Here is a 55638-nt window from a genome sequence, read left to right as displayed (position 1 = left end):
TTAATTCTTCAACTTGTTCATTATAATCGGGCGACCACCCGCTTAAAGCAGTGCCTAAAGAAGCACCACACTCCCATTCTTCACACATTACTTTATGCCACCGTGTTGTATCGCTGTTTTCATGCGAACTGATAACAAATCTTGCTTCCCCTCCGCAAAAGGGACACGGTTTCAGTTTGGTCATTCTTCCACCTCCTGATTAAAATAGTCGAGCCAGCATGACTTGCAAGAGGTATGGTCGTTGCAATTTCCATTCGGAGGACATATATTACTATATCTTAAAGTCTCTGCTATCTCCTCAACCGTCATATTTCTGATTCTGTCATATTGTGTCACTTCCTGTCCTCCTTATCCTTCCCGTAATGCTTATCAGCTTCCTTCGCCATGTTCATCAGTGCCATGGTGATGAGTCCGATGCAGCCTCCGATGATGAAGATGGAGATTGCGCCGATAATCAGAACTTTCAGATCAATTGATATCATGATATCTTCCTCCTTTAAATCTCGTGAATATCTTTCAGTAAGCAAACAAGCTCACTGTTTAGTGCTCGGGTGTCTCTGAGAATTGCTTCATAGTAGAAGCCGTCGTCGCTCAGGCGTAAGGTGCAGCCAATGAAGATGTACTTCGCGCCGTTGTGAATGACTGTCTGATTGAGGTTGTATTTGACGCGGTTAATATCCATTCGATGGCAGCTCCTCAACACTGACGAAGATGCCCGGAATGTCCGCCCAGAACTTCTCGGTGATCTCAGAGGCGACCTGTGCGTCATCGATCCAGTAGTTCAGTTCAGTCATCACGTCCTTGAACAGCTTGAGGCTGTTCTCGGTATCGGGCTTCGACGTCTTATACTCGCCGTTGCGATGGTTTCCTATGATCGGGTAGCACCATTTGGTGACCAATCGAATTGCACCGACCATCTGACGTTCGGGAATATGCTTGCCCAGGTAAGCGGTAAATTTCGCCTTGACGTCTCTGAGCTGTTCATCCTGATATCGGATCACCTTACCTTTACGGACGGCGGTTCGGCTGCCCTGCTGATAGGTATGCGACGGCGGTATCATCGGTAAAAAGAATTCGATTTTCATGTGTGCTCCTTCCGCGCGTGTGCGCGAGAATATTTTTGACTATAAAAACGGGGAGTGTCATACCCCGTTTTATATATATAAAATATATATAGGGTTTGAGAATTTTTCTCATTTTCGGTTATTCTATCGATTTTGAGAAATTTTCTCGTTTTCGAGAACTATCGATTTTGAGAAATTTTCTCGTTTTCGAGAATTTTACCGATTATGATAATTTTTCTCGTTTTTCTCATTTTCGGTTATTCTATCGATTTTGAGAATTCTTCGACATTGCCTTTGACAATACGAAATCTGTCGCTGAGATCGTTTTCGACCCATTTTCGAATAGTACTTTCTGCCTTCCCGAGTTGCTCAGATAATTCTTTCAAAGAAACAACGCCGTTTTCGTTGAAGGACTTCAAACTGTAATAATGCGTCTCAAAATCCTGTCGGCGGCTCTCGGCTTTTTGCTCGGGGGATTGCTTCTTGCCAAAGTTCTTACGGTAATTCTGCCCTGGGCGCGTGTCGTCGCTCTGCGCGTCAGTGAGGATCCCTTCACGGTCCGGCCGATGGATCGGATAATCGAACCAGAGATTCAGCGGGTTCGGCTTCGGGAACTCGCGCAGCGTCATATCGATGCGCCATGCTGAGAGCTTGTCGAGCTCACGACCGCTCTGATCGATCGCCTGTCGCGCGAGCTTTACGGATTTAGGCGGCAATTGTTTTGCGGCGATATCGCGCATTCTTGAAGCGCTCTGTTCATCATCAAGGCTTACCAACTCTCTATAATCATCACGGTCATAGAAGCGGTGCATATAGTCGATATAAACGGCACATTCGCGCTTATTTTCATACGTCTGACGGATACTGTCGGTGATCTCGAGTTCGATCAGGTCAAGCATGGCGTCGGGATCACGGGCAAATACGCCGGAGCCCGACGCGCGGTCCATCGACTTCTTACTGCCCTGAGAGCCTTTAGAATGATGGTGACAGTAGATGACGGCGCACCCGAGCTCCGCGCAGATCTTATCAAACTCGTTGCAGAATTTTGACATATGCTCGGCACTGTTCTCGTCACCCGTGAGCACCTTATAGATCGGGTCGATAATGACGGCAATATAGCCCTTCTTCATCGCGCGGCGTATCAGCTTCGGCGCGAGCTTGTCCATCGGCGTCGCCTTACCGCGCAGGTTCCAGATATCAATGTGTTTCAGATGATTGGGATCCCAGTGATGCGCCTTGTAGACGTCGGCAAAGCGGTGCAGACAGGACGGCTTATCGAGTTCGAGATTGACATACAACACCCTGCCCATCGTGCAGGGATAGCCGTACCAGTCGCGCCCTTCGGCAATCGCGATCGTCAGTTCGATCAACGAGAATGACTTTCCTGCTTTTGACGGTCCCGCAATCAGCATCTTGTGCCCCTGACGGAGGATCCCGTCGATCAGCGGCGGCGCCAAATCAGGCAGATTATCGAAGGTATCGGCGAGACTCTCGGGATCGGGGAGATCGTCATTGATGCTCTCGATCCATTCCTCCCACTCTGCCCAGCTCTCCTTGCCGATATTGGTATCCAGCAAATATTGCTTTTTGCCCCGGCGGGTCACGCCGGGCATACGGGACAGCCGAGACGGGTTCTTGTTCTGCTTGTCGACCTCAAGCCCATTCTTCTTACAGACGTTATAGAGATACTGCACGCGCTTGCGGTATTCTTCGGCATTGGAAGCCTCGACCTTAATGATCGCATGGATACTCTTGCCGCCGCTGTAGACCAACGCCGCGACAGGAAGCTCCAGCTCTCGAATGATCGTATTCTGCGTACTCAGATCGGCGCTGTCAGATTCTACCAGCGCGTATCGGTAATCGGTGACGTTATCGTTCTTGACGCCCTTACCGTCAAGTGGATTGAAGCGGATCCACGCGCCTGCGTCGGGATCGTAGTCGCCGAATACCGCGCCGATATCGTTATCAGGTAGCTTGTACAGCTCACTGAGCAGTTCGCCTGCCGTGCGGTCAACGCTTCCTTTTTTAGGCAAAGGCTTGCCGTCCTCGTTCTTCCAGGATTCGGTGACATAGCCGACGTATTCATCGGAGTTAAACAGCGCTTTGAGATAGTCGATGATCTGCTCCTTCGGCGACCACTGCCGCGGCATTTTAAACTGTTCTACCTCTATGCCATCAAGTACTTTCAACGGATCACGGGCGATCTCGTCGTCCCAGTCCATAGCCTCGTCGCGGATCTTCGACGGTGAATAGCCGCCTTCGACCGCGAGCTGATAAATGGTACCGCCCGTGACAGGAGTACCGCTGCCGTTGAAGGTCGCCCACTTCTTTTCACAGTCGCCGGGATGATAACGCTTTGCATCCGATCGTGACCAGTCATCCCATACGGAGCAAGGGAGTCCCTCGTGCTTGAGCGCCATACCGATTGATAGCCAATCCTGATAATCGAGCAGAGCAGGATCAATGTATTTCAGCTGCTCAAGGATATATTTATTGTCTGTCAAATAAGCTCACCTCCGGCGGAGCTGGAATATACGTTGAAGGGTCGATACTGCGCGGTACGCGCCACTGGTTGGCGGCGATGCGGTTGATCAGATTGCTTGCCTGATCAAACAGCCAGGTACCGACGTGCTGAAATCCTTTGTTCTCGAGAAAACGGATTTGTTTCGGCGTCGTCAAGCCGTTATCGCAGCGCTTGCTCAGTCGGTCGAGCAGAAGCTTTGCTTTGCCTGCATTATCGATTTCGTCGGGAAAGATGCCGTAATGCTCGAGGGCCTCACGTTGCTGATCAGACGGCGGTCCCATCTCCCACCCGAAGGCGGGAACGTAACCGGAAAGATCCTCTGCACAGATCGACATCTCGAACTGCAGCGGATCGACGAGCTTGCGCTTGCGGTGCTTCATCTCGGCGAGCTGCTTGGCGAGCGCTGCTTCACGCTCGGCGACGACGTCCTTCTCTGCGGATTCGGCTGCTTCTTCAATATCCATAGCGCTGCCGGCATTCTCGGCAAGCTTCTCGGTCATCTTCTTCGCGACCTCGTCCGAGGTGCAGATCAGGCTTGCCGGGCGGCATAGCTCGTGACGCTCGGTATGCCAGAGAAAATCGAGCAAGAGAAGGTGGTCTTTCCCCTCGCTTAATCGGGTACCGCGACCGACCATCTGACAATACAACGATCGCACCTTAGTTGGTCGGAGTACGATGACGCAGTCGACCGACGGACAATCCCACCCTTCAGTCAAAAGCATGGAGTTACAAAGCACGTTGTACTTGTCCGCGGCAAAATCAGCAAGCACTTCTTCTCTGTCGGAGCTGTTGCCGTTGATCTCGGCGGCGTGAAATCCCTTGCCGTTGAGAATCTCAGTGAATTTCTTTGATGTTTTGATCAGTGGCAGGAATACTACCGTCTTGCGATCCTTACAGTAGCTCTGCATTTCATCGGCGATCTGATACAGATACGGGTCAAGCGCGGTGTCGATGTCGGAGGCTTTGAAGTCGCCCGCCTGCGTAGACACGCCGCTCAGATCGAGATTTAGCGGAATCGTGACCGCCTTGATCGGCGACAGGTACCCGTCCTTGATCGCCTGCGGGAGCGTATATTCGTAGGCAAGGGATTCAAAAACGGTACCCAGATTTTTCATATCGCCGCGATCGGGCGTTGCGGTGACGCCGAGCACCTTCGCGTCTTTGAAGTGATCGAGGATCTTTAAATAACTGTCGGACAAGGCGTGATGCGCCTCGTCGATGATGATGTACTCAAAGTAATCGGGCGGGAACTTCGAGAGGCGCTTGTCGCGCATGAGAGTCTGGACAGATCCGACGATGACGCGGTACCAGGATGAAAGACAGCTCTGTTCCGCCTTCTCGACCGCGCAGCGCAGTCCTGTCGTTTTAAAAATCTTATCGGATGCCTGGTCGAGCAGCTCGCCGCGGTGAGCAAGGATCAGCACTCGTGCGCCGGACGCTACACAATCCTGGGTGACGGACGCGAAAACGATGGTCTTTCCGGTGCCTGTCGGCAGGACGAGAAGTGTCTTTTTCTTCCCGTCCTGCCATTCCTGTTTCACCTTATCGCGCGCCTCGACCTGGTACGGTCTGAGCTCCATCAGAATTGACCGCCTGTCCACTTACGAGTCTGTGCAGCGGACGTCAGCGGCTCCTGTGTGTAGGCGGCGTCGCCCTGAGGTTGGGACGTATAATCAGAGATTCGGTCTGTAGCGTAGTTCATAGGTGATTCAGACGGCTCGAGGAAGGCAGTAATTTCGTTGTTCTCGTGCTCCTTGCCGTCGTTGCCCGTCCATTTACGAATACCAACCTTACAGCGACCCTTTGCACCTTTGACGGCGTTCCAGTTCATACGCAGGGTCTCGCCGTGTTTGCGGTGACCGATCGCGATAAAGAACTGACAGAGCTTCCATTCGGCTTTTCTGTTCAAGAAGAGATTCTCGTTGACGGTCACATCGCCGTCAGGATCATGGATCGCGATCGTCAACTCAGCCTTCGGACACGCCGCCATCTTCGCGCTGCCCTCAAATCGGCCGCGCGTAAAGTCGGTTACGGTGAAGTCGTACTCACCCTCGGGGAGAACGCGGAAGCCCTCTCCGTCGTTCTGTATCTCGTCGTCCCATGTCATTGCGACATCATTTACATTGTTGTTTGCCATTCTTATTTGTCTCCTTTCATATCAAACGGTAAATCTTTATTACTCATGATCTTGCTAAACACCTGCGGCCACGCTCCGATGAGGCAGCCTTCAATGAAGTCGGGGTCATAAGCTTTGATCGGTGTGTTCCTCGGGTAATACCCCTGTTGGGATACGACGACCTGGATGTCCTCGACCGTGACATTGTTCTCACGCATCAGAGAAGCGAGTGACTTCGGAACGCCGGTCAGATCATCGGTGTGCTCATGATTCATCGGCGCGGTCGGAGGCTGTTCTGTGTCAAGGATCGCGTCAACAGGCGCGGTGCTTGTTGTAGGTGCCGAAGGAGCGGCCGAGGGACTCTTAGCAGGGATGAAAGGCGCGATCACGCTATAGTCGAAATCGCACTCGTCAGGCAATCCCCAACGGTTTTTCGCGTCCCAGCACGGATGGTGAGCAGTGTACATGACGCGCTTACCGCCCGAGGCTTTGTGCTTATTGTTGTCGGTCTTTTCGACATAGGTTTTGTAATTGATGAACAGCACCGCATCCGCCCACTCTTTGAGAAGCGGCGAATTCTGCTTTGTCAGCTTTAAGCTCCAACGATCGTATGCGCCGGCTTCATCGGGCTGTTCAAACTTTTTGAGTTCCGCATGAGCCGTGACTACGACGTTGATACCGATCTCAACGATATCTTCCAGCATGTTCAACAGCTTGCCGAACTCCTCCATCAGATAGGTATAGCCCTTACCGTATCCGAAATCTTCAATGCCCTGCTTTTTGGAACGGGCACATACTGCCTTGCTGAGCAGCTTCTCCGCCCAGTCGGCGGTATCGAGCACGAAGGTCGCGCATAAATCGGGGTGGTTCTTCACAAGATCGATGCACTCGTATATCATCTGAGCGCTGTCGGGGCGATCCAGTCGATCTACATCAAGATCATAGGTGCTGCCCTCGGTGTCGCAGAACAGCGGATCGGGGAACCGCGAGGCAAAGGTACTCTTACCGATGCCCTCGGGTCCGTAGATCACGACCTTCTTAGCCCTGTTGATTCTTCCTTTCGATATATTCATCAGAATTTTCCTTTCTCCCATGTTTTGGGCGCCGCCTCGGGGTCTGCTGTTACGGGATCACCCGACGCGGCGGCATATCCGTCAGTGATGATCAGGCTGCACTCGTCGCCGGTCGATACGCGCGTCGCGATAACCTGCAGCCCCTCTTCTTTCAGCCAGTCGTTGAACTCGTTCAGCGTATCCAGATCCATCTGCTCGAGCTTGTCCATCAGGACAAAACCGCAGTTGGGATTGAGCTTGCGGACAATCGCGGTAGCTACCTTGAGCTGCTCTGAGCCGCTCATGTTATCCCACTTGTAGCCCTTATAGGTAAGCTCCTTATCCTCAACGGACAGCCCCTCCAGCGGAAGATTGGCGTTGTCAAGGAGCGCCATGCGTTTGTCGCGCACTTTCTCGATCTTGATAGTTAGATCGATGTACTGGTCAGAATACATTTTTGCTTCATCTTCCGCCTTGCTCTTGTCGAGGTTGGCACGGATTTTCACATTCAGCGCTTCGATATCGCGGATATTGCGCTCGAGCTCCTCGGTGCTCTCGTCGATCAGCTCCTCCGCCGATTTGACAGAGGTGTTGTACCGCCGCTCAGCTTCCTCAAAAGCGAGTTGGGCTCTCTGCAACTCCTCGCGCGCATGAATGTACTCGCTCTCGATCTGCGCGCGCTGACGTCGGATGCGCTCGTTCTCGCCGTTACGGGCAAGGATCTCCTGCTGCTGTCTGATCAGCTTCGCGGCGGAAACAGGCTCGTCAGGTACATCAGGGTACTCCGCCATCTCAGCGGCATACTTCTTTTTACGATCGGCGATCTGACCGATATAGCGGCGCTCGTTATAGAGCCGCTGCTCCTCGTCTTCGAGCTTGTACAGCTCGTCGCCGACGCCAATGATCTTCAAGAGCGTGTCGGCCTTTTCTTTATTGTTGGCGTTCATGAACCGCGGAAGGTTCAGCGCGAGCTGATCGATGAAGCTGTCAAGCAGCGCCTGACCGCCCTTATTGCCGCTCGGGTCGATGACCTTCAAATCGCTGTTCTTGCCCTTGCGCTCGACGATAATACCGTTGCTGAGTTTCACGCAGAGATGCGGAGGGATCGTCGAGCCGACTCGCTGCGGCTGAGACGGGGCGAATTTGCCGCCTCCGAGCGCCCATGCGATGGAATCCAGCACAGAGGTTTTTCCCTGGCCGTTCTTCCCTCCGATGATCGTCAAGCCCGACTGCGACGGCTCATAAGCCACCGTCTTGACACGCTTGACGTTTTCAATTTCAAATCCGTTAATTTTGATACTCATACTTCCTCCAAAATATAGACTCTTGATTGTGTTCCAAGGTTGTCATAAACTTCGCTGAGTCGCCACTCTCCTCTATAATTAAAAAGGCGCTGGACGTTGTTTTTTTCTGCTACTTTTACGGTACAGATTTTTGAATTGGATCTGTTAATTGACAATCTGTATGAATCATCAGAAAACGTGGTAGGCAACTCAAAAAAGAGTTTACCGAAAGCCTCGTATATATTTATGTTTGCATAATCAAGGAACTCAGATTTGCGGATATCAATATTGATTCCGATATTTTTAGCGCTTCCTTGGGTAGTTTCGTAAATAGAAACATCACTGGATTTTGTATTGTGAGTTTCTTTGATTCTTTTTCGGCTGGCTTTTATTTGGAACGGCTTTATGACGTCCATAGTAATATCAACGAACAATTTCATATTGTATTTCCTCCTTGACAAACCGTCGGGGTCTGTCTATACTTAAAGTAAGATGTTTTCATCTGCCGATTGTGGTGTGCCAGCACCTCAGTCGGCTTTTTCTTTGCCTTCATCATCGCCCATCTGCTCGGCGGTGAACTTCACGGCGAGGCGGCCGATGACGATAATCCAGCCGATCATCCATGCGCCTGCCGCTACGGTAAGCAGCACCCTGACCCATGTCGGCATCACAGATCAACTCCTTCCAGCAGATCGTCGATGGTGATATTAAACGCTTCGGCAAGCTTTTTGGTGTGATAGATATTCGGTTGACACTTGTCATTTTCCCAATAACATAGCCTTGATTTCTCGAAATCAGCTATTTTTGATAGATTGTCCATCGACAGCCCTCTGCTCTCACGCAGACTCTTTATTTTCTGACCCAGAGTCATGGTTTACCTCCTGTTCTACTCTCAGATTCATGTATTCAATGGATGGACGGCTGCCGGGGCGGATGTTGCCGCGGGGCTTGTCCTTCTGCTCGGTGACGGCCTTGATCTCGTCGGCGGTCATGATATGATTGTGTTCGAGATAGTCGTAGAGGGCGCTCAGATCTCTCTGGATCTTATCCTGATTCCGAATGATCTTATCCTCCCGGGTATTGTTTTCGAACATCAGCTTGACGGCAAAGATCACCGTCGCCAGATACATCAGGATCGCGAGCACCCAGATCTTGGTCAGCTGGGCGGTCACGCCCGCCTCAAAACAAATTAGCGCCGCGAGAAACTGGATTGTACTGTGTTTCATTCTGTTGTCATCTCCTTTTTGATTTTCTGATATCGTCGAACTCGCCTCTCGATGTCGGCGATGTCGATACCCCATGCCTCATAGGCACATTTGGTATTGACGGTCGTATCGGAGAAGGTCATAACACCTTGCGTCTCCTGGTAGCGGCGAGCGGCTTTTTTCAGCTTTGTCGCTGTGCTAGCACTGCATCCGAACAGTTCCTTGATCTGAGCTGAATCAAGCTCATAATGTTCATAGTAGATGTTGAACGCAGTCATCATTGACACGACCTTCGGTCGGGTCACGGTTTCGGTTCTCATGTTGTCCTCCTTCCACTAATGGATATGAATTTATGAATAGTTGCATAGAACTATGCAACCTTTAGCCTCCGACGTCAGGTGAACGCGCCGCCCGCTTAGAATCAGCGCACAATAAAATAACAGGAGTATTTTCGAATGTTCAAGGATATTGGGGGTCAGCCGCATGGCAGGCGGCCGAGGACGAGCGACGCGCTCGCCTGACGCCGGAGATATTTGATTGTTATTCGTCGCCGTGATAGATCATCGGCGAGCCGTCGGGATTGACGAGCAGGGTCAGGACGCCGGAATGAGATATGGAATACATAACTTTGGTGTCTTTGCAATAACATATGGCATATAAAGACCATCCAGCCTTGCCTTCAATCATCTCAAAGATACGCTCCTTTGATGCCTCATCATCGGCGGCAGGGTTCTCGGTAGGGTTCTCGCCGCACGCTGTCAGCATGCTTACAATCATCAGAACCGCCGCGATCAGCGCGATCAGCTTCTTCATCCTCTCACCTCCTGAATTTTAATCCTCCCGCACTCGTCGACTCTGTGAAAACGGTTTGCAAGTCCGATGAGCTTCCGCAGCTCTTTCTTAACATTTTCCGAAACATTCGGGCTGTTGAGCCCGGCTTTAACGGTATGATAAACAAATTGAATGATCTGCTTGTCATCAAACTGAGCTCTCAGCAATCCGCACCATAAGGGCAGACAAGAATAGTCGAGGTTGGCGCCGCTCAGGTCGGCACGGAACAGGTCAGCAAATCTCATGTCGGCGCCGCTCAGGTCGGCACGGCTCAGGCAGGCATCTCTCAGATTGGCACCAGTCAGGTCGGCGCCGCTCAGGTTGGCACGTATGCCGCCTTCTTCGTCATTCAGCCATTTTTTATGCTGTTCAAGAATCGAATCCAGTTGTTCTCCGGTCATGGGTTGTCCTCCTTCTCATGATGAATTAAATTGAATTATCGTGATGTTGTCGCGATCTGATCGCTCTCTATTTCGACCTCGACCTCGCTCATAGCGAGAGCCATGTGGAGCAGTACGCTCCCGCAGGGCTTGCGGGTCAGCTCGTAGGTCGTCACATACGGCACCTTGGAGCCGTCGACCTCGATCAGAAACTTGTCCTTACGGTCAATAATTTTCAGTGTAGCCATGTGTTCTTCCTCCTAATGTGTGTATTGCCTTTCTCCCTTTGAGGTGCTACAATAGCGCCGAAGGGAGGTGAAAAACGTGCCTGACTGTAAACCTGTTACAATTAACGGATATGACACCTATTATGTGGAATGTTCGGACGGTCACGGAGATTATTTATTGATCGGCATTCCCTCAAACGCCAATCCGGATATCTCCGACATTGTTACTCAAACAATCGACGGACATTTCATCACAGAAGTAGGTTATATATCTCAGGATGGTGTCAGATTCATCAAGGCTTATTATTGTTGATCACTCTTGAATACCACCTTGATTCGGTCGTATGCCCTTGGTTTCAACCCTTCCGGTGAAGCGAGCAGCTTTGAATTGTACCACCCGGGAGTGTCAGACGGAAGGTGTACGACCGTTGGTTTATTAACAGCTTTGCCGTTGATCTCTAATAGATTCTTCTCAAAATCAATATGAATTGATTTGATTTCCATACGCTCCTCCTTCCTATGCTGATTTGGGTTTGTTTATCTCATTTTTGAGATAGCTAAGCCAAAAAAATAAGACTCTTGCGGGCATTATCAGTAATACCAAGGACAAGACATATCGAATTAGCCTCGATAATATCAAATTTTCCTTCGTTATTTGCTTTACGCCCGAAAGTGGTCGGAGTCATACCTATTTCCTTCGCCAAGCTATCATTGGTATAGCCTGCTCTCACCATCTCAGCTTTTAATTCCTTTGTGTTAACCATGCTATTCACCTCTTTTCTATCTCATTTTTGAGATAAATTGATTATATATCATCCGTTTCAAACTGTCAACCCTTTTTTGAGATAAAATCAAAAATATTTTTGATTTCCTATTGCATTTTTGAGATTCATGTGATATATTTTAGTAAACCGATGAAAAAGAGGTGTCAAAATGCCATATAGTGTACAAGAAGTCATAAAAAGGTTGAAAGAATGTATAGAGGGTTCCGGATATACTTATGAACAGCTTGAAAAGAAAACCGGAATTTCGCGTTCTTCCCTTCAACGTTACGCTAACGGAGTAACAGCAAAGATACCTGTTGATGCTATCCAAACTATTGCAGAAGCATTGAATGTAAAAGCGGAATATATTCTCGGATGGGATGATACTCCCCCTGCTCCCGAAGATGACGAGCTCCAAGAGTATCTGGAAGAACTCAAAACCCGCCCTGAAATGAAGATGCTGTTCAAGACATTAAAGGGCACATCCAAGGAGGATGTCGAAAAGACCGTCAAGATCATCGAGGCATTGAAAGGTAATAACGAATAAGCTATTTATAGATCACAAGGAAGGAAAAGCGAATGGAAGATATTATTGTCAGGATCATTGACTTAACCGTGCCGGGCGTTACGGTACTGGACGAGGACGGAAACTACAACATCTATATAAACGCCCGATTATCTTATGAGCAGCAGCAACAAGTATATAATCACGAAATGAAACACATCAACCTCGGTCACTTCTATGACAGCAGCCCTGTCGCAGACAATGAACGAGATGCGGGATGATGATTTTCTCCGACAATGCCCCCGCATTATAAGCCGCTTTACATAGAGCGTTTGAAAACCGTAAAGTTAATATGGTGAATCCCCGTAGGGAGTTCTTTCATGTTACCTTAGACGAAATAGAATCCGTCGTTAAGCAGAATTATGACAAGACAGTAGAGTTTTCTCGTTTTGCTCCTGCAGAGCAATATCGCGAGACGATAAAAATCAAAGAAAATCTATAAGGAGACAGATAATGAAAATATGTGAGTTTTGCGGTGCAGCAAATAAAGACGACGCTTTGCAGTGTGTATCCTGCGGAGCTAACTCTTTCAAGTATAAGTGTAACAACTGCGGCACTGAATTTTCCGAAGGCGTCCACTGTCCTCATTGCGGCGTAAAAGCCGGTCAAGCCGAACGCACCTGTCCTGTATGCAATACCAAATATTATACGGCGGCATGTCCCACCTGCGGCTACATTCCGAGCAAACAAAACACGGTAAGGACCGCTCCGGCAGCTCCGGTCGCCCCTACTCCTGTATATGTTGCCCCTCAGCCTGTAAAGCCTAAGCGAAAGACATGGCTGTGGGTGCTCGGCTGGATCTTCATCTTCCCTCTTCCCCTTACGCTGATCCTTCTGAAAAAAGACAACATGAAAAAGGGTGTGAAGTACGGTATTATCATAGCAGCATGGGTGTTATATCTCGTGTTCGGATTCCTCGGTGGATTATCAGAGAAGAATAACACTAATCAGGTGAGTAGTGTAAGCAGTAATGAAACAACAATTGTTACCGAAGCAAAGACGAATTGATATTGAAAATAATACTCAGACAAGTACAGAAGATCTAACCCTCCGCGATCTGACCGGCAAGGAGATCGAGCTGTTGATCAGCTACCGGCTCATGACGGACGAGGAGAAACGGCAGACGCTGGAGCTCATGAAGCAGCTCGCCGCCGATCGGGAAAACTTGAACACCAATCATTCAAAGTTGAACACAAAAGAAGTGAAATAACAACTCAAATTTTACTTCTTAATTAAAGTGAGTTAAAAATACACGCTGTTTTTAACTCTGTAATTAAAACTTTATCACTTTTATTTTAATTAAATAAAAAAACCGCCCTACCCTGTTGCAGCAGGATAGAGCGGCTCGCGTAACCACAGGGGTCACACATAAGACGCGTCAACGTCTATAGTAGATTATACTTATTTGTGCCCCTTGTGTCAAACTATATTTTTGAACAAGGGGGATTTTTATGCCTATTTACAAAACCGGAAGGACGAAGGACGGAAAAACCCAGTACCGCGTCGTCGTCAACTATACCGATACCAACGGCGAATATAAACAGCTTTCACAGCGAGTATATGGTAGAACCGAAGCAAAGAATGCCGAAGCTGCGCTGGAGCGGAAGGTACAGGAGAAGGAGTTCTCAAAGCGAATCACCCTCCGTCAACTGTATGAGGAGTATATCGCGACTAAGGTTCACGAGGTACGCACATCGTCATTGAACAAGACAAAATCCATTCTCAAAAACCATGTGCTCAACACTGATCTTTCCAATCAGCGAATTGATCGCCTCACTGTCCCGGTCCTTCAAGAATGGAAGAACAGACTCGGTCAGAAAGATATCATGATATCAACAAAGAATAATGCGATTCGCGAGCTGAACGCCCTGCTCAACTATGCTGTGAGAATGGAATACCTGCCGAAGAATCCCTTACGGAACGTCGGTAAATTCAAAGACGCCTACTTCACAGCGAAGCCGGAGCAGTACCAATACTATACTCTGGAACAGTTTGACCGCTACTATCAGGCGGCTTTGAGCTGTCGCCGCAACCTAACCGATTATGCATGCTGTGTGTTCTTCTATCTGCTCTTCTATTCAGGACTGCGTAAGGGTGAGATGAACGCCCTGAAATGGTCCGATCTCGAAGGCAATATATTCCATGTGCGTAGAAGCATCAATCAGAAGATCAAAGGCTACGAGGAAACGCCGCCGAAAAATCCGTCATCCTACCGGGACGTTAAAATGCCGAAGAACGCGATGAAGGTGATCGAGGATCACCGGGCACTCCTTGAGCAGACCGGTCAATTCACCGAGGACTGGCGGCTCTGCGGAGGTATCAAGCCGATCACCGACACTAATTTGGAAAACCATAATACCGCCTACGCTGAGTTGGCAGGCTTACATCACATCACGATTCATGAATTCAGGCACAGTCACGCGACCCTGTTAATCAACAACGGTGTCAGTTTGCTTGAAGTGCAAAGACGTCTTGGCCATTCAGATATCAAAACCACCATGAGAACCTACGCACATCTCTACCCGTCCACTGAAGAAGCAACCTTAAAAATGCTCGAAAATTTGTAACAAAGAAACGACCATGAAATTCGTGCTAATTTCATGTCAAAAAGAAAAAGAACCCCGCAAAATGCGAGGTTCTTTCGTTTTTGGTGGAGATGGCGGGAATCGAACCCGCGTCCGAAAACAGTTCCACAAGGTTTTCTCCGAGTGCAGTTATTGTTTTAGGATTCCCCCGACGACGCGCCCAATAACAGGCTCGTCGCTTCGGTAGCCTTTCATGTGTGACAGCTTAAAGGCGTAGGCTGTTCACAGAAACCGCTGTCGACGCCTTGTCCCGGGGCGCGGTACTCCCGGGCAGACGAGCTGCATTAAGCAGCTAAAGCAACTTTATTGTTGTCGTTTGTTTTTAAGTTGAGGCTTTTAGAGCGGCGCCTCACCGCTACTCGCTTACCAAGCTTCGCCGTCCCCGTCGAAACCTTTACATCCCCATATAGGCAACGCTTGCGCGCTGCGTGAGATTTGCGGTAGTATCCGCAAATGAATTGTGTATATCACACACGAAGTTTGCTTGCACGAATACTGATACAATTGACCGAGCAAAGCGAGAAACAATCACCGTTAACGGTTTATCGGTTTTGCTCCTTCATGGCTCGTTCGATATCGCGCTTGGCGCTCTTGCGGGCGGCGTCCTCACGCTTATCATAGAGCTTCTTGCCCTTACAGAGACCGAGCTCCAGCTTCACGAAACTGCCCTTGAAGTAGACCGAGAGCGGGATCAGCGACAGACCCTGCTGCTGCAGGGTGCCGAAGAGCTTATTGATCTCTCGCTTATGCATCAAAAGCTTTCTGACGCGCATGGGGTCCTTGCCCCAGATATTGCCGTGGTCATACGGACTGATATGCATACCGTTGACGAACAGCTCACCCTTGACGATACTGCACCAGCTGTCCTTTAGGTTCACTCTCCCCTGTCTGAGAGACTTCACCTCGGTACCGGCGAGCTCGATACCCGCCTCATACTTCTCCTCGATAAAGTAATCGTGGTACGCCTTCTTATTATTGGCGATGATCTTGATATTATCCATCACAGCTCACTCCTGCCCTCAAGCGCTCGCGCGAGCGTTACGTCGTCGGCATATTCCAGATCGCCGCCCACGGGGATACCGTAGGCAAGGCGCGTCACGCGGATATCCAGCGGCTTTAGCAGTCGCGAGAGATACATCGCGGTCGCCTCACCCTCGACGGTGGGATTGGTCGCCATGATTACCTCGGTGACCTCGCCGTTGTTCAGGCGGGACAGCAGCTGCTTGATCGTCAGTTGGTCGGGACCAATTCCGTTAAGGGGCGAGATTACGCCGTGCAGAACGTGATACACGCCCTTATACTCGCCGGTGCCCTCGATCGCGATCGCGTCGCGGGGTGTCTCTACCACACAGATCACACTCTTGTCACGGCTTTCGTTGCGGCAGATCGGACAGCGATCCTGATCGGAAAAGTTACAACAGACCTCACAGCGGCGTATCTTATGATGAGCGTCGATGATGGCTTCGGAAAATTCCTTTGCGCGATCCTCAGACATGTTGAGCACATGGTAAGCCAGCCGCTGAGCCGACTTGCTGCCGATACCCGGCAGACGCTCGAACTGCTCGATCAGCCGCTGCAGAGGGGCTACGTTGTAGGAAGCCATCAGAATAAGCCGCCCAGTCCGCCGAGGTTCATGCCGCCGGAGATCTTATCCATCGTCTCTTCCTTATCGGTATTCGCCTTGCGGATCGCCTCGTTCACTGCGGCGGTGACAAGATCCTGCAGCATCTCGATATCCTCGGGATCAACAACATCGGGAGAGATCTCGAGCTTCTTGACCTCCAGCTCGCCGGACACGGTCACGTTGACCATACCGCCGCCTGCGGAAGCGCTGTATTCCTTAGCGTTCAGTTCCTCGGTAGCAGACTCCATCTGCTCCTGCATCTTCTGCGCCTGGCGAGCGAGCTGCTGGATGTTCTGAGCGCCGCCGCCACCGTAACCCTGGGGTAATCTTGCTTTCATTTATATCATCCTTTCGGTTATTCCTCCGTGACGTTGACGCCGGAGGATTTGAGTTTATTGATAAAGTTGTCGAGGACCTCGTCCTTACTCACCTGCTTCTCGGGGAGTTTGTAAGGACCGAGCTTATAGACCTTGCCGGTGACCTCCTGTACCGCCTTGCGGATCTCTTCGCGCTGGGCGGATTTTTTAAGCAGTTCGAAAGCGATCTCGTGATCGGTCTCGATCAACAGATAGTCGCCGCTGACATAGGCATTGGTGTTTTCGAACGCTGCCGAGATCGCGCGCGAATAATGGCGCAGATTCGATACGACGTCCTGCCACATCGAGAAGGGGGTCGCATTGTTATACAGTGCCTCCATATCCACACCCTTTCGGCGGGATGCGGGAGCGGGAGATGCCGGTTGAACAGGCTGCGCGGGCTCGGCCGGAGCGGAAAACTCGGGAATCGTCTCGGCAGGCGGTTCAGATTCATCGATAACGGGCTGCGAATCGGGCTGTACCGGCTTCGGCTCTTCCGTAACAGGCTCAGGCTTATCCTCTTTTACAGGAACAGGCTCAGGCTGTCTGACCGGTTCGGGAACGGGCGCTGCCGGCAGTACCGCCGACGCAGCCGTGACCGCGCCGCTTTGCAGAAGTTTCACGGTCTTTTCGAGCGCCGTCACTCGGGCAAAAAGCGCGTTATCCGTCTGATCAAGCTCGGGAGAGCACAGCTTCACGAGCGCCATCTCCAACTCGATACGCGGCAACGCACTGTCGCGCATACCCGAACGCGCACGGGCGAGCACATCCATGTCATAGATCACGTCGGCAAGGCTGAGATACGCCGCCTGAGCCACTGCCGCGTCAAATTCGCGGTCGCTCATGACGACCAGCTCACGCGGACGGCTGACGGTCTTGATCAGCATCAAGGAACGAAAATGCCCCTGTAATTCCTCACACAACGACGCCATATCCTTGCTGTCCTTATACAGGCTGTCAATGATCTCAAGCGCCTTCTGCGCGTTCTTGTTGATCACGCAGTTCGCAAGCTCAAAGATATGACCCTGAGCGGCTAAGCCGGCGGCGGAACGGACGACCTCGGCGGAAACATCCGTCGAAATACCGATACAGCGGTCGAGCAGAGAGATCGCGTCGCGCATCGCTCCGTCGGCGATCACAGCGATCAGGAGCGCCGCCTCATCGCTGAGGGTCACGCCTTCCTTTCCGGCGATCTCATGCAGTCGAGCGGAGATATCGGCGGGACTGATGCGGTGGAAGTCGAAGCGCTGACAACGGGACAGGATCGTCTCGGGAATCTTATTCACCTCGGTAGTCGCGAGGATAAACACAACATGAGCGGGCGGCTCCTCCAGCGTTTTCAAGAGGGCGTTCCACGCGTCGCGCGAGAGCATGTGCACCTCGTCGACGATATATACGCGGTACTTGGCGCGTGCGGGAGCGAAAGCTACCTCGTCGATGATCGCGCGGATATCGTCGATACCGCGGTTGGATGCGGCGTCCATCTCGACAACGTCGAGGATCTCGCCGCTGTCGATGCCGCGGCAGTTCGCGCACTCGCCGCAGGGGTCGCCGTCGCGGATATCGAGGCAGTTGACAGCCTTGGCGAGAATCTTGGCACAGGTGGTCTTACCCGTACCGCGGGAGCCGGTGAAGAGATAAGCGTGGTGGACGCGGTTCATCCTGAGCTCATTGCGCAGGGTATCGGTCACATGATCCTGCCCGTACACATCCTCAAAGGAACGCGGACGATACTTGCGGTATAATACCTGATACACAGCTGATCTCTCCCTTCAATCACGGAATAAGAAAAGCGCAAGCCGCAGCCATTACGGCTGAGTGATGTAGATAAGTGAACGACAGACTTACTGTATCGCATCTCCGAGAACACTTAATGCTGCTCGCTTCCGCGCCTGACATGATTCATGGCCGGAAATCGTACAGGGCCTGCCGCTCGCTTATCCACACCATGGACGGCTTGCGAACAAAGCTATTATAACATACTGCTATGATAAAAGCAAGTACTTATTTTTGTCGTTTTATCAGCTTAAATATCGCCGAATAATTCCGTAGAATATCGAAAATGATCTGCTTTTATTGATTGCCCTTTATTCTTTCCCAATACGCTTTATAAGCCTGCTCGGTCTTGTTCTCGCCGTACTGATAATAGACATGATCCTTGATGTCGTCGGGGAGGTACTGCTGATACGTCCAGTGGTTGGGATACAGATGGGGATAGATATAGTTCTGACCCTTTTCGGCGCGTTCCTCGCCGTCGTAATGCACGTTTTGCAGCTGACGGGGCACGACTTGACCCAGTCCTGCGCGCACATCCTCCTGCGCGGCGGAGATCGCGCTCTCACCGGAATTTGACTTCGGCGCAAGACAGACCATGATCACCGCGTCGGCGAGCGGGATACGCGCCTCGGGGAAGCCGACCTGCATCGCGATATCGACGCAGGACTTGACGATGGGGATGATCTGCGGATACGCCAATCCCACATCCTCACACGCGCACACCACCAGGCGGCGGCAGGCGGAGATCAGATCGCCCGCTTCGACCAACCGCGCAAGATAAAACAGCGCCGCGTCGACGTCGGAACCGCGCATGCTCTTCTGATACGCCGAGATCACGTCATAGTGAGAATCACCGTCGCGGTCATAACGAGCACCGGAGCGCTGGGTGAGGGACTTCGCAAGCTCCTCATCGACAGACAGCACCTCTTCCCCGTCCGCCGCGAGCACACAGAGCTCGACGGCATTCAGCGACTTGCGTACATCGCCGCCGCATGCTGAGCAGATATGCGCCTTTGCCTCATCGGAGAAGGCAATCTCCTTACCCAGTTCTTCGCCGAGCACACGGATGGCGCGCTCGATGGCGCGAAGGATCTCGGACGGCTCAACGGGCTTGAATTCAAACACCGTCGAACGGGAAAGGATCGCGTTGTAGATATAGAAATAGGGGTTCTCGGTGGTAGAGGCGATCAGGGTGATCGAGCCGTTCTCGATATACTCGAGCAGGGTCTGCTGCTGCTTCTTGTTCAGGTACTGGATCTCATCCAGATACAGCAGTACGCCGTTCATCCCCTCAAAGGTATTCAGGCTCGAGACGATCTCCTTGATATCGGCGGTAGAGGCGGTGGTGCCGTTGAGCTTCTTGAAGCTTCGGTTGGTGATCCGCGCGATATAGGAGGCGAGCGTCGTTTTGCCCACGCCGGAGGGACCGTAGAAGATCAGGTTGGGGATATTCCCGCTCTCGATGATCCTGCGCAGGGGACGTCCGGGAGCCAGCAGCTCCTTCTGTCCGACGATATCCTCCAGCGACTGCGGGCGCAGTCGATCGGCAAGCGGTGTGTTCATAGTAATTCCTCCGGAATTATTGATACTAATCCTTGATAAAAACCTTTATCAAGGATTAGTATTTGAATAATACATACTGAATAATGAAGGGCGGGACACCCGCACCCGAATCATTATAATTGCTCGAGCACAGCGAGTCACCGCCACTATTCACTATTCTCTATTCACTCTTTACTCATAAAGCGGGTACTTCTCGCACAGGGCGGCTACCTTCGCGAGTACCGCATCCTTGTTGCCCTCGAAGTCCTTGATCACGAGGCTGATGCACTCGGCGATCACGTCCATATCCTCTTCGACAAGACCGCGGGTCGTCACGGCGGCGGTACCGATACGGATACCGGAGGTAACGAACGGAGAGAGCGGCTCGCCGGGGATGGTGTTCTTGTTGACGGTGATATGCACCTCGTCAAGGTTATGCTCGAGCTCCTTGCCGGTCACGCCGTCCTCACGCAGATCCATCAGCATGACATGGTTGTCGGTGCCGCCGGAAACCAGCTTGTGGCCGCGCTTTACAAGACCGTCAGCCAACGCCTTGCAGTTCTTGACGATCTGCTCGGCATATGCCTTGAACTCGGGCTGCATCGCTTCCTTGAAGCAAACCGCCTTCGCAGCGATGATGTGCATGAGCGGACCGCCCTGCATACCGGGGAACAGCGCCTTGTCGATCGCCTTGGCGTACTTCTCCTTGCACAGGATCATACCGCCGCGGGGACCGCGGAGAGTCTTATGAGTAGTGGTGGTAACAAAATCGGAGTACGGTACGGGATTCTCGTGCTGACCGCCGGCAACAAGACCCGCGATATGCGCCATATCGACCATCAGCAGAGCGCCGACCTCGTCGCAGATCTCACGGAATCTCTTGAAATCGATCGCACGGGGATAAGCGGAAGCGCCGCAGACGATCATCTTCGGCTTGCATTCCTTCGCGATCTCCAGCACCTTATCATAATCGATCAGATGGGTCACGGGATCAACGCCGTAGCTGACGAAGTTGAAGTACTTGCCGCTGAGGTTGACGGGTGAGCCGTGGGTCAGGTGACCGCCCTCGGAAAGGCTCATACCCATAACGGTATCGCCGGGCTCGAGCATTGCGAAATAGACGGTCTGGTTCGCCTGGGAACCGGAGTGGGGCTGAACATTAGCGTGCTCGGCGCCGAACAGCTCACATGCACGCTGACGGGCGATATCCTCGGCGATATCGACAGCGTAGCAGCCGCCGTAGTAGCGCTTGGAGGGATAACCCTCGGCATACTTGTTAGTCAATACAGAGCCCATCGCCGCCATAACAGCGGGAGAAACGATGTTCTCGCTGGCGATCAGCTCGAGGTTCTGACGCTGGCGCTGCAGCTCCTGAGCCATCGCGCCGCCGATCTCCTCATCATAATTCCTGACAAAACCGATAGAATCCATTAAGTCCTTGTACATTCATATACCTCCAAATGTTTTTTCAAATACATGTCTGTTGGGTCTATGCAATATTTATATAAACGCAATCTCAACGATTGCTTTGTCTGATCTCGTCGATCAAAGTCCTCAGATCCGCGAGCGTTTCCATCGAGAAGGCGAGGTTACGGAGCTTCGCGGCATTTTTGAAGCCTTTCAGATAATAAGCGGTATGCTTACGTGCTTCACGCATGCCGACGCGCTCGCCCTTATAGGCGACTAAACGCTCGATATGTCCGAGGAGAACCGAGCACTTTTCGTCAAGCGTCGGTTTCGGAATTATAATTCCATTATCGAAATATTCATTGATCTCACGGAACACCCACGGATTGCCGAGCGCTCCTCTGCCGATCATGATATAATCACAGCCGGTGTACTCAAGCATATGCACGGCGGTCTCGACGTCACAGATATCGCCGTTGCCGATCACGGGGATCGTCAGCGCACGCTTGACCTCGCGGATGATATCGAAGTTGACGGGAGGCGCGTAAAACTGCTTGCGCGTTCTTCCGTGAACGGTCACTGCCCGGGCGCCGTTTTCTTCGACAATTTTCGCGACCTCGACAGCGTTGATGTGGTCTTCGTCAAAGCCTGAGCGGATCTTTACCGTCACAGGGATTTCCACCGCACGGCTGACAGCATGAACGATCCTTCCGCACAGGTCGGGATCGCGCATCAGCGCCGCGCCTGACCCGGAGCCCGCGATCTTCGGAGCGGGACAGCCCATATTGATATCGATGGCCTCGGGACGGTACTGCATCGCGAACCTCGCCGCGTCCGCCATCGTCTCGGGCTCGGTGCCGAAGATCTGCACCGCGCAGGGACGCTCCGCATCGGAAAGCGCCATCAGTTCGGCGCTCTTCTTCGAGTGATAGGCGATACCCTTAGAGCTGACCATCTCGCTCACGCAGTAGCCTGCGCCGAACTCCATACACAGCTCTCGAAAGGCACGGTCAGCCACGCCCGCCATCGGCGCCAGCGCCGCGTGACCCTGCAGTGTTAAATCACCGATCTGCATATCACAGACCTCTGCGCATGGTGCGCTTACTGACCAGCACGCCGACCAATACAGCGATACCGAGCGCAACACAAAGCCACATCACAATACCGGAAAACATCGACGTATCGGATACCGCTACGTCGGGGATCACCACGGCGGTCGCCTCGATGACCTCGCCCTGATTCACCTGCGGCAGCTCCTGCAGGTGTTCGGGCTCCTCATAGCCGGTGGTCACATCCTCATCATAACCGTAGATGTACTCATAGATCGGCTCCTGTTCGATCGGAACGGGAGCGGTCTGTACGTCGTCGGGGACGGAGCCGTCCGCAATAGGCGTATCGCGATCACCCTCAGCATAGGGGACGCTGTTGTCATAGGGAGTATCTCCGGGCGCTGCAAACGCGTGAAGCGTACACAGCGAGAGTACCGCGATCAGCACGATGGACAGCGATATGAACTTGTTAAGAATAGCTTGTCTTTTCATTTGTACCTCATGTCCGCAGAAGAATGATGTCCTACCTATTTCAACGTGTCATATTATAGCAAAGCCCCGGACTTTTTTCAAGACCGGGACTTTAAGTTTGAGGTTATTCACAGTTATTTACTTGTTTTGTAAAAGACTTGACAGCGCATTTGCCAAATATTCTCCTGTACGACAGGCTTCCTCGGGGGTATTCGCGTCGGTACCGACCTCGATCAGAAGCGAACCGTTGTTAAAATTCATATTATAGACATACTCGCCGAAGTTTAGCGGACGGGTCATACCCGGGTACATATCCTCACACTTCTTCTGCAATTGCATCGCAAATATCAGGTTCTCATCCCAGAAGGGAAAATCTCCGGACGTATCATAACCGGTCATAATCATGATCTGCGCCGCTTTCTGCCCGTTATAGGTGAAGGTCGGCTTATATTTGGTGCCGTCCTGTGCGGTCATCGAATCGCGGTGAAGGTCGATCGTGATCTTGATATCCGGGTATTTTTCGGCATAATTGCTGATCGTATCCCACGAACGCGCATACGAGCCCTCGTAGGACGGATAATCGTGCAGGGTACTGTCATGCACCGCGCCGATCCCTTTCTCACGCAGGGTATCGACCAGCTTCTCTCCCACCGACATCACGCCTTGATCGGGATCGGTGGAGCGAGGATAGAAATCCTCGTAATACTCGCCCGTATCCTCCGGCAGATAGCTCTCGCAGGTATGAGTATGATAGATCAACACCTGTACCGAATGATTGTCCTTGATATCAAAGGGCAGCTTTGCGGATAAAAGCGCTTCGGGATCGAGCGGAAAATCGGTCGTGTTGCGGATATTAATATTCTCATAGGTTTCTGTGCCGTTGGTGACCGAGGTCTCCACCACGGGATATGAGGCTCCCGTATGGTTGTAGTTCTGCGGACGTTCGGCAGACTCCGAAGACTGCGTCGGTGTATCTGCAAGTGGTTTTTTCACCTTATGTTTCTCGCTTACCTCCGTCGGAGCTTTTTTATCCGATTCGGTCGGTGCTGAAAGCGAGCCGTTGATAAAGCGCAGTCTGCCGGCGAGAAGCGCCGCGTCCTCAGACAGTGGGAGACATCCGCTCGCTCGGTATGCCGTTGCATAAAGAGATACGCCCGCCACGAGCGCCAGCGATATCATTGCCAAAACCGTCTTCCATCGTGATTTCTTCATTCTCTCACCTTTTACACATTTTGATAGATTTATATGCCGATCAGACTCTGTTTATACATAGTTTGTTCGGTTGCAATCCTCGACCGCATATGATAGAATGTATAAAAGCAGGTGATTAGTATGGGTATCATTATCAACGCGGACGATTTCGGGATGAATGAGCACTGCACAAAAGCGATCGCGCAATGCTTCAGGGACGGTTTAGTGACCGATACCACCATCATGGCGAACGGTGAATACTTCGACGAGGCAGTGAAGCTTGCGAAGGAGCAGGGCTTTTTCGACAGGATCGGCATCCATCTGAATCTGACTCAGGGCGTGCCGCTGACCGAGGGTATCAAGAGCTGTGACGCCTTTGTCGAGAACGGCAGGTTCTTCCATCGCGGCAACCGGATCAGACTTCTGTCCGAAAGCGAGCAGGAGACCGTGTATTTTGAGCTCTGCGCCCAGATCGAGAAGGTGCAAAGCGCCGGAATCCATATTACCCACGCCGACTCACACCACTATATCCATACCCGCAGTGTGATTGCGCCGCTCGCGGTACACGCCTGCAAGGAACACGGGATCTACAAAATAAGGCTCGGCAAAAACTTCGGCGATATCCCGGAGCATGAACGAATGCACAATGCAGAGTTCAATCAGTGGCTGCAACGTCAGAAGATTCGGACGACACGATACTTCGGCGCGCTGCGCCAAAACACGGATCTCCGCATTTTTGACAGCACAGAGATACTCGTCCATCCCGATTTTGACAGGGACGGCGTACTGATCGACCGCTGCGGAACAGAGAATGGCTTCCCGACGGGAATGAAGCTCCCGAACCTCGGACAGATCACAAAACTCACTTTATTCTCGTACAAAGATATGTAAACAAGCCCCGCTGTACTCAGCGGGGTTTTCTTACAAGAGATCAAGCAGATCGTCGGTATCGAGGTCGGGCTGGAGCGCCATATTGACGGAGAGCGAGATCAGGTGAGCCGCACGGTCGATCAGCAGGTCGACCTCCTTCGGCGTGACCACCATACTTCGACCTTGGGGCGAGACTGCCTTACTGAGTTCTACGCCCATCCGCTCGTCGTCGATATCCAACAGATCGAACGCGAGCGTCAGTGCGTCTACGACCGTCGGAACACCGATCGCTACGACCGGGATCCCCATCGTCGAGCGATCGATCCTCAGCCGATGGTTACCCACCCCCGCGCCGGGAGAGATTCCCGCGTCGGAGATCTGAACGGTACAGCCGAGTCGCTCGAGCCTGCGCGAGGCGAGCGCGTCGATCACGACAAGCGCCGAAGGGCGTACACTGCGGATGATCCCCATAAGCAGCTCACCCGTCTCGATCCCTGTCTGACCGGTAACGCCGGTGTTCATTACAGCGACTGCCCTGAGCCTGTCCAATCCCGTTGAACGCGCGATCTCGCCGGTGATATGACGGGTCGCGAGCACCTTTGACGCGGTCTTGGGTCCCAGCGCGTCGGGCGTGATCTCGATATTGCCCAGTCCCGCGACCAGCACCAGTCCGTTCACGGGAAGTAATCGTCCGATCTCTTCCGACAGCGTTCGGATGCGGGTATCGGTATCGCGGATGTTATCCGTCAGCGGCGGCAGCTCGATCGTCACATAAGAGCCCATCGGCTTTTTGAGCAGCTGCGCTGCCCGCTCGGTCGTGATGCACAGGCGCTCGATTATCAGCCCTCCCCTTTCTTCCTCGCTGTACCGGGCGCCTTTGATATCTTCGCCCAGCAGTTCGCGTTCTTCGACCGCGAGGTCGGTTCTGCGTTCCATCGTCATTCCCCATTTCATCTATCGATCACCATTATTATGCACGAAAAGAATCTTTACATTCAGATAACAGTATGTTAATATAAATGTGTATAATGTTTATTGAATAAAAATGTAAAGAGTGATAAAATGAAACACAAAATTCTTTCCGTGCTGCTCGCGTTTACTATACTGGGAAGCGCAGGCTTTACGGCAAGAGCCGCTGAGATCGAAGCCGCCGGAACCGGCTATGCGGACGACGTTGCCGTTGTAGCGGCGGATTATGCCGCTGTCGGCAGTGAGCTCGAACCGGACACAGCTCTCCCGAGCGCATACAGCAGCCGCGATATAGGATATGTCACGCCGGTGCGCCAACAGAAGTATAACACCTGCTGGATATACAGCTCCACTGCTTCTCTGGAAACGCTGATGCTCAAAAACAACAAACGTTCCGGGCACCTGTCCACCATGCATATGAACTACTGGGGCACCGTCAACGAGCGAGGGAACGGCTGGCATAGAAGCATCTCCGACGCGGGATATCCTTACATCTCGCTGGGTTATCTTACCTCCTTCGGCGCTTTGACCAACTCCGTCTTTCCGGAAAGCATGACGACGAGTGACTTTGAAACGCTCAAGGGCAGCCTCTATCCCTATGTCAGCGTAAGCTCCATCGTCTACCTCGCCGCCTCTGACAGAGATACGGTAAAGACCGCCGTCTACAACTACGGCGGCGCGATCGGCAACTTTCATTACTACGGCGGCAGCCTAAACGACAGCTCGACCGCCTACTACTTTGATGAAGAAGGCTTGGCGACAAATCAGCTCAACGGTCATGCGGTTGAGATCGTCGGTTGGGATGACAACTACAGCAGGCTTAACTTCAATTCCTCCCATCAGCCGGAGAATAACGGTGCGTGGCTGTGCAAAAACAGCTGGGGTCCGAGCTTCGGCGATAACGGTTACTTCTGGATTTCTTATGAGGATAAGTATCTCTTTGATTCCCGTTTCGGTCCGAGCTACGCGATCACCGGATACACGGATATGAACGCCGTTACACAGATCAAGCAGAACGAGATATACGGAGCGACCTATGAGTTCAATTATATCAAGAAGCTTAATCCTCGCGCAAACCGCATGACTTATGCGAATGTGCTGGATTTCAGCGACGGTTATCATAACGTCGACAAGGTAATCTTTGAATCGACCGCCGAGGGCGCCGACTACACCGTCAGCTATATTCCGGTTGATGAAAACGGCGTTCCGACCGACAACGCTTCGCTTTGGACAACCTTAGCGGAGGGCAGAGTCGAGCATCAAGGATATATCTGTGCTGAGATCGACAACATATCCGTTCCGATCGGCAAGGGAGCGATCGGGGTAACGCTCAAGGGCAGCGGGAATATCGGTATCGGCGTTGATGAATGGCTCACCAGCAGCGGAAACTACCTCTTCCGCCCCGAGTCGGAAAAAGGTCAGAGCTTCATGATCGGCTATGACATCGAGCCTACCGATGTGATGGACTTCTACAAGAGCATTCTCAACGATGATATCGGCGGTACCTTCATCATCAAGGCTATATGCACAAGCGACGAAGTTCTCGGCGATATTGACGGTGACGGCGAATTCACGATCATCGACATCACTTTGATACAGCGTATGCATGCCGAGATGATCGAATTTACCGACAGACAGATTCGACAGGCGGACTATGATAACGACGGTGAAGCAAATATCATCGACTGCACGCTCATGCAGCGCAAGCTGAACACCATCGTATAACACAATGATAAAGGGGCTGTTCCGACAGCCCCTTTGCTATACCCTTGTTGCTCCGTCAACGTAGATATATCCCTGAAAGATCCAGTTATCTCTGCCCTGCGACGGATTATCCACCGGAAGAGTATCAAGATAGAACGTCGTGCCGCTGTAGGCGGAGTTGGAGCAGATCATCTTGTCCCCTTCTATTTCCTCAACAACCGCTACATGACCCGGGCCGCCGTCCGCATAGCTCCAGCATGCGATTGCTCCGCGCCGCGGAATGTCGCCGTAATCATAGATCCCGTTGTCGCGGTTATAATCAAACCATGTTCCCGCATCATACGGCGAAAGCTCGGGCTTTTTCCCAGTCAGCTCATAAGCTCTGCCCCACGCGTAGCAGGTGCAGTTCGGCATTCCGTAACCCGCGTTGTAAAAAATATTGTCCGATGAATAGTAACAGTTATCTGTCAGCTCCGGAGCTCTCAGCCGCGGCTGAAAAGCGCTCTGTACCGCCTCGGTCGGCAACTCGTCCGGCGTAGCTTGTTCGGTAGGCTCCGTCGCTTTTACCGTCTGCAACGTCTGTACCGTTTCCGGTACATGCTCCTGCCTGACGGACGCCGCGATCGCCGCGACTGAACATACCGTCAGGAGGAGAATCATCAGCACCGCTGACCAGCGTATCTTGATTACCATTTGATCACTCCCTATATACCAAAAGTATATGCAGAAGCGGGACAAAATATGTACATGCGAAAAAGGCTCCCGAAGGAGCCTTTCTTTTAATCACATCACATAAAACAGGATAGCAAAGAACTGCAGCATCGCGCCGATCAGAACAAAAACATGGAATACGCTGTGAACATAACGTACACGCTTACCGACGGCATAGAGGACCGCTCCGAAAGTATAAGCGATACCGCCGAGAAGGATCAACAGAAAGCCCGTCTTACCCAGCGCTTCGACAGCAAGCTTCAGCACAGCTACGATGCACCAGCCCATACCGATGTAACAAACCATCGAAATCTTCTCAAAACGCTTGAGATCTACTGCATTCAAGGTGACCGCTACGGCGGCGAGCGTCCACTCCACGCCGAAGATCGCCCATGCAACGTCGGGATTAAGCGGAAGGATCGCGACCAGCAGGATCGGCGTATAGGTACCCGCGATCAGTAAATAGATATCGCAGTGATCTATCACGCGCATGACGCGCTTCGCCTTACCGGGCTTCAAGCCGTGATACACGCTCGATACCATGAACATGATGAGTAGGGTCGCGCCGTAGATCGCGCCTGAGACGATCGCCCAACCGTTATCATGAGAAGCGCCCGTAACGATCAGCAGCACAAGTGCTACAATCGCAAAAGCGATTCCGACTATATGGATCGTCATATTGGCGATCTCTTCCCCTCGGGTATAATCCCTGAGCGGAACCTTACGCTGCAGTCTCTCCTCTCTCAAATCGCCCCTGAGGGCTCGGGAGGTATTCATCATGAATCCTCGCGTTCATCACCGGTGAAAAACAGCGCTACGGTGCCGGTACCGGTATGGCAGCCGATAGTCGTACCGATATCAAAGATCGGGATGTCCTTGACATGCTTGAAGCGAGAGAGCACCAGATCCCTGACGAACTCAGCATCCTCCAGACAATCGGAGTTGGAGATATAACACAGACCGGCATAGTTTCTGCCGTTGTCGGCATGTTGCTCCATCTTATCCACAAGCGCGGTGAGCACCTTCTTCTTGGTACGGATTTTGGAGATCGGCTTGAGCTTACCCTCGGGGCTGACGCACAGCAGCGGACAGATCTCGAAAATACCGCCTATAACGCCGCTGACCTTGGAAACTCTGCCGCCCTTGATATAGTAGGTCAGATCGGTCGAGCAGAACCAGTGCTGTACCGAACGGCAATTATCCTTCGCCCACTGATAAAGGGTGTCTATATCTACGCCTTCGGCACGTTTCTGTGACAGAAGGGTGACGAATACACCGACGCCCGAAGACGCACACAGCGAATCAACGACATAGATCTTACGGTCGGGGTACTCGGATTTCAACATTTTTGCAGCAGCGTTCGCGCTCTGGACAGTGTTGGAGATACCGGAGCTCAGGCAGACATGCAGAATATCCTTCCCCTCCTTCAGAAGGTCGCGGAAATAGTCGACGTATTCGCCGACGGAAACCTGTGAGGTAGAGGTATCGGCTCCGTTGCGGATGTAGCCGTAGAACTCCTTTGCGCTCATATTACGGTACAGATCATCCGTATAGGATTTTCCGTTAACAACAAAGTGAAAGCCGATATAGCGTACGTCGATCTTCTCGAACATCTCAGGGGTCATATCGGCAGTCGTACAGGTACTGATCAAATAACTCATTGTAAAAAAACTCCCTTTCGTACCGTTTCCGTTCAATACTTTGTGCTGATACGGAATCGGAAAACATTTGCTGACAGGAATTTTGCATCCGTCTTTTACACCTATCATTGTACACAGATCGTGTCAAATCGCAATCTATTCATCTCAAAATCCAATCTACAGTTGCCCCTTCGCCATTCTACGGCAAAAAAAGAATGAGTAGAGCGCCTCAAAGGTACTCTACCCATAGTAGAAACTCAGTTTTTATCCTGTTTTTTGGGATTCGGCTTGATTGAAAAAGCAAAGATGATGATAATCTGAGCCGGAATCGCGAGCAGAAAAAGCTGCCACCAGTTTTGATCCAAAGCGCTCAGATAAATCAGTGTAATGATGCTCCAAGCAAGCCCCGAGATGATGTACAGATTCAAAGCGCGATCGCCCCAGATCGAGTTGAGCACCAGTAGGGTGATCAGTGAAACGGGAATCGCACAGACAAACACCAGCCAACTGAAAATACCGGCAAGCCACAGCACCACGAACACCAGCACTGCCAAGGCCCAGATACCGGCGAGAACAGTCAGTGTAATGAAGCGACGACTGTAGCGACGGGGCTCGTCAACGGGCTTTGGCGTCTCCTCTGCTTCATCATGCGGATTCAACAACCAATCAACTGTAACGCCCGCCAGATCAGCGATCGTCTTGAGGACAAAGACGTCGGGAATCGATTCGCCGCGCTCCCACTTCGATACGCTTTTATCGGAGTAGTTGAGCTTCTCGCCCAGCTGCGCCTGAGTCATACCAAGCGACGTCCTGAGCTTTGTTATATTTTCAGCAACAATCTTCTTGCGCTCTTCCATATTACCACCAATTAATTATCATCAGTTTCATAAGTATAGCATAAGCAGGTAGATAAATCAAGTCCCCATTCCGTCGTGAACGGTTTCAAAACGAACAAGCGCTTTTGATCCGATCGATTCAAAAGCGCTGTTATTATTCTATTAAAGAACTTTAGCTAAAAAGCTTTTCAAGCGGTCGCTTTGCGGATGATCGAAGATATCCTCGGGCGTACCCTCCTCGACGATCTTGCCCCCGTCCATAAAGACAACGCGGGATCCTACCTCGCGGGCAAAGCCCATCTCGTGGGTAACAGTCACCATCGTCATGCCCTCTTTCGCAAGCTCCTTCATTACGTCCAGCACCTCGCCGACCATCTCGGGGTCGAGCGCAGAGGTAGGCTCGTCGAAGAGCATCACCTCGGGTTCCATGCACAGAGCACGAACGATAGCGATACGCTGCTTCTGACCGCCCGAGAGTTGGGAGGGATAGGAGTCCGCTCTATCGGAGAGACCGACGCGCTCAAGCAGCTCACGCGCCTTTTCCTCGGCCTGCTGCTTACTCTTATGCAGCAGCTTCTCGGGACCGATGGTCATATTGCGCAGAACAGTCATGTTCGGGAAGAGGTTGAAGTGCTGGAACACCATACCCATCTTCTGGCGATGCTTATTGATATTGACATGAGGCGCGTTGATGTCCACGCCGTCAAAAAGTATCTCACCGGATGTCGGGAGTTCCAAAAGGTTCAGCGAACGCAGAAAGGTCGACTTACCGGAGCCGGAGGGACCGATGATGACGATGACCTCGCCGCGGCTGATTTCCATATCAACGCCGTCAAGCGCATGGATCGTTCCCTCACGGTAGTGCTTTTTCAGGTTGTTAACCTTAATCAATGTGTTAACGCTCACTCTTACGCAGCCTCCTCTCGATAATGCCGACGATCCATGTCAACAGCATGACGATCGCCAAATAGATCAGCGCCACTGCGATCAGCGGCATAAAAGCGGAGAAGGTAGCGCCGCGGATAGCGTTACCGGCGCGAGTCAGATCGACAACGCCTACGTAACCCGCGACAGAGGTCTCCTTCAACAGCGCGATAAACTCGTTGAGCAGGGTGGGCAGAACGTTCTTCAGTACCTGCGGAATGATGATATAAACCATCGTCTGTACATAATTGAAGCCGATGGAACGGCCCGCCTCGAACTGTCCCTTGTCGATCGACATGATACCGCCGCGCAGAATCTCGGCGACATAAGCGCCGGAGTTGATACCGAAAGCGAGGGTAGCAATCATGATATCGTTGGTGGATGAAGCGAAGATGATAAAATAGATGATCAACAGCTGTACGACGACCGGCGTACCGCGGATCACGGTCAAATACACCTTGCTCAGTCCGTTGAAAAAGCCAAGCACATAGTAGCCGATGCTCTTATTGTGCTTCATGTTCTCCTTATTATTGTCGTAGGTAGTACGCACAGCAGCGATCACGATACCGATCGCGATGCCTAACAGTGCGGCAAACAGCGTGATGCGCAGGGTGTTGCCCAAGCCGTTTAACAGCGACCTCCAGCGGTCTTTCTCGATAAAATTCAGCTTGAACTGCGATACCAGATCATCATACCAGTGCGGCTCGCTGATCTGTGCGCCGTCGGCGGCGACAGACTCGGCAGCCGCGGGCATGCAAAACAGCATCGAGATACTCAGCAGCACGACGCCGCATATCAGCAGTGAAATCAGTCTTTTCTTTCTCATCCTCAGTCCCCTATTCCCGGACAGTTTTATAAATGCACGAAAACAGGGCGGAGTGATCCGCCCTGTCAAGCGTTACGGTTTGATTATTTCGCGGTGATGTACTTGTCGATGATGCTCTGGACGGTACCGTCAGCGATGAGCTCCTTGAGCGCGCCGTTGACCTTATCCTTGAGCTCGGTGTTATCCTTCGCGAAGCAGATCGCATAGTCCTCCTGGATGTACTTGGTATCGAGGATCTTCAGACCTGCGGTAGCGGCAACATAGGACTTTGCGGGCTCGTTATCGATAACAACAGCATCGATCTTACCGGAAGCGAGCGCGGCAACAGCGTCGTTACCGGTCTGGAACTCGGTGACGCGCTCAGCGGCAGCGTCGCCCAGGTCCTCGGTGATGTAAAGATCGCCGGTGGTGGAGAGCTGTACGCCGACCTTGTAGGTAGCGCCCTCAGCCAGGATATCGTCAACAGAGGTGATGGGGCTGTCTTCCTTAACGATGACGGACTGGATACCGGTAGCGTAGCTGTCGGAGAAGTCAACAGACTGCTTTCTCTCCTCGTTAACGGTCATACCCGCCATACCCATGTCGTACTTACCGGTCTGAACGCCGGTGATGATGGAATCGAACTCGATGTCGACGACCTTCAGCTCCATGCCGAGCTTATCAGCGATCGCCTTAGCGACGTCAACGTCGATACCGACGATGTCCTCGCCCTCATAATACTCATAGGGAGCGAAATAAGCGTTGGTAGCCATGGTCAGTGTGCCGCCGGTTTTCTGGTCAGCGGTAGCCTGGTCGGCAGTAGCCTTATCCTCGGTCTTGGAAGCAGCCTCGGTCGCCTTGGTGTCACCGCTCTTGCCGCAGCCTGCGAGAACTGCAACGGAAGCGATCATTGCGACTGCCAGTACAATAGCAAGAATCTTTTTCATTTCTTTTACCTCTTTCTCAAATTCTCTTGGTTTTCATTTTTTTCAACCTCAATCAATATACAACATTTTGCATATTTTATCAAGGCAAAAATCCTGTGTTTTTCCAAATTTATCGAAATATACAAGCGGCGGGATTTCTCCCGAGTCAAATCTGGATATTTTTCAGCTTGATATGCAAATATGCAGGATTTTATTCATCAGAACGACGTCAGAAAGGCTCTTAATCTCTCTGACTGCGGACGCTCTAAGATCTCGGGGCCGCCCTGCTCGGCGATCACGCCGCCGTCCATAAAGATGATCTTGTCGGAGACGTCATGGGCGAAGTTCATCTCATGCGTAACAATGATCATGGTCATGTGTTTATCTGCAAGAGAACGGATGACCTTCAATACCTCGCCGGTCAACTCGGGATCGAGCGCGGAGGTGGGTTCATCAAAGCAGAGGATCTCGGGCTTCATCGCCAGCGCTCTCGCGATCGCAACGCGCTGCTGCTGACCGCCCGAAAGCTCACACGGATAGTTGTTCTTCTTGTCGAGAAGTCCTACGCTGTCAAGGAGCGACAGCGCTTCTTGTTCGATCTCTTCCTTTGTTCCCTTGTTCAGGAGCTTCGGAGCAAGCGTCAAATTATCGAGTACGCTGTACTGCGGGAACAGGTTGAAGTTCTGAAATACCAAACCGAAGTGAAGACGTTTCGCACGCAGTTCCGCGTCGGAGGGTCTTTTGTTGACCGCCGCGTCAAAGATCGCTTCTCCGTTTACGATGATCTTGCCCTCATCCGCAAATTCGAGAGAGTTCAAGCATCTCAGCAAGGTCGTCTTACCGGAGCCGGAGGAACCGATGATCGACAGAACCTGACCCTTTTCCAACGTGAAGTCAATGCCTCGGAGCACATGATTGCGGCCGAAGCTTTTATTGATATTCTTTACTTCCAATACCGTCATAGTGCCATCTCCTTACACCCTAAAGTAGCTGAGCTTCTTCTCTACCCATCCGAACAGAAGCGTGAGAACGCCGGAGAAGATAAGGTAGTAAACGCCCGTGAAGAACAGCGGCCAGATAGCGCCGGAGATTCCCTGGCTGCCCTTCATGAACGCCTGACCCGCCCAGATAACCTCCTGCAGGGCAATGATACGCGCAAGCGAGGTATCCTTGACAAGGGTAATGATCTCATTCGACATCGGAGGTACGATACGCTTGATCATCTGCAGCAGCGTAACGCGGAAGAAGATCTGGCTCTTGGACAGACCCAGTACCTGACCCGCCTCCTGCTGACCGTGCGGAACGCCCTGGATACCGCCGCGGTAGATCTCGGAGAAATAGCAGGCGTAGTTGATGATAAAAGCGACAGCCGACGCGATGAAGCGTCCGGTCTCACCGCCGCCCCAGAGCTGCTTACCGAAAACCAGACCCGGGAAGTAGAAGATGATCAAGAGCTGCAGCATCAAAGGGGTTCCGCGGATGATCCACACCAACACGCGCACCACCGCCGACAGCGGTTTGAACTTACTCATAGAGCCGAAGGAGATGATCAGACCCAGCGGAATCGCGCCCAGCAGTGTGACTGCAAACAGCTTTAAGGTCTGCAAAAAGCCGACATTCAGCGATTGAAATACAATCGGAAATTGTTGAAAAAATGAATCCATAGTACCCTCAAATGAACCGTATAATCTATTTCGGCACAAACGCCGAGCAGAGCTTATAGTTGCCGCGTACCGAACACAAGCGTTCAGCCTCGCGGACTTCTTTACGAGATAACGGAATAAGCGCAAACTGCCTTTGAGCTTATTCCGTTACCTCATAACCCGCCAAAAGACAGAGGGTATATGCCCTCTGCCTTTGACAGTAAATGTAATGATTGATTATTTGATCAGAGCAGCCTGAACCTTGTAGGTCTCAGCGATCTGCTGCATTGTGCCGTCAGCCTTCGCGGCAGCGAAGAACTCGTTCAGCTTCTCGGTCAGGTTGGAACCCTTGCGGAAGCCTACGCCGTACTCCTCGGAATTCAGAGCGGCGGTATAGGTCAGCTGAGCGTAGCCGGTACCCTCGCCTACCATCGCGGCAGCCATCAGAGAGTCGATGATCGCAGCGTCGCAGGTGCCGGAAGCAACCTCCATCAGCGCGGTAGCCTGATCCTTGACCTCGGTGAACTTGAAGCCGTTCGCCTCAGCCTGTTCCTGACCGGCGGAACCGCTCTCTACAGCGAAGTTGAGCTCCTTGCAGTCCTCAGCCTTCTGATACTTATCGGCAACGTCCTTGTTGACAACAACAACCTGAGCGTTGTTGCAGTAAGGCTCGGAGCAGGACATAGCAGAGGTAACCTCATCGGTCAGGGTCATACCGTTCCATACACAGTCGATGGTGCCGCCGTTGAGCTCGAGAATCTTGTTGTCCCAGTCGATCTCAACAAACTCAACGCCCACGCCGATGCTCTCAGCAAACTTAGCAGCCATATCAGCGTCGAAGCCGATCCAGTTGCCGCCCTCGTCCTGATAATCCATCGGCTCAAAGTCGGTGATACCGACAAGAAGGGAGCCGTTCTCTTTAACCTTGGCGAGATCGTCAACGACATCAGCGCTGTCGGCAGTAGCTGCATTGTCAGCGGTAGCAACCGCCGCCTCGGTAGCCTTCTCTTTGTCGCTCGCCTTGGAAGCGGTGTTGCTGTTGCCGCAGGCAGCCAGCACGCCGACAACCATCAGCAGAGCCATCATTAACGCAATAATCTTTCTCATAATTTTCCTCCGTTAGTTGGATTGTCGCTTATACTATTATAAACGTACAGCAATTGTCATTTTACCGTATTAGCACGTTAAAGTCAATACCCAATTTGCACAAAGAAAAATACGTTACCAATTACCGTCATGGTACTATTCATGAGGAAAACAGATAGCGAAGATTTGTTTCATTCGGATGATTCTCACACAGAAAAAAGCGGCAACCAAAAGGTTGCCGCCTTAACATACGGATTAATTACTCTTTGATCTTCTTAACAGCGAAGATACCGGTACCGAGAGCAAGAGCCGCCAGAGCGATGATCAGAAACAGCGGATCACCGGTCTTGGGGGATACGGGATTAGAGGGCTTCTCGGTAGGCTTTACGGTAGTAGGCTCAGTACCGCCGGGCGCCTTGAAGTACGCAGTCGCTTTGATATCGGTCTTGGGCTTAATAATCATTACGGGAGTAGTCAGGCTGCCTTCTACGAGATCATACTCGCCTTCAATTTCCCACTTGATAAACTCGCCTTTGTTCTTAGGATTAGCGGTAATCGTAACGGTCTCATCATTATTCTTCTTGACCTGATACTTATCAGCCTCTGCATCACCCAAGCTGCCGTCGCTGGGAACCCAGAAAACTTCAATTTTCAGATTCTCTTCGGGAACAGGACTCACATACTGTGTAGGAGTCTCATCAGCAAACGCTACAGCAGAGAGAGCAAAAATCATAACCATCGCCAAAGCGACCGAAAGAATTCTTTTCATTTGTAATCATCTCCAGAATAAACAAATATTAAACGTCATGATTATAATAACATCAACTCCCCGAATTTGTCAATAGAAAATTCTGAATTATTCAATCATTTTTTACAGTTTCAACTTTTCAATCTGTGCAAAGCTCACAATAACAATCCCGATGTGCCGTAGTTTTTACAGCACATCGGGATCTTTTGTTACAAGCAGATAAAACTCGCCCGTATCTGTCGAAACGTGCTAGGTCAGGTTAAGCTGCGTCTTGATATCGCGAATCATTTCGTCAATCTCATCCTTGGAATATACCTCGTCGGATTTTGCGATCCTGACGTCGCCGTCGCTGCCGACGATGAACGCACCGTTCTCATTGACATAAGGCAATTTTGCTCTCACGTCGCCCAGCCTTTGTTCCAGCAGCTTAACCGTAACATAATCGTCATCACTGCCGTCGCCGTCCGTATTCCCGCCGACCAGAAAATAATCGCGCGAAGAATGGATAACTCTGCCGTCGCCGCTGATAATCTTCAGCTGTGCCGTTACGACGCCCGGGCTGTACAGCTGATCGCGCTGAACCTTCCACGTCAGCAGTACATCGCTGTCATGGCGCTCCGCACCGAGCGGCACTGTTCGGACAGTACCGTCATCAAAGCGCAATCCAAGCTCATAAACACTGTTTCGCGCAGTAAAGTGCATAAGCAGCAGCTCGATCTGCCGACTTTGATCATCTCCGGAAAAACCGATAAAGCGTTCGTCCTCGGGGATAGTTAATTTGCCCGATAGAATGGTTATCATGATAACACCTCCTACCTATGGCAAAACGAAGCGATTTGTTGCATAAAACTATGCAACCGCGATAATCATTTTTTAAAATCAAGCCAACTCGGCAAGCTCGAGGATCAGTCTCTCGGTCTTTTCCCATCCAAGGCACGGATCGGTGATAGACTTGCCGTAGCATCCGCCGTCTACCGCCTGATTCCCGTCCTCGATGTAGCTCTCGATCATGAAGCCCTTGACCAGGCGCTCCAGCTCGGGATTGTAACGGCGGGCGAACATCACCTCTTTCGCAATACGCGCCTGCTCAAAGGGATGTTTATCGGAGTTGGAATGATTGGTGTCGATGATGCAGGCGGGGTTTTTGAAGTTTCCCGAAGCATAAAGGCGGAGCAGATGCATCATATCCTCATAATGGTAGTTCGGCAGGCTCTCGCCGTGCTTGTTCATGTAACCGCGAAGGATCGCGTGCGCATAGGGATTGCCGTGTGACTGTACCTCCCATCCGCGGTACAGGAAGGTATGTCCGTGCTGAGCGGCGGTGATCGAATTCATCATAACGGAGAGGTCGCCGCCGGTCGGGTTCTTCATGCCGACGGGTATATCCAGTCCCGAAGCAACCAGACGATGCTGCTGGTTCTCGACCGAGCGGGCGCCGATCGCCACATAGCCCAGGAGATCATCCAGATAGCGATGATTCTCGGGGTAAAGCATCTCATCCGCGCATGAGAAGCCGGTCTCTTTGAGTGCGCGCAAATGCATCGAACGGATCGCAACAATGCCCTTGAACATATCGGGCTTCTTCTCGGGATCAGGCTGATGCAGCATACCTTTATAGCCCGAGCCGGTGGTGCGGGGCTTGTTGGTGTAGATACGCGGGATAATAAAAATCTTGTCCTCGACCTTGTCCTGCACCGTTCTCAGACGGCTGATATAGTCTATCACACTGTCCTCACGGTCAGCGGAGCAGGGACCGATGATCAGCACCAGACGATTATCCTTGCCGCTGAAAATATCCTGTATCTGCCTTTCCCGGTCGACAACAAGCTTTCTGAGATCATTGTCGAGCGGATACATCTTCTTGACCTCCATCGGGATAGTCAGCTTTCGTTCAAATTCCATATTCATGTTCATTTCATATACCCTCCGATCTGTTTATTTATTGAAATACGCTCTGCGTTTGGTACTCAGACGCATCTTTTCTCTCAGCTCATCTACCCTGCCGTCGCGGATCATATCCCTGAGCGCGGCAAATTCGTCGAGAAAGATATCCATATATTTCAGGAGCGATTCACGGTTGAGCATGAACAGCTCGCTCCACATCAGATCGTTGATGTTAGCGATCCTCGTCAGATCGCGAAAGCTGTCACCCGTATAATCGACCAGGTGCTCGTTATCCGAGCAGGTCATCAGTGCCACCGCGATACAGTGAGTCAGCTGAGAGAGGTAGCCGATCATCTCGTCGTGTTCCTCGGGAGACAGTACGGAGATCCTGCCGAAGCCGAGTATTCTGCCGAGACTGCCGATCCAGCGGATGCCTTCGGCGGTATTCTTCTCAGTCGGAACGACGATGAAGTTCGCGCCGCGGAAGATCGCGTCGTCGGAGTTCTCTACGCCGTACACCTCACGACCTGCCATCGGGTGAGAGGCGATGAACTCCACATCATCACGGAGCATGTTCTGTATATCATATACGATACAGCTCTTGACGCCGGTAACGTCGGTGATCATGGCGCCGGGCTTAAAAAGCTGCTGATACTCGGCGATCCACTGACGGAACACCTCGGGATAGAGCGCGAAGATCACCGCGTCGGCTGAGCTGACGATCTCAGGCTCTACCGTCGTATAGCCGTCGTCGATGATATGATTCTCCAGCGCGTAGTCGACAGCGGACTGCCGCTTCTCGATCGCGCTGACATGAAAGCCAAGCCGTTTCAATCCGCGGGCGTAGCTGCCGCCGATCAATCCCAAGCCGACGATCAGTATTCTCGAATGACTAATCCATTCCATAGGTCAAATCCACTCCTAAATCTTTCAGTCTGTCAAAAAAGTCGGGAAAGCTCTTATCCACTGCCTGAGCTCCTTCAATCACGCCGCCTGTCACGGTCAGCATAACGCTCAGCGCCATCACGATACGATGATCGTTATGCCCGCTGAGGGGCTGTGACGGAGCATGAAGCACCGAGGGCAATACATCGACGGTATTCTCCCCCACCTCGACCGTTACGCCGAGTTTATCAAGCTCCCGGCGCATCGCCTCGGCACGGTCGCTCTCCTTGATACGAAGCCGCCGTGTACCGGTAAAGCGCGCACCGCCGCACAATGCCGCGACCGCGAACAGCACCGGTCCCAGATCGGGACAATCGGCAATATCGATGACTTCGTCCGTGTTCTTTATTTTCTTAAAAAGAATTTTATAAATCCTGTCACCTTGTAAAGTATCTTCTCTCAGTCCTCCGACAGTCACATCGGAACCGGCAAAGTTCAGCGCTTCAAAGAACGCTGCGTTAGAGCAATCTCCCTCGACGGTCGTTTTACAGGCGGCATACCGTTGGCTACCCTTGATATAATAAGTATTTTCTTTATTAGAAATATTAACACCGAAATCACGCAGAGCCGAGATCGTCATATCGATATACGGCTTGCTCTCGATCGGAGGAAGGATTCTTAGCTCGCTGTCGCCGCTAAGCAACGGCAAGGTAAAAAGCAATCCCGAGATAAACTGCGAGCTGATATTTCCCGGTACTTCATACACGCCGCTGTGCAAACATCCTTGTACCGTGATGCTTTCATCGGCTTTTACAAAGCGGACGTTCTGCTCCTGTGCAAGTTCCTCATAAACGGTCATCGGACGCTTCATAAGGTACGCGGAGCCTGTCAGCACACGTTCCTCGCCGCTGAGCATACACAGCGGGGTAAAAAACCTCAGCGTACTTCCGCACTCGTTACAGGGCAGGGTCGTCGATGAACCGAGAGGCTTTCTCACATCCACACCCTTTACGTAAACGGTATCGCCGTCGGTCCGTATCTCCGCACCGAGAGCCCGAAGGCAGGCAATCGTTGCCTTGACGTCCTGTGAAAACGCGATCAGCCGCACGACGCTCTCACCTTCGGCAAGCCCCGCGCAGATCAGCAGACGGTGTGCCATACTCTTGCTCGGCGGAGCAGTGGCCGTACCATGAGCCTTTGACGGTCGAATCTCAACCCTCATACTTTTCCCTCAGCAGATCCATCGCTTCCGTGTAGCCGTCTACGCCGTGACCTGTGATCGTTGCAACGCACGCGAGCCGTACATAACTGATCTGCCTGAACTTCTCGCGCTTGTCGACCTCGGAGATATGCACCTCTACGGCAGGGATCGCTACCGCCTTGAGCGCGTCAAGGATCGCAACGCTCGTATGGGTATAAGCGCCGGGGTTGATGACGATTCCGTCGAATTTTCCGTATGCATCCTGTATTTTATCAACCAGATCGCCCTCGTGGTTGCTCTGGTACTGTTCGACCTCAATATTGGTTTTCTGAGCGTATTCTTCGATCAAAGCAACCAGCGCGGCATAAGTGGTTTTGCCATAGATGTCCGGCTCACGAATACCAAGCATATTCAGATTCGGTCCGTTGATTACCAGTATTTTCATAGTTTCTCCTTAATATGACATTGAATCTCAACCGATCACTCTCCGTTTATCACGCTGTCGGCAACGTCCCCGGGGTCACAATCGCCGTCGATGACGTAATCAGCCGTATTCAAATAGGTATCGATGCGCTTCTCATACAGGCGCATCATCTTCTCTTTTTTATCCGCAAGCGGACGATCGGAGGTCGGGATCAGGTATTCCGGCGAACGATCAATAAAGTAGATCGCGCCGTTCTGTCGCAGCGCCATTACATTCTCGTCCCGTAGGATCGCGCCGCCGCCGAGAGAGATCACCTTACCGCTCAATACCGCGACGTCACGGATTACGGAACTCTCCAGATCGCGGAAGTACTTCTCCCCCTTCTCCCTGAAGATCGTCGGGATATCGCCCTCACGCTCCACGATCAGCCGGTCGGTATCGAGCAGTTCTCTGCCGAGCTTTTTCGCGATCAGCTTACCGACCGTCGACTTACCGGAAGCAGGCATTCCGCTGAGTACTATATTTCTTTTATCGAAATATATTTCGTTATATATCCTGTTGGTCAGCTTGACGACGTCCCATTCTTCATCGAGAAACAACTGCGCCGCCAACACCGCCTGAGCAACGAGCATATACAACCCGCCCTCGGCATCGATACCGCGTTCACGCGCGGACAATATCAAACGTGTTTGCAGCGGATTATACACCGCGTCGATCACGCCGCTGAGCTTCGGGAACCGTGAAAGATCGATAGGACAGTCAAAGATATTCGGATACATTCCGCAGGGAGTCGTGTTGATGATCACATCGGCGTCACTGTGCTCCGTATGCGCCTGCTCGTATGTGATCGCGCCGCCGTTGCCCGAGCGGCTGACGCGCAGGACTTCCTTCGCATCCAACCGCTGACAAACAGCCGTCGCGGTCAGCGAAGTGCCGCCGGTACCGAGGATCAGCACCTTCTTGTACTTGATTACGACGCCCGCGTGCTCGATCAGCGCCCGCATACCGCCGAAATCGGTGTTGTAGCCGTACAGCACGCCGTCACGGTTGACGACCGTGTTCACCGCGCCGATCGACCGCGCTTCGGGAGCGATCTCATCCAAAAGCGAGATCACTTCCTGCTTATAGGGGATCGTCACATTGATTCCTTTAAAATTCTTTTGCAGAATAAAGTCGGTTAATTCTTCTCTTTTTAGTTCTTTAATAGAATATTGATAATACCCGAGCTTTTCATGTATTTCCTTGGAAAAGCTGTGGGGCAGCTTCTCTCCGATCAATCCGTAGTCCATAATGTTTCCTTTCTGAAGGCTCCCTTACCTTAGGGAGCTGTCGTGAAGCGGCTGAGAGTTACGTGTCGCTCAAATAATCGCCTTTCAACACTGCATCTAATCATATAGGCAACCCTCTACCCTATCGGGAGCCTCCCTTAGGAAAGAGAAGCTAAACAGTCCGTGCCGTATCTCTGTGCTAACAGATCGGCAAGCACCAGCGCCGTCACGCTGTCCACGACAACGCACGCACGGTGAATGATTGCGGGATCGTGTCTGCCCTTGAGCGACAAAGAGGCGTTCTCACCCTTGATAAAATCAACCGTCGCCTGTTCCTTGAAGATCGAGGGGGTCGGCTTGACGGCACAGCGGAACAGGATCGGCATACCGTTGGTGATACCACCGTTGATACCGCCGTTATGATTGGTAGTGGTTTTTATTTCTTTTTCAAAAATATAAAAACTGTCGTTATATTCGGAGCCCCTGCCGTTCACCATACCGAACGCATCGCCGAACTCAACTCCCTTTACAGCCGGCACCGAGAACAGCGCGTGTGAAAGCACTCCTTCGACGGTATCGAACCAAGGCTCTCCGACGCCCGCGGGCAACCCGGTCACAACCGTCTCCAACACGCCGCCGACGCTGTCGCCCTCTGCGGCAGCCGCTTCGATTGCCTTACGCATCTGCTCTCCCTTCTCGGTGTCGAGAACCGCAAAACCAAGCGTGTTTAAACGTGCGATATCCGCGCTGAGATCACCGAAACCGGCGTCCTCGATCCCCGCGCAGGAGCGGATATGCGTACCGATAGCGATACCCTTTTTCACTAAAGCCTGAATCAAAATCGCGCCTGCCGCGACGAGCGCCGCCGTCACTCTGCCCGAGAAATGACCGCCGCCGCGATAATCCTCGAAGCCGTGATACTTTTTATACGCCGTGTAATCGGCGTGTCCGGGACGTGCCAGCGAGCGGGTCGCCGCATAATCCTTACTGTGCTGAGAGGTGTTCGGAATCAGGATGGTCAGGGGCGTTCCGGTCGTTTTTCCGTTGAACGCGCCGCTGACGATGCTGAATTCATCCGCCTCATGGCGCGCGGTAGAGATCTTCCCGGCGGGACGTCGTTTATCGAGCTGAGCGCGGATAAAATCCTCGTCAATATCCAGACCGGGCGCCAAGCCGTCGATCACCGCGCCGATCATCTCGCCGTGGCTCTCGCCAAACAGCGTCAGCGCTATCGAATTTCCAAAGGTATTTTTCATCAGAGTTTCCCTACCATTTCAATCATGGGAATCAGTTCTTCAAACTGAACCTTTTTCATTTCAAACTGTCCGGGAGCGGGTACGGTAGTGATCGTAACGGTATCACCCTCGCCCTTCTTGTCATGCGTCATCGCGCGATACACCTCGTCTGCGTCGAGTGATACCGACGTAGGAAGATTCAACCTCTCCAGAACTCTCAACAGGCGGGGTCTGACTTCATCGCCGACCATCGGGATCATACCGAGCGCGACGCACTCGCCGTGGTAAAGACCGTTGAGGTGTTCAAAGCTCTCGATACCGTGTCCGATCGTGTGACCGAAGTTCAGGATCTTTCTGAGTCCCTGCTCTTTCTCGTCCTGTTCGACGACGTTCTTCTTAATTATCAGCGAGCGGGTGATGATCTCGTCGAGATTTTCTTTTATATTTCCTTTTTCGAATAATTCGAACAAATCCGCGTCACTCGTCAGGCTCATCTTCACCGCTTCCGCGAGTCCGTTACTGATCTGACGATCGGGCAAGGTCGCAAGCAGATCGAGGTCGACCAGTACCTTCTTCGGCTGATAAAAAGCGCCTACGATGTTCTTGATGCCGTCGAGATTCACTGCCGTCTTACCGCCGATGGACGAATCCACCTGGCTGAGTACCGTCGTGGGGATGTTGTAGAAATCCACCCCGCGCATATATGCCGAAGCGGCAAAGCCCGCGAGATCGCCCACAACGCCGCCGCCGACTGCGACGACCGCGTCCTTACGGGTAAAGCCGAGACTCAGCATCTTGGACAAAATCTCGCCGAAGCGTTCAAGGCTCTTGCTGTCCTCGCCCTGCAATACGGTGAATACTGTCCCATCCTTCGCCTGACCGGCGACAGCCGCCGCATATTCTGCAGGCACTCCGTCATCGGTCAGCACCAGCACCTTGCGGTCGAGATTCAGCAGTTCACCCGCTCTTTTTAAAGCGCCGCGCTCGATAACGATATCATAGCTGTCCGCGCCCAGATTCATACGCAAAACACTCATGTTTAATCCTCTTTCAAAATCACTTCGTCGCTGTAATGACCGACCACCTTGAGCATATCGCAGTGGAGCGCCAGATGCCGCAGCATATCGGAGCCGTTCTGTCCGGTCTCGTCACCCTCGGCTTCGATGTAGAAGTAATACTGCCACGCGAGTTCCTTCAACGGGCGCGAATGAAGTGCGCGCATGTTGAAGCCATAGCTGCTCAGTACGTTCAGCGCCTGAGCCAGCGCGCCCGCCTCGTTCTTAACGGTGAACATCAGGAGAAAGCGGCTGTCGCCTGAGGTATTGACCTGTCTGTTCTCCGCTCGGGAGAATACCGCGAAACGTGTGGAGTTGGTCGAGCTCTCGTTGATATCATGATCGAGCACGCTCAACCCATAGAGCCGCGCGGTCTCGGACGAAGCGATCGCCGCGACGCTCCTGTCACCGCCGTCCTTCACTGCCTTCGCCGCCTTCGCGGTATTGGCATATTCCATCGTATGATAACCGTTCTTACGAATATATTCCGCACACTGCGCAAGCGCCTGGGGATGGCTGACAACCGTCTTGATATCCTTCACGGAGGCGCCTTCCAATCCAAGCAGATTATGGGTGATCCTGAGGGTATAGATTCCGTTGACGTAGAGCGAGCCGCGGAACATCATATCCATGACCTGTCCTACCTCGCCGGCGTAGCTGTTCTCGATCGGGAGCACACAGCAGTCACATTCGCCGTTCTCCACCGCCTTATAAGCCGCATGAAAATCGGGATAAGCAATCGCCCTGCCGTATGGGAACGCCTTCTTCGCGGCGATATTGGCGAAAGCGCCCTCGATCCCGCTGTAGGCGATCTTCGTACCGCTGATGAGATGCTCCTGATACTGCTTCGACACCGCCATTACATCGTTAAGAAAGCGTACATAGTAGGAGCGGATCTCATAATCATTGATATAGGCTGAGTTTTTCTCGATGACCGCACGCTCACGTTGAGCGTCATAGATCTGCAGTCCGTGTTCCTTCTTGTACTCGGCGATCACCTTCGCCGCCTGCATACGCCGCTCAAACAGCGCCGCCATCTCCCTGTCGATCTCATTGATCGCCGATCGCGCATCTTGTAAGTTATCCATAGAATCACCTTCCCTGTTCCGTTTGACTCATATAAAAAGCGGCTCTGCCCGAAAACAGAACCGCTAAGTTTCAAAGCACCTGTTACCGTTCGAGCGTCATACTTTTTCCGTATAGCAAGCAAAGCCCGCATAAAAGCGCGCGAAGGTAAAGTAAAAGCAGTTATTGAACTGTAACGCAGTATTTTTCATGACAATAACTCCTTTCACATCAGTCTGCGCCTATGATAGCACGTTAAAGCGCAAAAGTCAACAGGTAAATTGATTTATTTTCATCATAAATATTTAACCAATCGTAATTTAACCAATCGTACTTGACGCGGCTGTCCTTCAATGAATGATCATTGTGAGAACATTGTCTTTAGCGTCGGCAGCACCTTATCGCCCTTACCCATACGAACCGCGATATAGGGCTTGCCGCCCGCCGAGAGCATCGCCCGCCCGGGCATCCGCCCGATCAGCTCGGGGACTTCCTTACGGCGGATGTCGCTCAAATACAGCATCAAGGAGCTGTCGTTCTGGCGTATCTCATAAACGCCCATATCCGCCGCACGGTTACGTACCAGCGCGATATCTACAAGCCCCATCACCGACTGCGGCACGTCGCCGTAGCGGTCGAGCAGCTCGTCAACGACGTCGCTCGCGTCCTCCTTGGAGCGTATATCGGCGATCCTTCGGTAAGCGTCGAGGCGGTTCGACAGGCTCTCGATATAGTCCTCGGGAATATGCGCCTGCACCTGTACGTCGATCAGGCAGTCGCGCTCCTCGATATCCGGGGTCTGTTCGCCCTTTTCTTCCTTAACGGCGTCGCCGAGCAGCTTGATATACATATCGTAGCCGACGTCCTCCATGTGACCGTGCTGTTCCGCGCCGAGGATGTTGCCGGCGCCGCGCAGCTCGAGGTCGCGCATCGCGATCTTGAAACCCGAGCCGAACTCGGTGAACTCGCGGATCGCGGTCAGCCGCTTCTGAGAAATGTCGGAGAGCACCTTACCGCCGTGGTAGGTGAAATAAGCGTAGGCGCGCCGCGAGGATCGCCCGACGCGGCCGCGGATCTGGTGAAGCTGAGAGAGTCCGAAGCGGTCGGCGTTCTCGATGATCAGCGTGTTCGCGTTCGGCAGATCGACGCCGGTCTCGATGATGGTGGTACAGACTAGGACGTTGACCTCCTGGTTAAGCATCCTGCGCCAGACCTCACTGAGCTCCTGCTCGGTCATCTTACCGTGACCGACGGCGACGTTCGCCTCGGGAATCGCCTCCGCGATACGGATCGCCTTAGCGCTGATACCAGCTACGTCGTTATAGAGATAGAACACCTGTCCGCCTCGTCTGAGCTCGCGGCGAATCGCCTCATTCAGCACGGCGGAATCATGCTCCAGCACATAGGTCTGCACCGGATGACGGTCGAGCGGCGCTTCCTCGATGACGCTCATGTCACGGATCCCGCTCATCGCCATGTTCAGCGTGCGCGGGATCGGGGTCGCGGAAAGGGTAAGGATATCGATATTCTTGCGCATTTCTTTGAAATGTTCCTTCTGAGCCACGCCGAAGCGCTGTTCCTCGTCGATGATCGCGAGCCCCAGATCGCGGAATTCCACATCCTTCTGCACCAGTCGATGGGTGCCGATGATCATATCGATCTCGCCGCGCTTGAGCTTTTCGAGGATCTCCTTCTGCTGAGCCGGAGAGCGGAAGCGGGACAACAGCTCCACACGGATCGGGTAACCGTCAAAGCGACTGAGCACCGTCTGGTAATGCTGCCACGCGAGGATGGTCGTCGGGCACAGCAGCGCGCACTGCTTACTGTCGGAAACGCACTTGAAGGCTGCGCGCAGCGCGACCTCCGTCTTACCAAAGCCGACGTCGCCGCAGAGCAGTCGATCCATCGGCACGGGGCGCTGCATATCGCGCTTGATCTCATCACAGCAGCGCAGCTGGTCGTCGGTCTCGTCGTACGGGAAGCCCGCCTCGAAATCATGCTGCCATTCGTTGTCGTCCGAGAAGGCGTGACCCTGCGCCTGCATACGTTTGGAATACAGCTCGATCAGTTCCTTCGCCATCTCACGGGCGGCAGCCTTGACTCTGCGCTTGGAGTTCTGCCATTCCTTGGAGCCGAGGCGGTTCAGCTTCACGCGGCTGTTCTCCTTGGGGCCTATATATTTCGCTACAAGATCGAGCTGGGTCACGGGGACATACAGGTTGTCGCCCTTGGCGTACTCGATCATGATATAATCCTTTAAAAAGCCCTGTACATCCATCTTACGGATACCGCGATAAATGCCGATACCGTGGATGGAGTGTACTACATACTCGCCGGGCGTCAGCTCGCTGAGCTGATAGACCGCCTTACCGTCCTTCGGGGTACGGCGGCGCTTTTTCTTCGGCGCGGTATGGACAGCACTCAGGGTATAGAGGACAAAGTTCTCTGTCGGATACTCGATACCCGCCGACAACATTCCCGGCATCACGTAGACAAAGCCGCGTTCAGCCTTGTCGAGTGTTTTGACATAGCGGGCGTTCACGCCCTTGTCATTCAGCAGAGAACAGAGATTCTCCGCGCCCTTTTCGGTGCCGGCTAGGATAACGACCGCCATGCTGCCGTAACCGATATCGTTGAGATCCTCGATCAAAGCGGCACTCTGACCCGACCAGGGCGAGGTCTGGCGCGCGTTGATCGTCACAGCGGCGGACAACTCGGTATGATAGGATGAATGGGAGAAGGTATCGAGGAACACCACAGGTCTGTCGAGCAGCAAATTCATGCTCTGCGTAAAATCCAGCCCGTAGGTCTCGAAGCCTCGACACAGGATACCGTCGGCAAAGAGCTCCTTGAGCTCCTCCTTCTCATGGAACGCCATCGAACGGTCACGTTCCTTGACGTTTTTATATTCAGAGATAAAGATGATCTCGTCGTTATCAAAATAATCGAACAGCGTCGCGGGTTTATCATAGACGAGCGATATATACTTGTCGTAGGTCGCGAAACTCAATCCCGAACGCAGCTCGTCAGCTTCTTTTAAAAGGCGTTCCTTCGCCTTCTTACTGCCCTCACTGCGTAGGTAGGACGCTTTCTTCTCGATCTTGTCGGCAAGCTTCTCCTTGCTCTCGATCAAAATCTCACCCGAGGGGGTCAGCGCGATCTCCTCACAATAATCGGTACGGCGCTGACTTTCAACGTCAAAATAATTGATGGTGTCGATCTGATCGCCCCACAGCTCGATACGCACCGGCGCCTCGCTGTCGGGCATGAAGAGATCGATCAAGCCGCCGCGGATGGAGTACTGACCGCTGCCCTCGACGTTATCACAGCGCTCATAACCCAGCAGCATCAGCGTGCGCTCAAAGTCGCGCGTGTCGATCTCGACGTCCGGCTTCAGCACTCGCGTAACGGAGCTCAAAACATCCTTCGGAATGGTAAACTGAGCCGCCGCGTCGAGCGTAGCGATCACAACATCATAGTCGCCGCTGAGCATACGGCTGAGCACATTCAGCCTGCGGTGCTCATACTCATGCGACTTGATCTGTGACGGAATGTAGATAAAATCCTTCTTCGGATACACGAGCGCACGCAGTCCCATAGAACTCAGATCGTTACAGAGGATCTGCGCTTCCTGCTCATTTTGTGCAACACAAAAGGCTCTGACGGCATTTTCCCGGCAGAGCGAAGAGATGATATTAGCTTTGTGAACGCCCGAAACGCCGATCACGGCGGAGCGGGATTTTTCTTTTATCGCATTATCAATCGTCCGAAATTCCTTCGTCCGACTGATAACGCTGTCTAAAAACTGCATTTTCGCCTCAAAATACACATATCAGATCACTCAATTATACAGGTTCATCGCCTTATCGATATCGCCGCTGACGATCAGCTCGACCGCGCCGCGGATATCGGGCAGGCGTTCAGCGATCAGCTTCTTATCCTTATCGGTAAATCGGCTGAGTACCCAGTCCTTTAGGTCATAGTCGGGATGCGGCTTTTTACCGATGCCCACCTTGACGCGGGGGAACTCGTCCGACCCGCTGAGGTAGATGATGTTTTGCAGACCCTTCTGACCACCGTCGGAACCCTTGCGGCGGATACGGATCTTGCCGACGTCCAGCGAGATATCGTCGGAGATCACGATCACCTGCTGCGGCGGAATCTTATAGAAGCGCATCGCCTCGGTGACCGCCTGACCGCTGAGATTCATATAGGTGGACGGCTTCATCAGCAGGCAGCGCTTGCCGCTGATATTCGCCTTGCCGACCGTAGACTTGAACTTGATCTTGTTGACCTTTACGCCGAGCTCGTCAGCGATATAATCCAGCGAGATAAAGCCCGCATTATGGCGGGTACCCTCATACTGCTTACCGGGATTTCCCAGACCGACTACAATATATTCTATGCTGTTGCTTGAAAATTCTTTCTTCTTAAAAATCATTCTTACTCCAAAGAAAGGGAGCGGTAAAGCTCCCTTTCATAAATCATATTCTCTGTTCGAATCGGAATCAAACAAACATCGGAGAGACCGGCTTGTCCTCGTAGATTCTCTCGATCGCCTCTGCAAAGAGCGGAGCGGTAGAAAGAATGGTGAACTTGTCGAGCATCTTCTCTTCGGGAACCGGCACGGTATCGAGCAGAATACACTCCTTGATCGCGCTGTCGCGGATACGGTCGATCGCGGGACCGGAGAGAACCGCATGGGACGCGCAAGCGAACACCTCGGTAGCGCCGCCCTTCTCTACGATCGCGTTAGCCGCGTTGCAGAGAGTACCGGCGGTATCGATCATGTCATCGACCAGGATGCACTTCTTACCTCTGACCTCACCGATGATGTTCATGACTTCGGATACATTTGCGCGCTGTCTGCGCTTGTCGATGATCGCGATCGGGCAGCCGATCTTAGCGGCGAAGTTACGGGCTCTGGTAACGGAACCGAGGTCGGGAGATACAACAACGAACTCGTCCTCGTGACCCTCAACCTTCTTCTTCATGTGCTTAGCAAGCATAGGAGCGCCTACGAGGTGATCGACGGGGATGTTGAAGAAGCCCTGGATCTGAGCAGCATGGAGGTCCATGGTCAGCAGACGGTCAGCGCCGGCGGTAGTGATCAGGTCGGCAACAAGCTTAGAGGAGATCGGATCTCTCGCCTTTGCCTTACGATCCTGACGCGCGTAACCGAAGTACGGTACGACAGCGGTGATGGAGGAAGCGGAAGCTCTCTTCATCGCGTCGATCATAATCAAAAGCTCCATGAGGTTGTCGTTGACAGGCGAGCAGGTCGACTGAACGATGAAGCAGTCGGAGCCGCGGACGGATTCATGCAGAGATACCGCGATCTCACCGTCCGAGAAGGTTGCGCAGTCGCTCTTTCCGAGCGGGATGCCTAAGCAGTCCGCAATACCGTGAGCAACAGCCTTGTTGGAGTTGAGTGTAAAAATCTTGATGTCCTTACCGTGTGAATTCATTATGTGTCCCCCTAAATGAATTATTTGTTATTAACCTTAGCGGTTTGGATGCTTATTGATAGCCTTTCGCTCTCGCGATATTGTTCAGCTCCTCCAGCTGGGCGGGATCGTTGGCGCCGAGGACGGTGTCCGGAGAGGCTGCCGTGAACGCGCCGACCTTTCTGCCGTTTTGCAGAAGCAGATACAGTGCGTCGGGTAAGTAATATTCTTTTGCAGAATTATTAGCCTTGATATCATCGAGTACCGAGAGCAGATCGACGGTATCGAACCAGTAGCCGCCGGAGTTGACCTCCTTGATCGCGAGGGTCTCCTCATCGGCTTCCTTCTGCTCTACGATGCTCTTGAGCGTACCGTCAGCGTTGCGGACGATACGTCCGTAACCTGTCGGATCATCAAGCATAGCAGAGATCACTGTCGCGGAAGCGCCGCTCTCGTCATGCGCGTTGTAAGCGTCGGCGATGGTAGCGGTATCCATGAACGGCGCGTCGCCGCACAGGATGACCACATCTCCCCCGCTCTTCTTCAAAAAGTCCTTCGCCATCATGACAGCGTGACCGGTACCGAGACGCTCGCTCTGCAGCACATGGCTCACCTCAAACGGCAGCTCGTTGAGATACGCCTCTGTGATCTCGGTCTTGTAGCCGGTAACGACGCAGATATCGTCAATACCTGCCGCCTTGACCGAATCGATGACCCAGCGGAGCATCGGCTTATCGAGTACCTTGTTCATGGGCTTGGGAATATCGGACTTCATACGTTTACCCTCGCCGCCGGCGAGGATCACAGCACATTTCCTGTTCATACGTTTACCTCCAAAGCACCCTGATGGGCGCTCTCGTAGATACTACTATTATCGCACAATTCTGGGATTTTGCAAGAACAAATTACAGAATTATGACGATTTAAACAATTTACACAATATCCACAAAATCGTGCAGTAACTTTTGTGCCTCTTTTTTCTCTCTTTTTTCTCTTATGAATAATAAGATTTAACAGGTTTTGTTATAATACAACTGTATATGTATGTCGGGAAGTATAATATCCTAATTATTCTGTTTTCCGGCGTCTATAACAAACTTTTAGGAGGAGATTCCAATGAGCAAAAAATGGGTTTACCTTTTTAGCGAAGGTAACGCTGACATGAGAGAACTTCTCGGCGGTAAGGGTGCAAACCTTGCTGAGATGACCAACATCGGTCTGCCGGTTCCTCAGGGCTTCACAATCACCACAGAGGCTTGTACTCAGTATTATGAGGACGGCCGCCAGATCAACGAAGAGATCCAGGCACAGATCAACGAGTACATCGGTAAGATGGAAGAGATCACCGGCAAGAAGTTCGGTGACAAGACCAATCCGCTTCTCGTTTCTGTTCGTTCCGGTGCCCGTGCTTCCATGCCCGGTATGATGGACACCATCTTAAACCTCGGTCTGAACGAGGAAGTTGTCGAGACGATCGCTGAGCAGAGCGGCAATCCCCGCTGGGCTTACGACTGCTACAGAAGATTTATCCAGATGTATTCCGACGTCGTTATGGAGGTCGGTAAGAAGTATTTCGAAGAGCTCATCGACGAGATGAAGGCTGACCGCGGCGTTACTCAGGACGTCGAGCTGACCGCTGAGGACCTCAAGGAACTCGCCGGCAAGTTCAAGGCTGAGTACAAGGAGAAGATCGGCGAGGACTTCCCCTCCGATCCCAAGGAGCAGCTCATGGGCGCTGTCAAGGCTGTATTCCGTTCCTGGGACAACCCCCGTGCGAACGTTTATCGCCGCGACAACGACATCCCCTACAGCTGGGGTACTGCCGTTAACGTCCAGTCTATGGCGTTCGGTAACATGGGCGACGATTGCGGTACCGGCGTTGCGTTCACCCGTGACCCCGCTACCGGCGAGAAGGGCCTGTTCGGTGAGTTCCTGACCAACGCACAGGGCGAGGACGTCGTTGCCGGCGTTCGTACCCCCATGCACATCACCGAGATGGAGCAGAAGTTCCCCGAGGCATTCGCTCAGTTCACTGAGGTTTGCAAGACTCTGGAGAACCACTACAGAGATATGCAGGATATGGAGTTCACCGTTGAGCACGGCAAGCTCTTCATGCTGCAGACCCGTAACGGTAAGCGTACCGCTCAGGCGGCTCTGAAGATCGCCTGCGACCTCGTTGACGAGGGTATGCGCACCGAGGAAGAGGCTGTCCTGATGATCGATCCTCGTAACCTCGACACCCTCCTCCATCCCCAGTTCGACGCGAAGGCTCTCAAGGCTGCTACCCCCATGGGTAAGGGTCTGGGCGCTTCTCCCGGCGCTGCCTGCGGTAAGATCGTCTTCACTGCTGAGGACGCTAAGGCTCAGGGCGCTGCGGGCGAGAAGGTCGTTCTCGTTCGTCTGGAAACCTCTCCCGAGGACATCGAGGGTATGAAGGCTGCGCAGGGCATCCTGACCGTTCGCGGCGGTATGACCTCTCACGCTGCCGTTGTAGCCCGCGGCATGGGTACCTGCTGCGTATCCGGCTGCTCCGAGATCACCATGGACGAGGCTAACAAGCAGTTCACCTTAGCCGGCAAGACCTTCAAGGAGGGCGATTACATCTCCATCGACGGTTCTACCGGTAACATCTATGACGGTATCATCCCCACCGTTGACGCTCAGATCGCCGGCGAGTTCGGCCGCGTCATGGCTTGGGCTGACAAGTACAGAACCATGAAGGTTCGCACCAACGCCGATACTCCCGCTGACGCTAAGAAGGCTCGCGAGCTGGGCGCTGAGGGTATCGGTCTGTGCCGTACCGAGCACATGTTCTTCGAGGGCGACAGAATCGCTGCCTTCCGTGAGATGATCTGTGCCGACACTCTCGAGGAGCGCGAGGCTGCTCTGGAGAAGATCCTGCCTTATCAGCAGGGCGACTTCGAGAAGCTGTACGAGGCTCTCGAGGGCAACCCCGTAACCATCCGTTTCCTGGATCCGCCTCTGCATGAGTTCGTTCCCACCGAGGAAGCTGACATCGAGGCTCTGGCTAAGGCTCAGGGCAAGACCGTTGCCGAGATCAAGGCAATCATCAACTCTCTGCATGAGTTCAACCCGATGATGGGTCACCGCGGCTGCCGTCTGGCTGTCACCTATCCCGAGATCGCTAAGATGCAGACCAAGGCTGTCATCCGCGCTGCGATCAATGTTCAGAAGGCTCATCCCGACTGGACCATCGTTCCCGAGATCATGATCCCGCTCGTCGGCGACGTCAAGGAGCTCAAGTACGTCAAGAAGTTCGTCGTTGAGACCGCTGACGCTGAGATCGCTGCTGCAGGCGCTGACCTCAAGTACGAGGTTGGTACCATGATCGAGATCCCGAGAGCTGCTCTGACCGCTGACGAGATTGCTACCGAGGCTGACTTCTTCTGCTTCGGCACCAACGACCTGACCCAGATGACGTTCGGCTTCAGCCGTGACGACGCGGGCAAGTTCCTCGGCGCTTACTATGACGCTAAGATCTATGAGAACGATCCGTTCGCTAAGCTCGACCAGACCGGCGTTGGCAAGCTGATGGATATGGCTATCAAGCTCGGCAAGCCCGTCAATCCGAACCTCCACATCGGTATCTGCGGCGAGCACGGCGGCGACCCGACTTCTGTCGAGTTCTGCCACAAGATCGGTCTGAACTATGTATCCTGCTCCCCCTTCCGTGTTCCGATCGCTCGTCTGGCTGCCGCTCAGGCTGCGATTAGCTGCAAGGGGTAATAAGGAGCTGACTCCGCATTTTTCCTATACTTTTCGGAAATCGGATGCTGAGGCTTTTCACAACGAAACGCATAATAAGCATTCAGTCCGAAAGTGGAAGGACATTACTGTGAATGTCCTGATATAAAACAAACGAGAGCAACATCGCAAGGTGTTGCTCTTTTTTGTAATGTATAGGGCATTTATAAAGTGCAATGTTGGGTCGCGAGGGGTGCTGAATAGGGTCGCATAAAGTACATAGATAAGTGCATGATTATACAGGTCACTTCTAATCACTCCGTCGCCCTTGACAGTAACTGAATAGCATGATGATAAATACTCGGCGACGGAAAACTCGGGAATATGAAATAAACAAAAACTTGTTCCCGTCTGATTTCAAATTATATCATGCTTCCAGTTACTGTAAAGGGTTCCCGCTACGCGGCGACTGTTATAGCAGAGGGTGATATGCTTTGGCTCGGGAGAAATCTGAGAATATCTATGAATAATTATTAAGCGTATCATTTTTGTAACCGGAGCACTTTCTCTGCACTTTTATTTTACCCTAAACACC

The 55638-nt window shown here is 52.4% G+C and carries 61 protein-coding genes, 2 other RNA genes and 1 pseudogene (1 of these 64 only partly in view); 8 read left to right on the top strand and 56 right to left on the bottom strand.

The genetic code is table 11. The features are described from left to right. The 19 genes from R2I50_RS03960 to R2I50_RS03870 form a co-directional block, all read right to left on the bottom strand. Window positions 1-184, bottom strand: the 5' portion of a protein-coding gene (locus tag R2I50_RS03960; protein WP_316607811.1) for a Lar family restriction alleviation protein. 59 nt of this gene lie to the left of the window's left edge; the window shows 184 of its 243 coding nt (coding positions 1-184); the start codon lies at window positions 182-184; its stop codon lies off the left edge, out of view. 148 nt (window positions 185-332) lie between these two features. Then, entirely contained in the window at window positions 333-482 is a 150-nt protein-coding gene (locus R2I50_RS03955) for a DUF3789 domain-containing protein (protein ID WP_316607810.1), read from the bottom strand. A 14-nt stretch (window positions 483-496) separates the two neighbouring features. Next, window positions 497-682, bottom strand: a complete 186-nt coding sequence (locus R2I50_RS03950) for a hypothetical protein (RefSeq protein WP_316607809.1) — start codon at window positions 680-682, stop codon at window positions 497-499. Beyond that, entirely contained in the window at window positions 672-1085 is a 414-nt protein-coding gene (locus R2I50_RS03945) for a RusA family crossover junction endodeoxyribonuclease (protein ID WP_316607807.1), read from the bottom strand. The genes R2I50_RS03950 and R2I50_RS03945 overlap by 11 nt, the downstream gene beginning before the upstream one ends. A 236-nt stretch (window positions 1086-1321) precedes the next feature. Next, window positions 1322-3568 carry an AAA family ATPase gene (locus tag R2I50_RS03940; protein ID WP_316607806.1) on the bottom strand — a complete coding sequence of 749 codons (2247 nt, stop codon included), beginning with the start codon at window positions 3566-3568 and terminating at the stop codon, window positions 1322-1324. Beyond that, window positions 3555-5168 carry a DEAD/DEAH box helicase gene (locus R2I50_RS03935; RefSeq protein WP_316607805.1) on the bottom strand — a complete coding sequence of 538 codons (1614 nt, stop codon included), beginning with the start codon at window positions 5166-5168 and terminating at the stop codon, window positions 3555-3557. The genes R2I50_RS03940 and R2I50_RS03935 overlap by 14 nt, the downstream gene beginning before the upstream one ends. Next, the gene (locus tag R2I50_RS03930) at window positions 5168-5725 is read right to left on the bottom strand and encodes a DUF669 domain-containing protein (RefSeq protein ID WP_316607804.1); all 558 of its coding nucleotides are present in this window, start codon (window positions 5723-5725) and stop codon (window positions 5168-5170) included. Before R2I50_RS03930 ends, R2I50_RS03935 begins: the two co-directional genes overlap by 1 nt. A 2-nt stretch (window positions 5726-5727) precedes the next feature. Beyond that, window positions 5728-6777 (bottom strand): ATP-binding protein, encoded by a 1050-nt coding sequence (locus R2I50_RS03925; RefSeq protein ID WP_316607803.1) that lies wholly within the window; start codon window positions 6775-6777, stop codon window positions 5728-5730. Next, a complete protein-coding gene (locus R2I50_RS03920) occupies window positions 6777-8060 on the bottom strand; it encodes an AAA family ATPase (RefSeq protein WP_316607802.1) in 1284 nt (427 codons plus the stop codon). The genes R2I50_RS03925 and R2I50_RS03920 overlap by 1 nt, the downstream gene beginning before the upstream one ends. Beyond that, window positions 8057-8479 carry a hypothetical protein gene (locus R2I50_RS03915; RefSeq protein WP_316607801.1) on the bottom strand — a complete coding sequence of 141 codons (423 nt, stop codon included), beginning with the start codon at window positions 8477-8479 and terminating at the stop codon, window positions 8057-8059. Before R2I50_RS03915 ends, R2I50_RS03920 begins: the two co-directional genes overlap by 4 nt. Before the next feature lie 87 nt (window positions 8480-8566). Continuing rightward, window positions 8567-8710, bottom strand: coding sequence for a hypothetical protein (locus tag R2I50_RS03910; RefSeq protein WP_316607800.1), 144 nt, complete (start codon window positions 8708-8710; stop codon window positions 8567-8569). Beyond that, window positions 8707-8910 (bottom strand): helix-turn-helix transcriptional regulator, encoded by a 204-nt coding sequence (locus R2I50_RS03905; protein WP_316607799.1) that lies wholly within the window; start codon window positions 8908-8910, stop codon window positions 8707-8709. The genes R2I50_RS03910 and R2I50_RS03905 overlap by 4 nt, the downstream gene beginning before the upstream one ends. Then, window positions 8876-9265 carry a hypothetical protein gene (locus R2I50_RS03900; protein WP_316607798.1) on the bottom strand — a complete coding sequence of 130 codons (390 nt, stop codon included), beginning with the start codon at window positions 9263-9265 and terminating at the stop codon, window positions 8876-8878. Before R2I50_RS03900 ends, R2I50_RS03905 begins: the two co-directional genes overlap by 35 nt. After that, the gene (locus R2I50_RS03895) at window positions 9262-9564 is read right to left on the bottom strand and encodes a hypothetical protein (protein WP_316607797.1); all 303 of its coding nucleotides are present in this window, start codon (window positions 9562-9564) and stop codon (window positions 9262-9264) included. The genes R2I50_RS03900 and R2I50_RS03895 overlap by 4 nt, the downstream gene beginning before the upstream one ends. A gap of 220 nt (window positions 9565-9784) precedes the next feature. Continuing rightward, window positions 9785-10057 (bottom strand): hypothetical protein, encoded by a 273-nt coding sequence (locus tag R2I50_RS03890; RefSeq protein WP_316607796.1) that lies wholly within the window; start codon window positions 10055-10057, stop codon window positions 9785-9787. Continuing rightward, a complete protein-coding gene (locus R2I50_RS03885) occupies window positions 10054-10476 on the bottom strand; it encodes a pentapeptide repeat-containing protein (RefSeq protein WP_316607795.1) in 423 nt (140 codons plus the stop codon). Before R2I50_RS03885 ends, R2I50_RS03890 begins: the two co-directional genes overlap by 4 nt. A 35-nt stretch (window positions 10477-10511) precedes the next feature. Continuing rightward, on the bottom strand, window positions 10512-10703 hold the full coding sequence (locus tag R2I50_RS03880) for a hypothetical protein (protein WP_316607794.1): 192 nt from the start codon (window positions 10701-10703) through the stop codon (window positions 10512-10514). Window positions 10704-10985: 282 nt separating this feature from the next. After that, entirely contained in the window at window positions 10986-11186 is a 201-nt protein-coding gene (locus R2I50_RS03875) for a hypothetical protein (protein WP_316607793.1), read from the bottom strand. Between the two features lie 53 nt (window positions 11187-11239). Continuing rightward, entirely contained in the window at window positions 11240-11446 is a 207-nt protein-coding gene (locus R2I50_RS03870) for a hypothetical protein (RefSeq protein WP_316607792.1), read from the bottom strand. Between the two features lie 169 nt (window positions 11447-11615). Between R2I50_RS03870 and R2I50_RS03865 the strand changes: the two genes are divergently transcribed. The 4 genes and pseudogenes from R2I50_RS03865 (at window position 11616) to R2I50_RS03855 (ending at window position 13019) form a co-directional block, all read left to right on the top strand. Beyond that, the gene (locus tag R2I50_RS03865) at window positions 11616-11993 is read left to right on the top strand and encodes a helix-turn-helix transcriptional regulator (RefSeq protein ID WP_316607791.1); all 378 of its coding nucleotides are present in this window, start codon (window positions 11616-11618) and stop codon (window positions 11991-11993) included. Between the two features lie 32 nt (window positions 11994-12025). Beyond that, complete coding sequence (locus R2I50_RS03860) at window positions 12026-12232, top strand: hypothetical protein (RefSeq protein WP_316607790.1); 207 nt, start codon at window positions 12026-12028, stop codon at window positions 12230-12232. A gap of 47 nt (window positions 12233-12279) precedes the next feature. Then, window positions 12280-12453 (top strand): annotated as a pseudogene (locus R2I50_RS10115) (DUF4041 domain-containing protein); the annotation flags it as partial. Window positions 12454-12464: 11 nt separating this feature from the next. After that, window positions 12465-13019, top strand: coding sequence for a hypothetical protein (locus R2I50_RS03855; RefSeq protein ID WP_316607789.1), 555 nt, complete (start codon window positions 12465-12467; stop codon window positions 13017-13019). 34 nt (window positions 13020-13053) lie between these two features. Here the strand turns inward: R2I50_RS03855 and R2I50_RS03850 are convergent, their stop codons facing one another. Beyond that, entirely contained in the window at window positions 13054-13191 is a 138-nt protein-coding gene (locus R2I50_RS03850) for a hypothetical protein (RefSeq protein ID WP_316607788.1), read from the bottom strand. Between the two features lie 271 nt (window positions 13192-13462). On the opposite strand from R2I50_RS03850, the gene R2I50_RS03845 reads away from it, so the two are divergent. Beyond that, window positions 13463-14578, top strand: coding sequence for a site-specific integrase (locus tag R2I50_RS03845; protein ID WP_316607786.1), 1116 nt, complete (start codon window positions 13463-13465; stop codon window positions 14576-14578). 81 nt (window positions 14579-14659) lie between these two features. Here R2I50_RS03845 and ssrA read toward each other — a convergent pair. The 11 genes from ssrA to spoIIP all read right to left on the bottom strand — a co-directional run bounded on the left by ssrA (window position 14660) and on the right by spoIIP (window position 24033). Further along, window positions 14660-15000, bottom strand: a transfer-messenger RNA (tmRNA) gene (gene ssrA, locus R2I50_RS03840). A 138-nt stretch (window positions 15001-15138) separates the two neighbouring features. Continuing rightward, window positions 15139-15597 (bottom strand): SsrA-binding protein SmpB, encoded by a 459-nt coding sequence (gene smpB, locus R2I50_RS03835; RefSeq protein WP_316607785.1) that lies wholly within the window; start codon window positions 15595-15597, stop codon window positions 15139-15141. Next, window positions 15597-16199 carry a recombination mediator RecR gene (gene recR / locus R2I50_RS03830; protein ID WP_316607784.1) on the bottom strand — a complete coding sequence of 201 codons (603 nt, stop codon included), beginning with the start codon at window positions 16197-16199 and terminating at the stop codon, window positions 15597-15599. Before recR ends, smpB begins: the two co-directional genes overlap by 1 nt. Then, window positions 16199-16558 (bottom strand): YbaB/EbfC family nucleoid-associated protein, encoded by a 360-nt coding sequence (locus R2I50_RS03825; protein WP_316607783.1) that lies wholly within the window; start codon window positions 16556-16558, stop codon window positions 16199-16201. The genes recR and R2I50_RS03825 overlap by 1 nt, the downstream gene beginning before the upstream one ends. A 17-nt stretch (window positions 16559-16575) precedes the next feature. Then, the gene (gene dnaX / locus R2I50_RS03820; protein WP_316607782.1) at window positions 16576-18333 is read right to left on the bottom strand and encodes a DNA polymerase III subunit gamma/tau; all 1758 of its coding nucleotides are present in this window, start codon (window positions 18331-18333) and stop codon (window positions 16576-16578) included. 76 nt (window positions 18334-18409) lie between these two features. Then, an RNA gene (gene ffs, locus R2I50_RS03815) (signal recognition particle sRNA small type) lies at window positions 18410-18508 on the bottom strand. A gap of 141 nt (window positions 18509-18649) precedes the next feature. Beyond that, the gene (locus R2I50_RS03810; protein WP_316607781.1) at window positions 18650-19915 is read right to left on the bottom strand and encodes a replication-associated recombination protein A; all 1266 of its coding nucleotides are present in this window, start codon (window positions 19913-19915) and stop codon (window positions 18650-18652) included. A gap of 171 nt (window positions 19916-20086) precedes the next feature. Then, window positions 20087-21340 (bottom strand): serine hydroxymethyltransferase, encoded by a 1254-nt coding sequence (glyA, locus tag R2I50_RS03805; protein WP_316607780.1) that lies wholly within the window; start codon window positions 21338-21340, stop codon window positions 20087-20089. 70 nt (window positions 21341-21410) lie between these two features. Further along, window positions 21411-22376: a tRNA dihydrouridine synthase DusB gene (gene dusB, locus R2I50_RS03800; protein WP_316607779.1), complete on the bottom strand. Its 966-nt coding sequence runs from the start codon at window positions 22374-22376 to the stop codon at window positions 21411-21413. A gap of 1 nt (window position 22377) precedes the next feature. Beyond that, entirely contained in the window at window positions 22378-22842 is a 465-nt protein-coding gene (locus tag R2I50_RS03795) for a hypothetical protein (protein ID WP_316607778.1), read from the bottom strand. Window positions 22843-22959: 117 nt separating this feature from the next. Further along, entirely contained in the window at window positions 22960-24033 is a 1074-nt protein-coding gene (gene spoIIP, locus R2I50_RS03790) for a stage II sporulation protein P (RefSeq protein WP_316607777.1), read from the bottom strand. A gap of 120 nt (window positions 24034-24153) precedes the next feature. Here spoIIP and R2I50_RS03785 point away from each other — a divergent pair, with 120 nt between their 5' ends. Beyond that, the gene (locus R2I50_RS03785) at window positions 24154-24903 is read left to right on the top strand and encodes a ChbG/HpnK family deacetylase (protein WP_316607776.1); all 750 of its coding nucleotides are present in this window, start codon (window positions 24154-24156) and stop codon (window positions 24901-24903) included. Between the two features lie 30 nt (window positions 24904-24933). On the opposite strand, the gene gpr is transcribed toward R2I50_RS03785, so the two are convergent. Then, on the bottom strand, window positions 24934-25836 hold the full coding sequence (gene gpr, locus R2I50_RS03780; RefSeq protein WP_316607775.1) for a GPR endopeptidase: 903 nt from the start codon (window positions 25834-25836) through the stop codon (window positions 24934-24936). A 108-nt stretch (window positions 25837-25944) separates the two neighbouring features. Here gpr and R2I50_RS03775 point away from each other — a divergent pair, with 108 nt between their 5' ends. Continuing rightward, the gene (locus tag R2I50_RS03775; protein WP_316607774.1) at window positions 25945-27576 is read left to right on the top strand and encodes a C1 family peptidase; all 1632 of its coding nucleotides are present in this window, start codon (window positions 25945-25947) and stop codon (window positions 27574-27576) included. Window positions 27577-27612: 36 nt separating this feature from the next. Here R2I50_RS03775 and R2I50_RS03770 read toward each other — a convergent pair whose 3' ends face one another. From R2I50_RS03770 to R2I50_RS03655, 24 genes are all read right to left on the bottom strand, one after another. After that, a complete protein-coding gene (locus R2I50_RS03770) occupies window positions 27613-28248 on the bottom strand; it encodes a CHAP domain-containing protein (RefSeq protein ID WP_316607773.1) in 636 nt (211 codons plus the stop codon). Between the two features lie 90 nt (window positions 28249-28338). After that, the gene (locus tag R2I50_RS03765) at window positions 28339-29046 is read right to left on the bottom strand and encodes a hemolysin III family protein (RefSeq protein WP_316607772.1); all 708 of its coding nucleotides are present in this window, start codon (window positions 29044-29046) and stop codon (window positions 28339-28341) included. Continuing rightward, window positions 29043-29927, bottom strand: coding sequence for a DegV family protein (locus R2I50_RS03760; protein WP_316607771.1), 885 nt, complete (start codon window positions 29925-29927; stop codon window positions 29043-29045). Before R2I50_RS03760 ends, R2I50_RS03765 begins: the two co-directional genes overlap by 4 nt. A 236-nt stretch (window positions 29928-30163) precedes the next feature. Beyond that, window positions 30164-30763 (bottom strand): helix-turn-helix domain-containing protein, encoded by a 600-nt coding sequence (locus R2I50_RS03755; RefSeq protein WP_316607770.1) that lies wholly within the window; start codon window positions 30761-30763, stop codon window positions 30164-30166. A gap of 141 nt (window positions 30764-30904) precedes the next feature. After that, the gene (locus tag R2I50_RS03750; protein WP_399552831.1) at window positions 30905-31633 is read right to left on the bottom strand and encodes an amino acid ABC transporter ATP-binding protein; all 729 of its coding nucleotides are present in this window, start codon (window positions 31631-31633) and stop codon (window positions 30905-30907) included. A 4-nt stretch (window positions 31634-31637) separates the two neighbouring features. Further along, a complete protein-coding gene (locus R2I50_RS03745) occupies window positions 31638-32492 on the bottom strand; it encodes an amino acid ABC transporter permease (RefSeq protein ID WP_316607767.1) in 855 nt (284 codons plus the stop codon). A gap of 83 nt (window positions 32493-32575) precedes the next feature. Further along, on the bottom strand, window positions 32576-33418 hold the full coding sequence (locus R2I50_RS03740) for a transporter substrate-binding domain-containing protein (RefSeq protein WP_316607766.1): 843 nt from the start codon (window positions 33416-33418) through the stop codon (window positions 32576-32578). A gap of 197 nt (window positions 33419-33615) precedes the next feature. After that, the gene (locus R2I50_RS03735; RefSeq protein ID WP_316607765.1) at window positions 33616-34359 is read right to left on the bottom strand and encodes an amino acid ABC transporter ATP-binding protein; all 744 of its coding nucleotides are present in this window, start codon (window positions 34357-34359) and stop codon (window positions 33616-33618) included. Between the two features lie 12 nt (window positions 34360-34371). Continuing rightward, complete coding sequence (locus R2I50_RS03730) at window positions 34372-35061, bottom strand: amino acid ABC transporter permease (RefSeq protein WP_316607764.1); 690 nt, start codon at window positions 35059-35061, stop codon at window positions 34372-34374. A 216-nt stretch (window positions 35062-35277) separates the two neighbouring features. Next, on the bottom strand, window positions 35278-36147 hold the full coding sequence (locus R2I50_RS03725; RefSeq protein ID WP_316607763.1) for a transporter substrate-binding domain-containing protein: 870 nt from the start codon (window positions 36145-36147) through the stop codon (window positions 35278-35280). A gap of 238 nt (window positions 36148-36385) precedes the next feature. Then, window positions 36386-36895 carry an LPXTG cell wall anchor domain-containing protein gene (locus R2I50_RS03720; protein ID WP_316607762.1) on the bottom strand — a complete coding sequence of 170 codons (510 nt, stop codon included), beginning with the start codon at window positions 36893-36895 and terminating at the stop codon, window positions 36386-36388. A gap of 228 nt (window positions 36896-37123) precedes the next feature. Next, window positions 37124-37675: a hypothetical protein gene (locus R2I50_RS03715; RefSeq protein WP_316607761.1), complete on the bottom strand. Its 552-nt coding sequence runs from the start codon at window positions 37673-37675 to the stop codon at window positions 37124-37126. Window positions 37676-37753: 78 nt separating this feature from the next. After that, window positions 37754-38782: a 3-deoxy-7-phosphoheptulonate synthase gene (locus R2I50_RS03710; RefSeq protein WP_399552830.1), complete on the bottom strand. Its 1029-nt coding sequence runs from the start codon at window positions 38780-38782 to the stop codon at window positions 37754-37756. A gap of 27 nt (window positions 38783-38809) precedes the next feature. After that, window positions 38810-39664, bottom strand: a complete 855-nt coding sequence (locus R2I50_RS03705; protein ID WP_316607759.1) for a prephenate dehydrogenase — start codon at window positions 39662-39664, stop codon at window positions 38810-38812. Next, window positions 39651-40865 (bottom strand): 3-phosphoshikimate 1-carboxyvinyltransferase, encoded by a 1215-nt coding sequence (locus tag R2I50_RS03700; protein WP_316607758.1) that lies wholly within the window; start codon window positions 40863-40865, stop codon window positions 39651-39653. Before R2I50_RS03700 ends, R2I50_RS03705 begins: the two co-directional genes overlap by 14 nt. Continuing rightward, window positions 40855-41289 (bottom strand): type II 3-dehydroquinate dehydratase, encoded by a 435-nt coding sequence (aroQ, locus tag R2I50_RS03695; RefSeq protein WP_316607757.1) that lies wholly within the window; start codon window positions 41287-41289, stop codon window positions 40855-40857. The genes R2I50_RS03700 and aroQ overlap by 11 nt, the downstream gene beginning before the upstream one ends. A gap of 35 nt (window positions 41290-41324) precedes the next feature. Further along, complete coding sequence (locus tag R2I50_RS03690; RefSeq protein ID WP_316607756.1) at window positions 41325-42557, bottom strand: shikimate kinase; 1233 nt, start codon at window positions 42555-42557, stop codon at window positions 41325-41327. 137 nt (window positions 42558-42694) lie between these two features. Further along, the gene (gene aroC, locus R2I50_RS03685; RefSeq protein WP_316607755.1) at window positions 42695-43792 is read right to left on the bottom strand and encodes a chorismate synthase; all 1098 of its coding nucleotides are present in this window, start codon (window positions 43790-43792) and stop codon (window positions 42695-42697) included. Beyond that, a complete protein-coding gene (aroB, locus tag R2I50_RS03680; RefSeq protein ID WP_316607754.1) occupies window positions 43792-44808 on the bottom strand; it encodes a 3-dehydroquinate synthase in 1017 nt (338 codons plus the stop codon). Before aroB ends, aroC begins: the two co-directional genes overlap by 1 nt. Window positions 44809-44810: 2 nt before the next feature. Then, window positions 44811-45914 carry a prephenate dehydratase domain-containing protein gene (locus R2I50_RS03675; protein WP_316607753.1) on the bottom strand — a complete coding sequence of 368 codons (1104 nt, stop codon included), beginning with the start codon at window positions 45912-45914 and terminating at the stop codon, window positions 44811-44813. A 338-nt stretch (window positions 45915-46252) separates the two neighbouring features. Continuing rightward, complete coding sequence (mfd, locus tag R2I50_RS03670; RefSeq protein WP_316607752.1) at window positions 46253-49702, bottom strand: transcription-repair coupling factor; 3450 nt, start codon at window positions 49700-49702, stop codon at window positions 46253-46255. A gap of 30 nt (window positions 49703-49732) precedes the next feature. Continuing rightward, entirely contained in the window at window positions 49733-50332 is a 600-nt protein-coding gene (pth, locus tag R2I50_RS03665; RefSeq protein ID WP_316607751.1) for an aminoacyl-tRNA hydrolase, read from the bottom strand. 67 nt (window positions 50333-50399) lie between these two features. Further along, window positions 50400-51359, bottom strand: a complete 960-nt coding sequence (locus tag R2I50_RS03660; RefSeq protein WP_316607750.1) for a ribose-phosphate diphosphokinase — start codon at window positions 51357-51359, stop codon at window positions 50400-50402. Window positions 51360-51411: 52 nt separating this feature from the next. Then, window positions 51412-52161, bottom strand: coding sequence for a sugar phosphate nucleotidyltransferase (locus R2I50_RS03655; protein WP_316607749.1), 750 nt, complete (start codon window positions 52159-52161; stop codon window positions 51412-51414). Window positions 52162-52454: 293 nt separating this feature from the next. On the opposite strand from R2I50_RS03655, the gene ppdK reads away from it, so the two are divergent. Then, complete coding sequence (gene ppdK, locus R2I50_RS03650) at window positions 52455-55085, top strand: pyruvate, phosphate dikinase (RefSeq protein ID WP_316607748.1); 2631 nt, start codon at window positions 52455-52457, stop codon at window positions 55083-55085. Window positions 55086-55638: the final 553 nt, after the last annotated feature.

The sequence above is a fragment of the uncultured Ruminococcus sp. genome, assembly GCA_902785355.1.
GTDB lineage: Bacteria > Bacillota > Clostridia > Oscillospirales > Acutalibacteraceae > Ruminococcoides.
Note: the sequence above shows the minus strand (reverse complement) of the source record. Positions and strands in the feature narration are given on the sequence as shown.

Bases quoted from the DNA above. Each gene is read 5' to 3' on its own strand.
- R2I50_RS03955 (WP_316607810.1), bottom strand. From the start codon at position 482: ATGATATCAATTGATCTGAAAGTTCTGATTATCGGCGCAATCTCCATC.
- R2I50_RS03950 (WP_316607809.1), bottom strand. From the start codon at position 682: ATGGATATTAACCGCGTCAAATACAACCTCAATCAGACAGTCATTCAC.
- R2I50_RS03945 (WP_316607807.1), bottom strand. From the start codon at position 1,085: ATGAAAATCGAATTCTTTTTACCGATGATACCGCCGTCGCATACCTAT.
- R2I50_RS03935 (WP_316607805.1), bottom strand. From the start codon at position 5,168: ATGGAGCTCAGACCGTACCAGGTCGAGGCGCGCGATAAGGTGAAACAG.
- R2I50_RS03930 (WP_316607804.1), bottom strand. From the start codon at position 5,725: ATGGCAAACAACAATGTAAATGATGTCGCAATGACATGGGACGACGAG.
- R2I50_RS03925 (WP_316607803.1), bottom strand. From the start codon at position 6,777: ATGAATATATCGAAAGGAAGAATCAACAGGGCTAAGAAGGTCGTGATC.
- R2I50_RS03920 (WP_316607802.1), bottom strand. From the start codon at position 8,060: ATGAGTATCAAAATTAACGGATTTGAAATTGAAAACGTCAAGCGTGTC.
- R2I50_RS03915 (WP_316607801.1), bottom strand. From the start codon at position 8,479: ATGAAATTGTTCGTTGATATTACTATGGACGTCATAAAGCCGTTCCAA.
- R2I50_RS03905 (WP_316607799.1), bottom strand. From the start codon at position 8,910: ATGACTCTGGGTCAGAAAATAAAGAGTCTGCGTGAGAGCAGAGGGCTG.
- R2I50_RS03900 (WP_316607798.1), bottom strand. From the start codon at position 9,265: ATGAAACACAGTACAATCCAGTTTCTCGCGGCGCTAATTTGTTTTGAG.
- R2I50_RS03895 (WP_316607797.1), bottom strand. From the start codon at position 9,564: ATGAGAACCGAAACCGTGACCCGACCGAAGGTCGTGTCAATGATGACT.
- R2I50_RS03890 (WP_316607796.1), bottom strand. From the start codon at position 10,057: ATGAAGAAGCTGATCGCGCTGATCGCGGCGGTTCTGATGATTGTAAGC.
- R2I50_RS03885 (WP_316607795.1), bottom strand. From the start codon at position 10,476: ATGACCGGAGAACAACTGGATTCGATTCTTGAACAGCATAAAAAATGG.
- R2I50_RS03880 (WP_316607794.1), bottom strand. From the start codon at position 10,703: ATGGCTACACTGAAAATTATTGACCGTAAGGACAAGTTTCTGATCGAG.
- R2I50_RS03875 (WP_316607793.1), bottom strand. From the start codon at position 11,186: ATGGAAATCAAATCAATTCATATTGATTTTGAGAAGAATCTATTAGAG.
- R2I50_RS03870 (WP_316607792.1), bottom strand. From the start codon at position 11,446: ATGGTTAACACAAAGGAATTAAAAGCTGAGATGGTGAGAGCAGGCTAT.
- R2I50_RS03865 (WP_316607791.1), top strand. From the start codon at position 11,616: ATGCCATATAGTGTACAAGAAGTCATAAAAAGGTTGAAAGAATGTATA.
- R2I50_RS03860 (WP_316607790.1), top strand. From the start codon at position 12,026: ATGGAAGATATTATTGTCAGGATCATTGACTTAACCGTGCCGGGCGTT.
- R2I50_RS03855 (WP_316607789.1), top strand. From the start codon at position 12,465: ATGAAAATATGTGAGTTTTGCGGTGCAGCAAATAAAGACGACGCTTTG.
- R2I50_RS03850 (WP_316607788.1), bottom strand. From the start codon at position 13,191: ATGATTGGTGTTCAAGTTTTCCCGATCGGCGGCGAGCTGCTTCATGAG.
- R2I50_RS03845 (WP_316607786.1), top strand. From the start codon at position 13,463: ATGCCTATTTACAAAACCGGAAGGACGAAGGACGGAAAAACCCAGTAC.
- smpB (WP_316607785.1), bottom strand. From the start codon at position 15,597: ATGGATAATATCAAGATCATCGCCAATAATAAGAAGGCGTACCACGAT.
- recR (WP_316607784.1), bottom strand. From the start codon at position 16,199: ATGGCTTCCTACAACGTAGCCCCTCTGCAGCGGCTGATCGAGCAGTTC.
- R2I50_RS03825 (WP_316607783.1), bottom strand. From the start codon at position 16,558: ATGAAAGCAAGATTACCCCAGGGTTACGGTGGCGGCGGCGCTCAGAAC.
- R2I50_RS03810 (WP_316607781.1), bottom strand. From the start codon at position 19,915: ATGAACACACCGCTTGCCGATCGACTGCGCCCGCAGTCGCTGGAGGAT.
- glyA (WP_316607780.1), bottom strand. From the start codon at position 21,340: ATGTACAAGGACTTAATGGATTCTATCGGTTTTGTCAGGAATTATGAT.
- dusB (WP_316607779.1), bottom strand. From the start codon at position 22,376: ATGCAGATCGGTGATTTAACACTGCAGGGTCACGCGGCGCTGGCGCCG.
- R2I50_RS03795 (WP_316607778.1), bottom strand. From the start codon at position 22,842: ATGAAAAGACAAGCTATTCTTAACAAGTTCATATCGCTGTCCATCGTG.
- spoIIP (WP_316607777.1), bottom strand. From the start codon at position 24,033: ATGAAGAAATCACGATGGAAGACGGTTTTGGCAATGATATCGCTGGCG.
- R2I50_RS03785 (WP_316607776.1), top strand. From the start codon at position 24,154: ATGGGTATCATTATCAACGCGGACGATTTCGGGATGAATGAGCACTGC.
- gpr (WP_316607775.1), bottom strand. From the start codon at position 25,836: ATGAAATGGGGAATGACGATGGAACGCAGAACCGACCTCGCGGTCGAA.
- R2I50_RS03775 (WP_316607774.1), top strand. From the start codon at position 25,945: ATGAAACACAAAATTCTTTCCGTGCTGCTCGCGTTTACTATACTGGGA.
- R2I50_RS03770 (WP_316607773.1), bottom strand. From the start codon at position 28,248: ATGGTAATCAAGATACGCTGGTCAGCGGTGCTGATGATTCTCCTCCTG.
- R2I50_RS03765 (WP_316607772.1), bottom strand. From the start codon at position 29,046: ATGATGAATACCTCCCGAGCCCTCAGGGGCGATTTGAGAGAGGAGAGA.
- R2I50_RS03760 (WP_316607771.1), bottom strand. From the start codon at position 29,927: ATGAGTTATTTGATCAGTACCTGTACGACTGCCGATATGACCCCTGAG.
- R2I50_RS03755 (WP_316607770.1), bottom strand. From the start codon at position 30,763: ATGGAAGAGCGCAAGAAGATTGTTGCTGAAAATATAACAAAGCTCAGG.
- R2I50_RS03745 (WP_316607767.1), bottom strand. From the start codon at position 32,492: ATGAGAAAGAAAAGACTGATTTCACTGCTGATATGCGGCGTCGTGCTG.
- R2I50_RS03740 (WP_316607766.1), bottom strand. From the start codon at position 33,418: ATGAAAAAGATTCTTGCTATTGTACTGGCAGTCGCAATGATCGCTTCC.
- R2I50_RS03735 (WP_316607765.1), bottom strand. From the start codon at position 34,359: ATGACGGTATTGGAAGTAAAGAATATCAATAAAAGCTTCGGCCGCAAT.
- R2I50_RS03730 (WP_316607764.1), bottom strand. From the start codon at position 35,061: ATGGATTCATTTTTTCAACAATTTCCGATTGTATTTCAATCGCTGAAT.
- R2I50_RS03725 (WP_316607763.1), bottom strand. From the start codon at position 36,147: ATGAGAAAGATTATTGCGTTAATGATGGCTCTGCTGATGGTTGTCGGC.
- R2I50_RS03720 (WP_316607762.1), bottom strand. From the start codon at position 36,895: ATGAAAAGAATTCTTTCGGTCGCTTTGGCGATGGTTATGATTTTTGCT.
- R2I50_RS03715 (WP_316607761.1), bottom strand. From the start codon at position 37,675: ATGATAACCATTCTATCGGGCAAATTAACTATCCCCGAGGACGAACGC.
- R2I50_RS03710 (WP_399552830.1), bottom strand. From the start codon at position 38,782: ATGAATATGGAATTTGAACGAAAGCTGACTATCCCGATGGAGGTCAAG.
- R2I50_RS03705 (WP_316607759.1), bottom strand. From the start codon at position 39,664: ATGGAATGGATTAGTCATTCGAGAATACTGATCGTCGGCTTGGGATTG.
- R2I50_RS03700 (WP_316607758.1), bottom strand. From the start codon at position 40,865: ATGAGGGTTGAGATTCGACCGTCAAAGGCTCATGGTACGGCCACTGCT.
- aroQ (WP_316607757.1), bottom strand. From the start codon at position 41,289: ATGAAAATACTGGTAATCAACGGACCGAATCTGAATATGCTTGGTATT.
- R2I50_RS03690 (WP_316607756.1), bottom strand. From the start codon at position 42,557: ATGGACTACGGATTGATCGGAGAGAAGCTGCCCCACAGCTTTTCCAAG.
- aroC (WP_316607755.1), bottom strand. From the start codon at position 43,792: ATGAAAAATACCTTTGGAAATTCGATAGCGCTGACGCTGTTTGGCGAG.
- aroB (WP_316607754.1), bottom strand. From the start codon at position 44,808: ATGAGTGTTTTGCGTATGAATCTGGGCGCGGACAGCTATGATATCGTT.
- R2I50_RS03675 (WP_316607753.1), bottom strand. From the start codon at position 45,914: ATGGATAACTTACAAGATGCGCGATCGGCGATCAATGAGATCGACAGG.
- mfd (WP_316607752.1), bottom strand. From the start codon at position 49,702: ATGCAGTTTTTAGACAGCGTTATCAGTCGGACGAAGGAATTTCGGACG.
- pth (WP_316607751.1), bottom strand. From the start codon at position 50,332: ATGATTTTTAAGAAGAAAGAATTTTCAAGCAACAGCATAGAATATATT.
- R2I50_RS03660 (WP_316607750.1), bottom strand. From the start codon at position 51,359: ATGAATTCACACGGTAAGGACATCAAGATTTTTACACTCAACTCCAAC.
- R2I50_RS03655 (WP_316607749.1), bottom strand. From the start codon at position 52,161: ATGAACAGGAAATGTGCTGTGATCCTCGCCGGCGGCGAGGGTAAACGT.
- ppdK (WP_316607748.1), top strand. From the start codon at position 52,455: ATGAGCAAAAAATGGGTTTACCTTTTTAGCGAAGGTAACGCTGACATG.